The 57,268-nt window shown below is 64.5% G+C and carries 53 protein-coding genes, 3 tRNA genes and 1 pseudogene (2 of these 57 running past the window's edge); 31 read left to right on the top strand and 26 right to left on the bottom strand.

Annotated elements, in window-relative coordinates:
- Positions 1-562 carry the start of a CCA tRNA nucleotidyltransferase gene (locus tag AC5RT8_RS09205; RefSeq protein ID WP_494095404.1) on the bottom strand. Its footprint begins 962 nt before the window's first position, so only the first 562 of its 1,524 coding nucleotides appear in the window; it begins with the start codon at positions 560-562; the stop codon falls past the left edge of the window.
- 194 nt (positions 563-756) lie between these two features.
- Between AC5RT8_RS09205 and AC5RT8_RS09200 the strand changes: the two genes are divergently transcribed.
- The 6 genes from AC5RT8_RS09200 (at position 757) to AC5RT8_RS09175 (ending at position 7,383) form a co-directional block, all read left to right on the top strand.
- The gene (locus tag AC5RT8_RS09200) at positions 757-1,236 is read left to right on the top strand and encodes an NUDIX hydrolase (protein WP_494095844.1); all 480 of its coding nucleotides are present in this window, start codon (positions 757-759) and stop codon (positions 1,234-1,236) included.
- A gap of 60 nt (positions 1,237-1,296) precedes the next feature.
- Complete coding sequence (gene murJ / locus AC5RT8_RS09195; RefSeq protein WP_494095403.1) at positions 1,297-2,958, top strand: murein biosynthesis integral membrane protein MurJ; 1,662 nt, start codon at positions 1,297-1,299, stop codon at positions 2,956-2,958.
- A 165-nt stretch (positions 2,959-3,123) separates the two neighbouring features.
- On the top strand, positions 3,124-4,620 hold the full coding sequence (locus AC5RT8_RS09190; RefSeq protein WP_494095402.1) for a discoidin domain-containing protein: 1,497 nt from the start codon (positions 3,124-3,126) through the stop codon (positions 4,618-4,620).
- 168 nt (positions 4,621-4,788) lie between these two features.
- The gene (gene trxB, locus AC5RT8_RS09185; protein WP_494095401.1) at positions 4,789-5,829 is read left to right on the top strand and encodes a thioredoxin-disulfide reductase; all 1,041 of its coding nucleotides are present in this window, start codon (positions 4,789-4,791) and stop codon (positions 5,827-5,829) included.
- 27 nt (positions 5,830-5,856) lie between these two features.
- Positions 5,857-6,183, top strand: coding sequence for a thioredoxin (trxA, locus tag AC5RT8_RS09180; protein ID WP_494095400.1), 327 nt, complete (start codon positions 5,857-5,859; stop codon positions 6,181-6,183).
- A 6-nt stretch (positions 6,184-6,189) separates the two neighbouring features.
- Complete coding sequence (locus AC5RT8_RS09175; RefSeq protein ID WP_494095399.1) at positions 6,190-7,383, top strand: peptidoglycan-binding protein; 1,194 nt, start codon at positions 6,190-6,192, stop codon at positions 7,381-7,383.
- Between the two features lie 88 nt (positions 7,384-7,471).
- On the opposite strand, the gene AC5RT8_RS09170 is transcribed toward AC5RT8_RS09175, so the two are convergent.
- Positions 7,472-8,158: a class I SAM-dependent methyltransferase gene (locus AC5RT8_RS09170; protein ID WP_494095398.1), complete on the bottom strand. Its 687-nt coding sequence runs from the start codon at positions 8,156-8,158 to the stop codon at positions 7,472-7,474.
- A gap of 29 nt (positions 8,159-8,187) precedes the next feature.
- Between AC5RT8_RS09170 and AC5RT8_RS09165 the strand changes: the two genes are divergently transcribed.
- On the top strand, positions 8,188-9,465 hold the full coding sequence (locus tag AC5RT8_RS09165) for a YlbE family protein (protein WP_494095397.1): 1,278 nt from the start codon (positions 8,188-8,190) through the stop codon (positions 9,463-9,465).
- Between the two features lie 3,196 nt (positions 9,466-12,661).
- Here AC5RT8_RS09165 and AC5RT8_RS09160 read toward each other — a convergent pair.
- The 8 genes from AC5RT8_RS09160 to rpmH all read right to left on the bottom strand — a co-directional run bounded on the left by AC5RT8_RS09160 (position 12,662) and on the right by rpmH (position 18,652).
- Positions 12,662-13,963, bottom strand: coding sequence for a ParB/RepB/Spo0J family partition protein (locus AC5RT8_RS09160; RefSeq protein WP_494095396.1), 1,302 nt, complete (start codon positions 13,961-13,963; stop codon positions 12,662-12,664).
- A 279-nt stretch (positions 13,964-14,242) separates the two neighbouring features.
- Positions 14,243-15,394 (bottom strand): ParA family protein, encoded by a 1,152-nt coding sequence (locus tag AC5RT8_RS09155; RefSeq protein ID WP_494095395.1) that lies wholly within the window; start codon positions 15,392-15,394, stop codon positions 14,243-14,245.
- Between the two features lie 121 nt (positions 15,395-15,515).
- On the bottom strand, positions 15,516-16,148 hold the full coding sequence (gene rsmG / locus AC5RT8_RS09150; protein ID WP_494095394.1) for a 16S rRNA (guanine(527)-N(7))-methyltransferase RsmG: 633 nt from the start codon (positions 16,146-16,148) through the stop codon (positions 15,516-15,518).
- Positions 16,149-16,187: 39 nt separating this feature from the next.
- Positions 16,188-16,733: a Jag family protein gene (locus tag AC5RT8_RS09145; RefSeq protein WP_494095393.1), complete on the bottom strand. Its 546-nt coding sequence runs from the start codon at positions 16,731-16,733 to the stop codon at positions 16,188-16,190.
- A complete protein-coding gene (gene yidC, locus AC5RT8_RS09140) occupies positions 16,730-17,692 on the bottom strand; it encodes a membrane protein insertase YidC (RefSeq protein ID WP_494095392.1) in 963 nt (320 codons plus the stop codon). The genes AC5RT8_RS09145 and yidC overlap by 4 nt, the downstream gene beginning before the upstream one ends.
- A 9-nt stretch (positions 17,693-17,701) precedes the next feature.
- Positions 17,702-18,073, bottom strand: a complete 372-nt coding sequence (gene yidD / locus AC5RT8_RS09135; protein ID WP_494095391.1) for a membrane protein insertion efficiency factor YidD — start codon at positions 18,071-18,073, stop codon at positions 17,702-17,704.
- A 30-nt stretch (positions 18,074-18,103) separates the two neighbouring features.
- On the bottom strand, positions 18,104-18,451 hold the full coding sequence (gene rnpA, locus AC5RT8_RS09130; RefSeq protein ID WP_494095390.1) for a ribonuclease P protein component: 348 nt from the start codon (positions 18,449-18,451) through the stop codon (positions 18,104-18,106).
- A 63-nt stretch (positions 18,452-18,514) separates the two neighbouring features.
- Positions 18,515-18,652: a 50S ribosomal protein L34 gene (rpmH, locus tag AC5RT8_RS09125; protein ID WP_022892375.1), complete on the bottom strand. Its 138-nt coding sequence runs from the start codon at positions 18,650-18,652 to the stop codon at positions 18,515-18,517.
- A 535-nt stretch (positions 18,653-19,187) separates the two neighbouring features.
- On the opposite strand from rpmH, the gene dnaA reads away from it, so the two are divergent.
- The 11 genes from dnaA to AC5RT8_RS09070 all read left to right on the top strand — a co-directional run bounded on the left by dnaA (position 19,188) and on the right by AC5RT8_RS09070 (position 31,300).
- The gene (dnaA, locus tag AC5RT8_RS09120) at positions 19,188-20,609 is read left to right on the top strand and encodes a chromosomal replication initiator protein DnaA (RefSeq protein WP_494095389.1); all 1,422 of its coding nucleotides are present in this window, start codon (positions 19,188-19,190) and stop codon (positions 20,607-20,609) included.
- 593 nt (positions 20,610-21,202) lie between these two features.
- Complete coding sequence (gene dnaN / locus AC5RT8_RS09115) at positions 21,203-22,327, top strand: DNA polymerase III subunit beta (RefSeq protein ID WP_494095388.1); 1,125 nt, start codon at positions 21,203-21,205, stop codon at positions 22,325-22,327.
- 189 nt (positions 22,328-22,516) lie between these two features.
- On the top strand, positions 22,517-23,701 hold the full coding sequence (gene recF / locus AC5RT8_RS09110) for a DNA replication/repair protein RecF (protein ID WP_494095387.1): 1,185 nt from the start codon (positions 22,517-22,519) through the stop codon (positions 23,699-23,701).
- 4 nt (positions 23,702-23,705) lie between these two features.
- Entirely contained in the window at positions 23,706-24,224 is a 519-nt protein-coding gene (locus tag AC5RT8_RS09105) for a DciA family protein (RefSeq protein WP_494095386.1), read from the top strand.
- A gap of 266 nt (positions 24,225-24,490) precedes the next feature.
- A complete protein-coding gene (gyrB, locus tag AC5RT8_RS09100) occupies positions 24,491-26,548 on the top strand; it encodes a DNA topoisomerase (ATP-hydrolyzing) subunit B (RefSeq protein ID WP_494095385.1) in 2,058 nt (685 codons plus the stop codon).
- 69 nt (positions 26,549-26,617) lie between these two features.
- On the top strand, positions 26,618-29,275 hold the full coding sequence (gene gyrA / locus AC5RT8_RS09095; protein WP_494095384.1) for a DNA gyrase subunit A: 2,658 nt from the start codon (positions 26,618-26,620) through the stop codon (positions 29,273-29,275).
- On the top strand, positions 29,272-29,781 hold the full coding sequence (locus AC5RT8_RS09090) for a DUF3566 domain-containing protein (protein ID WP_494095383.1): 510 nt from the start codon (positions 29,272-29,274) through the stop codon (positions 29,779-29,781). The genes gyrA and AC5RT8_RS09090 overlap by 4 nt, the downstream gene beginning before the upstream one ends.
- Positions 29,782-29,890: 109 nt before the next feature.
- A tRNA-Ile gene (locus AC5RT8_RS09085) sits at positions 29,891-29,964 on the top strand.
- A 43-nt stretch (positions 29,965-30,007) separates the two neighbouring features.
- On the top strand, positions 30,008-30,127 hold the full coding sequence (locus AC5RT8_RS09080) for a DLW-39 family protein (protein ID WP_230025345.1): 120 nt from the start codon (positions 30,008-30,010) through the stop codon (positions 30,125-30,127).
- Positions 30,128-30,194: 67 nt separating this feature from the next.
- Positions 30,195-30,267 (top strand) — tRNA-Ala (locus tag AC5RT8_RS09075).
- Positions 30,268-30,376: 109 nt separating this feature from the next.
- Entirely contained in the window at positions 30,377-31,300 is a 924-nt protein-coding gene (locus AC5RT8_RS09070; protein ID WP_494095382.1) for a DMT family transporter, read from the top strand.
- 96 nt (positions 31,301-31,396) lie between these two features.
- On the opposite strand, the gene AC5RT8_RS09065 is transcribed toward AC5RT8_RS09070, so the two are convergent.
- Complete coding sequence (locus tag AC5RT8_RS09065; protein WP_494095381.1) at positions 31,397-32,386, bottom strand: hypothetical protein; 990 nt, start codon at positions 32,384-32,386, stop codon at positions 31,397-31,399.
- A gap of 152 nt (positions 32,387-32,538) precedes the next feature.
- On the opposite strand from AC5RT8_RS09065, the gene AC5RT8_RS09060 reads away from it, so the two are divergent.
- Both AC5RT8_RS09060 and AC5RT8_RS09055 read left to right on the top strand, forming a co-directional pair.
- The gene (locus tag AC5RT8_RS09060) at positions 32,539-33,081 is read left to right on the top strand and encodes a peptidylprolyl isomerase (protein ID WP_494095380.1); all 543 of its coding nucleotides are present in this window, start codon (positions 32,539-32,541) and stop codon (positions 33,079-33,081) included.
- 203 nt (positions 33,082-33,284) lie between these two features.
- Positions 33,285-34,010, top strand: a complete 726-nt coding sequence (locus tag AC5RT8_RS09055; protein WP_494095379.1) for a rhomboid family intramembrane serine protease — start codon at positions 33,285-33,287, stop codon at positions 34,008-34,010.
- Positions 34,011-34,396: 386 nt separating this feature from the next.
- Here the strand turns inward: AC5RT8_RS09055 and AC5RT8_RS09050 are convergent, their stop codons facing one another.
- On the bottom strand, positions 34,397-34,648 hold the full coding sequence (locus AC5RT8_RS09050; RefSeq protein ID WP_494095378.1) for a cell division protein CrgA: 252 nt from the start codon (positions 34,646-34,648) through the stop codon (positions 34,397-34,399).
- A 204-nt stretch (positions 34,649-34,852) separates the two neighbouring features.
- Between AC5RT8_RS09050 and AC5RT8_RS09045 the strand changes: the two genes are divergently transcribed.
- From AC5RT8_RS09045 to AC5RT8_RS09035, 3 genes are read left to right on the top strand one after another with little or no spacing between them, the layout of a single operon-like run.
- Positions 34,853-35,650 (top strand): class E sortase, encoded by a 798-nt coding sequence (locus tag AC5RT8_RS09045; protein WP_494095377.1) that lies wholly within the window; start codon positions 34,853-34,855, stop codon positions 35,648-35,650.
- A gap of 1 nt (position 35,651) precedes the next feature.
- Positions 35,652-35,822 (top strand): hypothetical protein, encoded by a 171-nt coding sequence (locus tag AC5RT8_RS09040; protein WP_494095376.1) that lies wholly within the window; start codon positions 35,652-35,654, stop codon positions 35,820-35,822.
- A 4-nt stretch (positions 35,823-35,826) separates the two neighbouring features.
- Complete coding sequence (locus AC5RT8_RS09035; protein ID WP_494095375.1) at positions 35,827-36,468, top strand: aminodeoxychorismate/anthranilate synthase component II; 642 nt, start codon at positions 35,827-35,829, stop codon at positions 36,466-36,468.
- A gap of 18 nt (positions 36,469-36,486) precedes the next feature.
- On the opposite strand, the gene pknB is transcribed toward AC5RT8_RS09035, so the two are convergent.
- The 7 genes from pknB to AC5RT8_RS09000 are packed head-to-tail and all read right to left on the bottom strand — an operon-like array spanning position 36,487 to position 45,823.
- Positions 36,487-38,382, bottom strand: coding sequence for a Stk1 family PASTA domain-containing Ser/Thr kinase (gene pknB / locus AC5RT8_RS09030; protein ID WP_494095374.1), 1,896 nt, complete (start codon positions 38,380-38,382; stop codon positions 36,487-36,489).
- Between the two features lie 6 nt (positions 38,383-38,388).
- The gene (locus tag AC5RT8_RS09025) at positions 38,389-40,248 is read right to left on the bottom strand and encodes a protein kinase domain-containing protein (RefSeq protein ID WP_494095373.1); all 1,860 of its coding nucleotides are present in this window, start codon (positions 40,246-40,248) and stop codon (positions 38,389-38,391) included.
- Positions 40,245-41,684, bottom strand: a complete 1,440-nt coding sequence (locus AC5RT8_RS09020) for a peptidoglycan D,D-transpeptidase FtsI family protein (RefSeq protein WP_494095372.1) — start codon at positions 41,682-41,684, stop codon at positions 40,245-40,247. Before AC5RT8_RS09020 ends, AC5RT8_RS09025 begins: the two co-directional genes overlap by 4 nt.
- Positions 41,681-43,099 carry an FtsW/RodA/SpoVE family cell cycle protein gene (locus AC5RT8_RS09015; protein ID WP_494095371.1) on the bottom strand — a complete coding sequence of 473 codons (1,419 nt, stop codon included), beginning with the start codon at positions 43,097-43,099 and terminating at the stop codon, positions 41,681-41,683. Before AC5RT8_RS09015 ends, AC5RT8_RS09020 begins: the two co-directional genes overlap by 4 nt.
- Positions 43,099-44,562, bottom strand: a complete 1,464-nt coding sequence (locus AC5RT8_RS09010; protein ID WP_494095370.1) for a PP2C family protein-serine/threonine phosphatase — start codon at positions 44,560-44,562, stop codon at positions 43,099-43,101. The genes AC5RT8_RS09015 and AC5RT8_RS09010 overlap by 1 nt, the downstream gene beginning before the upstream one ends.
- Positions 44,563-44,606: 44 nt before the next feature.
- Complete coding sequence (locus tag AC5RT8_RS09005; RefSeq protein WP_494095369.1) at positions 44,607-45,092, bottom strand: FHA domain-containing protein FhaB/FipA; 486 nt, start codon at positions 45,090-45,092, stop codon at positions 44,607-44,609.
- A complete protein-coding gene (locus AC5RT8_RS09000) occupies positions 45,092-45,823 on the bottom strand; it encodes an FHA domain-containing protein (RefSeq protein WP_494095368.1) in 732 nt (243 codons plus the stop codon). Before AC5RT8_RS09000 ends, AC5RT8_RS09005 begins: the two co-directional genes overlap by 1 nt.
- Positions 45,824-46,217: 394 nt before the next feature.
- Between AC5RT8_RS09000 and AC5RT8_RS08995 the strand changes: the two genes are divergently transcribed.
- A tRNA-Leu gene (locus AC5RT8_RS08995) sits at positions 46,218-46,300 on the top strand.
- 145 nt (positions 46,301-46,445) lie between these two features.
- Here AC5RT8_RS08995 and AC5RT8_RS08990 read toward each other — a convergent pair.
- Complete coding sequence (locus tag AC5RT8_RS08990) at positions 46,446-46,808, bottom strand: DUF5997 family protein (protein WP_494095843.1); 363 nt, start codon at positions 46,806-46,808, stop codon at positions 46,446-46,448.
- Positions 46,809-46,888: 80 nt separating this feature from the next.
- Here AC5RT8_RS08990 and AC5RT8_RS08985 point away from each other — a divergent pair, with 80 nt between their 5' ends.
- Both AC5RT8_RS08985 and AC5RT8_RS08980 read left to right on the top strand, forming a co-directional pair.
- A complete protein-coding gene (locus AC5RT8_RS08985; protein WP_494095367.1) occupies positions 46,889-47,632 on the top strand; it encodes a LysR family transcriptional regulator substrate-binding protein in 744 nt (247 codons plus the stop codon).
- A gap of 58 nt (positions 47,633-47,690) precedes the next feature.
- On the top strand, positions 47,691-48,068 hold the full coding sequence (locus AC5RT8_RS08980; RefSeq protein ID WP_494095366.1) for a VOC family protein: 378 nt from the start codon (positions 47,691-47,693) through the stop codon (positions 48,066-48,068).
- Between the two features lie 15 nt (positions 48,069-48,083).
- Here AC5RT8_RS08980 and AC5RT8_RS08975 read toward each other — a convergent pair whose 3' ends face one another.
- Together AC5RT8_RS08975 and AC5RT8_RS08970 are read right to left on the bottom strand one after the other, a co-directional pair.
- Complete coding sequence (locus AC5RT8_RS08975) at positions 48,084-49,814, bottom strand: cation:proton antiporter (RefSeq protein ID WP_494095365.1); 1,731 nt, start codon at positions 49,812-49,814, stop codon at positions 48,084-48,086.
- 49 nt (positions 49,815-49,863) lie between these two features.
- Positions 49,864-50,700, bottom strand: coding sequence for a metal-dependent hydrolase (locus AC5RT8_RS08970; RefSeq protein WP_494095364.1), 837 nt, complete (start codon positions 50,698-50,700; stop codon positions 49,864-49,866).
- Between the two features lie 154 nt (positions 50,701-50,854).
- On the opposite strand from AC5RT8_RS08970, the gene AC5RT8_RS08965 reads away from it, so the two are divergent.
- Complete coding sequence (locus tag AC5RT8_RS08965; protein ID WP_494095363.1) at positions 50,855-51,559, top strand: FadR/GntR family transcriptional regulator; 705 nt, start codon at positions 50,855-50,857, stop codon at positions 51,557-51,559.
- A 93-nt stretch (positions 51,560-51,652) separates the two neighbouring features.
- Here AC5RT8_RS08965 and AC5RT8_RS08960 read toward each other — a convergent pair whose 3' ends face one another.
- The gene (locus tag AC5RT8_RS08960) at positions 51,653-52,150 is read right to left on the bottom strand and encodes a Dps family protein (RefSeq protein WP_494095362.1); all 498 of its coding nucleotides are present in this window, start codon (positions 52,148-52,150) and stop codon (positions 51,653-51,655) included.
- 283 nt (positions 52,151-52,433) lie between these two features.
- Here AC5RT8_RS08960 and AC5RT8_RS08955 point away from each other — a divergent pair.
- A pseudogene (locus AC5RT8_RS08955) lies at positions 52,434-52,877 on the top strand (SRPBCC family protein); the annotation flags it as partial.
- A 235-nt stretch (positions 52,878-53,112) separates the two neighbouring features.
- Here the strand turns inward: AC5RT8_RS08955 and AC5RT8_RS08950 are convergent.
- Positions 53,113-54,597: an FAD-dependent oxidoreductase gene (locus AC5RT8_RS08950; protein WP_494095361.1), complete on the bottom strand. Its 1,485-nt coding sequence runs from the start codon at positions 54,595-54,597 to the stop codon at positions 53,113-53,115.
- Positions 54,597-55,394: an SDR family oxidoreductase gene (locus AC5RT8_RS08945; protein WP_494095360.1), complete on the bottom strand. Its 798-nt coding sequence runs from the start codon at positions 55,392-55,394 to the stop codon at positions 54,597-54,599. The genes AC5RT8_RS08950 and AC5RT8_RS08945 overlap by 1 nt, the downstream gene beginning before the upstream one ends.
- A gap of 129 nt (positions 55,395-55,523) precedes the next feature.
- Here AC5RT8_RS08945 and AC5RT8_RS08940 point away from each other — a divergent pair, with 129 nt between their 5' ends.
- From AC5RT8_RS08940 to AC5RT8_RS08930, 3 genes are all read left to right on the top strand, one after another.
- Positions 55,524-56,024 (top strand): DUF4383 domain-containing protein, encoded by a 501-nt coding sequence (locus tag AC5RT8_RS08940; protein ID WP_494095359.1) that lies wholly within the window; start codon positions 55,524-55,526, stop codon positions 56,022-56,024.
- 124 nt (positions 56,025-56,148) lie between these two features.
- Positions 56,149-56,718, top strand: coding sequence for a cysteine hydrolase family protein (locus AC5RT8_RS08935; protein ID WP_494095358.1), 570 nt, complete (start codon positions 56,149-56,151; stop codon positions 56,716-56,718).
- A gap of 55 nt (positions 56,719-56,773) precedes the next feature.
- A complete protein-coding gene (locus AC5RT8_RS08930) occupies positions 56,774-57,013 on the top strand; it encodes a DUF2630 family protein (protein ID WP_494095357.1) in 240 nt (79 codons plus the stop codon).
- Between the two features lie 54 nt (positions 57,014-57,067).
- On the opposite strand, the gene AC5RT8_RS08925 is transcribed toward AC5RT8_RS08930, so the two are convergent.
- A protein-coding gene (locus AC5RT8_RS08925; protein WP_494095356.1) for a hypothetical protein crosses the window boundary here: on the bottom strand, positions 57,068-57,268 show its 3' portion. It continues 87 nt past the right edge of the window; 201 of the gene's 288 nt are visible here — the last part of the coding sequence; its start codon lies beyond the right edge, outside the window; its stop codon occupies positions 57,068-57,070.

Below are 57,268 nucleotides of genomic sequence, written 5' to 3'. Positions count from 1 at the left end.
GGGCCACTTCGACGCCGAGCTGGGAGGCGAAACGGGCGGCCCGCATCATGCGCAGCGGGTCATCGGAGAACGACGTCGACGGCGCACCGGGGGTGCGCACCATGCCGGCGTGCAGGTCGCGGGCCCCGCCGAAGGGATCCACCAGTTCCATGGACGGCAGCCTCAGGGCCATCGCGTTCATGGTGAAGTCGCGCCGGAACAAATCGTCTTCGAGTTTGTCGCCGAAGGCCACGGCGGGCTTGCGGGAGGCGGGGTCATAGGCATCGGCCCGGTAGGTGGTGACCTCCACCTGGAAGCCGTCCTTGCGCATTCCGATGGTGCCGAACTCGCGGCCGATCTCCCAATAGGTGTCGGCCCAGCCCTTGATGATGTTGACGATGGCGTCCGGGCGGGCGTTGGTGGTGAAATCCAGGTCGGGAGAAACCCTGCCCAGGAACAGGTCGCGGACGGGACCGCCAACGAGCGAAAGCTCATACCCGGCGTCCTCGAAACGCGCACCGAGTTCCGGGATCACGTCGGGTAACGGGGACTTCAAGGCCGAACTATCAAAAAGGTGCACCATAGTGCTTTAAGCCTGCCAGATAAAACAGCGAAGACCGACAACAGCGCTTCCCTGCTGCGCAGACACGCCGGGGGTTTCCGCGTCCGCTCCGGGAGCCTGGATAACAGTCATCATCGCCGGGCAAAGATCGTTACAGTGGGAGTATGGCCCATCCCGTACCGAGCGCCCCCAAAAGGACCCCGTTGACAGCGTCAATGGGCGGCGCAGGTGCGCATTCGGTACATGCGCCCCTTCCCACCGTCGAGGAAGTTTCGGCCGGCGGGATTGTGGTGGATACCTCAACCGCGCAGCTGCAGGTCGCCATTATTGCCCGCCTGAACCGCGGCGGCCGGTTGGAATGGTGCCTGCCGAAGGGCCATCCCGAAAACGACGAAGACAACCAGGCCGCGGCCATCCGTGAAATCGCGGAGGAAACAGGCATCGACGGCCGTATCCTCACCGCGCTGGGCAGCATCGACTACTGGTTTACGGTGAGCGGGCACCGCGTGCATAAGACGGTCCACCACTTCCTGCTGGAAGCCTGCGGCGGGCACCTCACGATCGAAAACGATCCGGATCACGAAGCCGTGGACGTTGCCTGGGTTCCGCTGGCGGAACTCGGCCGCCGGCTTTCCTTCCCCAATGAGCGGCGGATTGCCGACCTCGCCCGGGAGATCCTCCCCCGCTTCCTCTGAGGCTCCGCACCCGGTGCCGGTTGAGGCAATCCGGACCGAAGGTGAGAACATAGGGTCACGATGGCCGAAAAGACTATAGCCCCCAGTACCGCGCGCTCCAGTGCCGTGATGGCGGCCGGAACCCTGGTTTCCCGCCTCCTTGGACTCATCCGCACTGCCCTGTTGGCTGTGGCCATCGGCAACACCGGACTGGTCAGCGACGTCTTCAGCTCCGCCAACGTGCTGCCGAACTTTATCTACCTGATGGTCGCCGGCGGCGTGTTCAATGCGGTGCTGGTCCCCCAGATCATCAAGGCCAGCAAGCGGCCGGACCGGGGGAAGGAGTATGTGTCCCGGGTCCTGACGCTCAGCCTCGTGGTGCTGGCCGGCATTGCGCTTGTGGCCACCGTCGCGGCCCCCGTCATCCTCTCCACGGTCCTGTCGCTAAGTGCCGACCGGCTGGCGCTGGCCACGACTTTCGCCTATTGGCTGTTCCCGCAGATCTTCTTCTACGGCGCCTACGCGGTGATCGGGCAGATCCTCAATGCCAACGGCAGGTTCGGGGCCTATATGTGGGCTCCCGTGGTGAACAACGTGGTTGCGATCGCCGGACTGATCGTCTTCATCGCGTTCATCGGCCGTGAGGAGACGTCGGCGTTCTCGCCGGACACCTGGACCACGCAGGCCACTGTGATCCTGGCCGGCAGCACCACCCTCGGCATCGCCCTGCAGGCCCTTGTCCTCGTGTTCCCGCTGCGCCGGCTGGGACTGGGGCTGCGGCCCTCCTTCGGGCTGCGGGGCGTGGGGCTGCGCGAGACCGGCAAGGTGGCCAAGTGGACCATCATCACCATGCTCATCGGCAACGGCGCCTACCTGGTGTACACCAATGTGGCCACCATCGCCTCGGACGCGCGGCCCGAGTACCTGGCCATGGGCCGCGAGATTGCCGGACAGCTGAACCTGGAAACAGCGTCGATGCTGTACATCATTCCGCATTCGGTCATCACCCTCTCCCTGGCCACGGTGCTGTTCAACAACATGTCCCACGCCTACGCGGAAAAGAACTACGACGGCGTGCGGGCCACCCTGTCCCAGGGGCTGCGGGCCATCGGCGTGGCCACCGTCTTTTGTTCCGCCGTGCTGATTGTCCTGGCCGGTCCCATCAGCATCTGGTTCAGCGGCGGATCGAATGTCTCGGCCACCCTGCAGGCACAGGTCCTGGTACTCCTGGCCGTCACGGCACCTTTCCTCAGCGCCACCTTCCTGATGAACCGGGCCTTCTACGCCAGCGAAGACGCCAAGACTCCCATGATCATGCAGGTGATCCTTTCGGTCCTCGGCGTGGCCCTGGCCCTGGGAGCAGCCGCGCTGCCGCCGGACCGGATCATCTTCGCCCTGGCCGCGGCCTATTCGGTGGGCAACGTTGCCGCCGTCGTCGTCAGCCACATTTTCCTTCGGCGCAGCCTGGGCGATTACGGCGGAGCGGGGATCTTCGATGTGCATGTCCGCCTGGTGGTCGCGGCCCTGGGATCGGCCGCCGTCGGCTCCGCTGCGCTGGCACTGATGGGAGGCTATTCGACCGATGGGTTCGCCTGGCAATCCATCCCCTCCGCCACCGTGGTGATGGTGGTCTGCGGGTCGCTGATGGCCGTTGCGTACTATCTGCTGCTGCGTGTCCTCAAGGTCTCGGAGCTGGATGCGTTCCTTGCGCCGCTCCTTGCCAAACTCCGCCGTACTCCCTAAAGTGCCGGCTCCGGCTTTCTCGGTGTGACAGGTAGCATGGGAACAAAGCAGGCAGTTTAGGACTGCGGCGCCAGGCCGTGTTCCGTGTCGGTGGACAAACATCCGGATTGGCACCTGTCAGACTAACCTCACGCAGTCTTATTGCCGTTTTCATGGGAGGAACACGTGCCACAGTCGGTAGACGTCGGTTCAGTACTGGGCGGCCGTTACAAGGTGACAGCCCAGGTACTCACCTCGGCGGAGCAGGATCTGGTGCTGGACGGTGTGGACCAGGTCCTCAACCGTTCGGTCAGCATCCTTGTAGCCGCGCCCGTGAATGCCAGCCAGGTCTCTGCAAGTGCCCGTGAGATTGCCACCGGCGAACGCCACGGCTCCGTGCAGGTGCTCGATCTGGGCGTCAGCGACGGCCGCACCTACCTTGTCACGAACAACGCCAATGCCGCGGATCTGCTGGATCTCGTGATCGAGCGGGACGCCCCCTACGTGGAGCCGTTCTTTACCGACACCCTCGGTTCGGAAATCTTCGGTATGCCCCGTTCACACGAACCGGAAACCGATGATGAGGACTATTACGAGGAGCGCGAGCCACGCAGGCCACTGCTCCCCGGCGCCCATAAACCCAAGCTGCCCCGGTTCGGCCGGAACAGCGCCGGTGCCGGCGCGGTAGCCGGTGCCGGATCCGCTGCTGCGGAACGCAACCTCGAGTTCGGGGACGCCGCCGACGCCCCGGCTGAGGCGGCCACCGGCGGTGCCAATGTTCCCCCGGCACCGACAGCCCGGCCCAAGCAGGCCGTTCCCCCCGCGGCGCCCAAGGTCACGAAATGGGAAGAGGACGAGTCCCAGGCGGTCCCGGTTCCGGAACGCGGTTCCCGTTCGGCGTCGACCTTCCCCAAGTCCGCCGTGGCGGCGGGCAGCTACGACGGTGACGGCTACGACTCCGGCGACGACGGCTACGGCGCTTCGGACGACGAGTACGACGACGGCGCCAAGGACGAGCCGAACCGTAAGTCCGGCCGCGTGCTGATCGGCGCGGTCCTGAGCCTCGTGCTCGTGCTGGCCGTGGTCCTCGCCGTCTCGCAGCTGGGCAAAATGGGCGACATGTTCGCCTCCGAGCCGGACGCAGGAGCTTCCTCCGCACCCACGCAGGAGGCCGCACAGGAAGCTCCCGACGCCGGCGAAGCAGCGCCTGCACCGGCACCGGCGCCCGAAATTACAGGTATCAGCCGCTTCGTGCCGGGAAACACGCAGCTGGATTCGACGAACGACGGCGCCCTGCCGCAGATCATCGACGGCAATCCGTCCTCCTACTGGTCCAGTTACGTGTACGCCAGCGACACCTTCGGCGGACTCGCGCCGAGCCTGGCCCTGGTTGTGGACCTGGGCAAGGAATCCGCGGTCAACGAGGTGAACATCACCCAGTTGAACGGCACGGGCGGCAGCTTCTCCGTCATGCTCAATGACACCCCGGATCTGGAGGGGGCAACGTCGGTGGCCCAGAGCGGCTTTACCGGCCCCACCACCAGCATCCCGGTGCCCAAGACCGACGAGCAGGCTGCCTCGGCACGCTACGTCATCGTTAACTTCACCCAGCTGCCGCGTCTCAACGGAGTCCAGGCCGCCTACCCGTGGGGCTTGAGGATCGCTGAAATCGGAGTGTCCTGACTCCTGGGCTGTTCCGGCGGCGCCGCGGGCATGCCCCGGGCACGGCACCCGGAATAAGCTGGACACGATATCGGTTGTGCAGGGTGATCCACCGAGGAACCGGCCCTTCGCATCCGGTCCGATTTTTCAGTTCGACACTGTAGTTCAACAAGGAAGAGGAACACCCCCGTGAGCACCGCAAACCCCGTTGCCACCGACGGCGCCGCAGCCGGCGACGTCCGCGAGGTCATCATCGTCGGCTCCGGCCCCTCCGGATACACTGCTGCCGTCTACGCGGCGCGTGCCAACCTGAAGCCGCTCCTGATCGCCGGCTCCGTCACCGCCGGCGGCGAGTTGATGAACACCACGGACGTCGAGAACTTCCCCGGGTTCCCCGAGGGAATCATGGGTCCGGACCTGATGGCGAACTTCGAAAAGCAGGCTGCGCGCTTCGGGACGGAAATCCTTTTCGAGGACGTCACCGAGGTAAACCTCGAAGGCGACATCAAGACCGTCACCATCGGCACCGGTGAGACCTTCCGCGCCCGGGCCATCATCATCTCCACCGGTTCCGCGTACCGTGAACTCGGGCTGCCCGATGAGAAGCGCCTCTCCGGCCGCGGTGTGAGCTGGTGTGCCACCTGCGACGGGTTCTTCTTCAAGGGCCAGGACATTGCCGTCGTCGGCGGCGGAGACTCCGCCCTCGAAGAGGCCCTGTTCCTGACCAAGTTCGCTTCCTCCGTGACGGTGGTCCACCGCCGGGACAGCCTGCGCGCCTCCAAGATCATGCAGGAGCGGGCCCTTTCACACGAAAAGATCCGCTTCGCCTGGGATTCGGAAGTAGCTGCCATCCGCGGTGAGGACAAGGTCACCGGCCTCGTCCTGCGCAACACCAAGGACGGCTCAGAGTCCGAGCTCAATGTCACGGGCGTGTTCGTGGCCATCGGCAATGACCCCCGGGTGGACCTCGTGCGCGGCCAGCTGGAGCTGACCGAGGAAGGCACCATCGCCGTCCTGGGACGTACTTCCAAGACCTCGCTGCCCGGTGTCTTCGCAGCAGGCGACGTCATCGACCCGACCTACCGGCAGGCGATCACTGCCTCCGGTTCCGGCTGTGTGGCCGCCGTCGACGTCGAGCATTACCTTGCCGACCTCGGCGACTCCGTCTCCACCGCAGCGGAGGTTCCCACTCCGCCGGCCGAGGCTGTTTCCGAACACGCAGCCCTTTAGTTCCCGTTCTTGTTAGGAGAGCAAAAAATGAGCAGTGCAAAAGCAGTAACCGACGCTTCCTTCGGCACCGACGTCCTGACGTCGGACAAGCCGGTCATCGTTGATTTCTGGGCCGAATGGTGCGGCCCGTGCCGCATGCTGTCCCCCATCCTCGACGACATCGCCGCGCAGTACAGCGAAAAGGTCGACGTGGTCAAGGTCAACGTGGACGAAAACCCCGCGATCGCCGCGCAGTACGGCATCACCTCCATCCCGGCCGTCTACGTGTTCCAGGGCGGTGAGGTTGCGGCGACTTCCATCGGCGCCAAGCCGAAGCAGGTCCTGGAGCAGGAATTCGCGGCTTTCCTGAAGTAAATATCAATGACTGTGCATGGTGAAAGCCTGCGGAGGCTGGATGCCAGCCGGCGCGTAGTGACGCTTCGTGAAGCGTTGCTCCGCGCCGGCGTCACCCTCTCCTACCTGGCACCGGACGCTGTAAACGATCCAACCATTTTCGATGACCATGTTGACGCCGCAGTCCGTGCTTTCCAGCAAAGCCGCGGCTTGATCGTTGACGGGGTTGCCGGTCCGGACACCCAGCGTGCGCTTTCCGAAGCACAGTTCCGGTTCGGGGACCGCACCCTGAACTATGTTGAAGGCGCGCAGCTGCGGGGCGACGACGTCGCCGAGCTGCAGCGCCATCTGTCCCACCTGGGCTTCTATTACGGCCACATCGACGGCAGTTTCGGCGTCCGCACCCGGTATGCGGTTGCTGAACTGCAACAGAACCTCGGACTGCCGGGCAGCGGTGTGTGCGACGGTGACACCATGCGGTCCATGTCCCGGGTAAACCGCGCCATTTCTCCCAGCCAGGCGTTCGCGCTGCGTGACTACGAACGGTTGGACCGTTCCACTGCCGCCCTGCGCGGCCGGGTGATTTCCGTCAACACCGGCCGATCCCGCCTCCAGTCCCCGCATGCTGCCGAACGGCTCAGCGGGGACCCGTTGACGGAGCAGCTGGTCACCACGGACATCATGGAGCGCGTGGAACGCATCCTCCGGGAGTTCGGTGCCCGGCTGGTTCCGCAGCAGCGGGAGCCCCTGCGTGAACAGGGGTCGCGGAGGAACACCCCGAGCCTGAACCTGGACATTCACTGCGATTGGCTGGACCAGCAGGCCGCCTCGGGCATGGCCGCATACTACTGGGGCCTGCCGGGCACCGGCGAGGCGCGCTCCCCCATCGGCCACCGCGCCGCTGTGCTCCTCATGAAGGAGCTCGGTGCCCGCACCGACCTGGACAACCTGGGCGTCCACGCCCGGACCTGGGACACCCTGAAGGTACCGGGAGTGCCGTCCGTAGGACTGGATCTGGGCTACCTGAGTAATGCACACGACGCCGAACGGCTGGCCGACCCGGTGTTCCGCCAGACGGTGGCCGATTCGATCGTGATCGGCATCCAGCGTCTGTACCTCCTGGAGGAGGAAGACCAGCCAACGGGGACACTCGCGCTGGACGACGTGCTCAAGTTCAATCCGATGGAAGAACCGGCCGCCAGCCGCGTCTCCGGTTCCTAGCCGACGTCATCGTTTCCCCGGAACGCCCCTTGCTGATGCAGGGGGCGTTCGCTGTATTAGCGGGTGGGCTTCCCCCGGGGCCGGACGCCTAGCCGGGGACCTTTGCCGTGATGAATCCCTGGGCGTGCCGTTCGTGGGCAACGGCAGCGCGCTCCAGCCTGATGCTAACGAGGAAACCGGCGTCTTCCAGGCATGCAGAGAGGTGTGAAACGTCGTGGAGGTTGGCGATGAGGTCCACTTGGTGCCCGTAGGCATTTAGCATCCGGCGGGCACCCGTTCCCGTGTGGAAACCCAGCAGCAGCGTTCCGCCGGGACGCATAATCCGGTTAAACTCCGCGAATATCCGTGGCAGTTCCGCCGGCGGGGTGTGGATGATCGAATACCAGGATAGGACCCCGGAGAAGGTATCCGACGGGTACGGCAGCGAGGACAGCTCCGCGACCGTAAACTCCCGGTGCGGATGGGCGTGCCTTGCCAGCCGGACCATGCCGGGTGAGATGTCGCATCCGGTGATAGCCAGTGGTGCCAGGGCCTCGAGGTAGGCAACCATCCGACCGGGACCGCACCCCGCGTCCAGCACGTTTGCCCCCGGGCGAAACGACCTGGCGAATTCCCGCACCAGCGCCAGTTCGAGTTCGGTCTCCGGATCCCCCTTCCCGCCGGCGGTGGGAACCATCTGCGCATACGCGGGGCCGACGACGTCGTACACCCGGGCAACGTCGCTGGCCGTACCGCCCGTGTGTTCATCCTCCATGGCACCAACGTACCGTGCCATGCTTCTGCCATGAGGACACAGGTCACGCTATGAACAACCAACCGGACGGCACAATCGGCCTTTCACCCAATGAACAGGCGGTGAGGGCCATGCTATCCGCCGAACCGGAGCTGGTGGATGTGCTTCCCGCCGGTGACGCAGTTCCGGACATGGACAGGAACACAATTCTTGTCTCGGGACCGTTGATGCGCTGGCAGGAGTACACCGGCTGCCAGCGCCAGGCCGTCCTTGGCGCGGCGGTCTTCGAAGGGCTGGCTACCTCCGAAGATGAGGCCGATGCGTTGCTGCACGCAGGCACCATCCGGCTTGCCTCCTGCCACGACCATGACGGCGTCGGGTCCCTGACCGGAGTCTGCACCGCTTCAATGCCTGTCCTCGTGGTGCGCGACCGACTGTCAGGCAGGACCGCCACGTGCCGGATGAACGAGGGCCCCGGGACACAGGCCTTGACGTTCGGATCCCGCGGCCCTGCCGTCAATGCCAACCTGGCCGAAATCAGGGACCAGGTGGGCCCCGCCCTCGGCAGGATCCTCCGCGCGGCTCCGATGCCTCTCCTGCCCGTCATGGCATCGGCCCTGGCCATGGGCGATGAACTCCACGGAAGGTCCAGCGCCGCGGGGCTTCTGTTCCGGAATGCCGTCCTCGAGCACATTGTGTCGGGGCCACCACTTGCTCCCGACACAGCCGCGTTGCTGGCCTACCTCAACACCGCGGAGTTCCATTTCCTGCATGTTGCCATGGCGGCGGCAAAAGTAGTGACCGGTGCCGCGGAGGGTATTTCCGGCAGTTCGATCGTGACGGCAATGGCGATGAACGAGAAGGAATTCGCAGTTCAGGTCTCCGGGGTTCCCCGCCGCTGGTTCCGGGCACCGCTGCCGCCCGTGTCCGGGCTTCGGTGCAGCCTCCTGGCCCCCTGGACCCCCGATGACGTGGGCTACAGCGGAGGCGACAGCCTCATCATGGAAACGCTCGGCCTGGGTGGCGCGGCCGCCGCAGCGGCTCCGTTGCTGAGCCGAGAGTCCGTGGGCACTCCCGCAGAGATGATGAACCTGACCACCTCGCTGTACGCTGTAGCCCTGACGGAGCATCCGACGCTGCGGATTCCCGTACTGGGTAATCGCGGGATTGCCTGCGGTTGGGACGCGGCTTCCATTGCCGCACAGGGGATCGTTCCCCCAATACATCTCGGGGCCACTCTTCGCGGCGGCGGGCTGGCCGGCACCATGGTGTTCATGCCTCCGCTGCAACCCTTTATTGATGCCCACGAACACTTGAAGACCATCTCCGGGCGCCCGTGTTTCACGTGAAACACTCCGCGGAAGAGGAAGCAGTGCGGAACATTGAGCCCGGTTTCCTACTCGAAAAGGCGCACCCTGAGGACGCCTGCGTCACCGGCGGTCCAAGCCGGAGCACCCGGCGGCTCATTGCCGGCGGCGGACACCTCCTACGGTCTCTGCTGAAAGATGGGCGGACCGGCCGGGCAGCAGGTGGCAGGCCCGGACCCATGCTGAGTCGCATCGTGCGGACGTGAGCCCCTGCCGCGCCCTCACCCAGGTTCTGCCGCTGGTATTGAGGAAGGTGCCTCGATTCTCAGATGGCTAGAGTTCATCCCTTTTTTCAGCAAGCGACGTACATCGCCTTCCCCCTGGCTCCTTGGGCCTCGCCTCCCGCCTACTGACCTTTTGTCCCTTCCCTTCCTCTCCGCCCTGCGGTCCTGAGGCAGCTCCCGAAGAACACCAGACGTTCTACTGAAGGATTTCCTGAAGAGGCGTTGCGCTCCGTCCCGACACCTCCAGAGGTAGGCATGGGCATCCATACAACACGCACACGGTGTGCAAGCGGGGCGGTCTCTCTAAGGGCCTTGCCCCATAGGCGCCCTAAACAATCGCGGTTGTCATCCAGAGCAACTGCCCGTGGGGCGCAACGAGCGAGCGCGAAGCGCGGTGCAGGACCGTCCCTGTGCTTATTGCCGCTCATAGCGTGGCGTTGCCATACGCTCCTTTCACCCAGCGGAAATGGCCTGCATGCACCAGTTGTCGCAAGCGCCCGGGCAGCTGCGGTGTGACACGAATTGGGCGTTCCCAGACTTTGGGAGGCCTGCCGAGCCGGACGCGGGGCAGGAGAGTGCCGTTCGCCCTTCCCATGGTGGAGAACGCGCGGCCCCTCTCCGCGCAGCGACCTTCAGCTTCCATAGATCCGACGACATGTCCTGCTGTTGTACGGGGAGGAAACTGCTTTCGACCCGGTGCGCCAGCAGCAGGCTCAGCGGTCAGTCTCGGGTTGTGCGGGCGAAGATGCCAGCACGTGTCGGAGGTCGGAACTTTCGTTCAGGACACTGCTGGAAGCCGCGCATGTAGCGGGCCCGGAGTCTTACCGACCGTCCTGACGCTACCCAGCCGGTGCGGATGGTGATCACGTGCTTTTCCTGGTGTCCGAATCCGGGCATCCCGCTTCCGGCCGTCAACAGCGAACTGACGGCCCAGGCCAAACCGGCGGGGGAACCTCCATCGCGAACCGTACTGAGACGGACGGCGCAGGGGCTGCGTTTCGGACCATGGCAGTAGGCGTATTGAGTACGAACGCGTATCGAGCACGAACTCAATCCATCCGCTTCCTGCCCCACAGGCCCAAGTGATCGATGGTGTGTGAGCGGTACCAACCCATCGCTAACAGACATCACCCCTTCCTCGCCGCCCTCTCCCGACCGCGGGTTCCCCACCGTGTATACGTTATCCGCGTGGGGCCACCGACTCGAACAGGTCGTGCGACGGTTTCGCTGTTTGTCCGCCCCGTCGCATCATCCTGCCGGTCGTCCCGTTTCACGTGAAACAGGCCTTACTGCCGCAAACAGCGCTCCCACCGCGCTACACCGGCCAAGATCATATGACTCGCGATTGTCGGAAACGCTATTGAGTTGGCTTACGACCCCAGGCGACCGCCGTGGAACACCCTGGCTGATGCCCTGTCAGGCGCTCAGCTGCTTGTCGAGCCGCCAGCGGGCTGTCCCTACAGGCGGCGTGGGAGGCTTCGATTATCCGGAGTTTGTCTTTCCCTTTGCGCTGCTCACATTGAGCCGCTGGGCGCGGGTGTCTTGATACGACTGCAGACGTTTCACGTGAAACACGTCAGCGATTCATTCTGCTGTCGACAACACCAATATGTGTACGGCCACTTCAAAGCGCACATGGTGAGGAATGTGTGGTGATGTTCGCCTACGGGGTGTGTTAGAGCTGCCCCGGAGGCACATGGCTCATGGCGGATAAGGCTGCGCGCAGCTGATGAAGTCCCGTGCGGGGCCCGTACTTGCCCCGGCAGATACCGTGCCCCGCATATCTACGGTGGGTGCGGGGAGTTCCTCGATCAGTGGAGGACAGGCCAACTGCGCAGCTGGCATCCGTACTCAGCGGGTAGGGATGAGTGGTCAACCAGCTCGGTGCTCGCCCCGTGTTGGTACGCCGGGAGGTTGTAGAAAGTCCGCCTGACCTGTCCCGCCATCCGAGCTGGTCGTGACTAAAGGCATCGACCGGGGGCATTCGATATCAGGCACTACTAGCGAAAAAGAAGGTTTCACGTGAAACAGTGGTCGGAAGACAAGGACGACACTGCACCTGCCGCGTTGGCGTCTTGCATCGCCGACCCGCGATACGACGCCCATCTCACCAGGTCGCCACAACGAGGTTCAGCTCCGGGTCCATCCACCTATCCACCTTTCCACCATCAGTGTCCAAGCGGATGCATGCTGCCGAACATACGACCGAATTCAGCTGCGAGAGGCCTTGGCTTTACCCCCGGGCACAACCCGCCTCGCATCAGGACGGTGTGCCCCGCGCTTTCGGTGGGACGTTTCACATGAAACGGTCGCTGCAGATCCACAAAAAGACATAGGGCTGAGCTGTATTGATCCTTATAGGGGCGCTTTCTAGGCGTCAGAAGCACCCCGCGCCAGTTGCATTCCTCGGCCCGCCATGACTTTCTCGGCGTTGCCGCAGTGTGGTAGCCAAGTCCGTCTCCCTTATAGCCAGACCACGGATCCCTGGGAGAAGGAATCCCGCTGCAAACCCGGTCCCGAGTCTTCGGCGGGTACAGCGGACCCAAGTCTCACGTATAACATTCGGATGGCCGCTGGCGCAGAAGTACGCTCCGCCCTAGCAACATGTCCTACCGGGCGGGAAGTCCCTCGCCTCGCCGCTAGTGACGGTTCACCATACCGGCTGTGTCGCGCTTGGAAACTGCCGGTCACCGATCGCCCTTGTCCGACGGACGCCCCCTACTAATCGAAGCATCAGCACCTCGTCCGCAGGACGAGCCGACGATCGGGACGGTTACGGGTACCCTCAATGTCTGCCATGGGGCTTCAATCCCGGATTTGGCGAAGTGTTCCCACGGCTGCGTAATGCCAATCAACTTCAAAGCGCCAGCTTCAGTAGTCACCGCACAAAAAAGACGGGCCGGCGTTTCACGTGAAACACCGGCCCGCCCTAGCAGTTCAGCGGGAGGCAGTACCTACTCACTCGGAGCAGCAAGGACACCCATGATCCTGTTGAGGTCGTCCACGCTGGCGAACTCAATGCTGACCTTGCCCTTACGGGCGCCCAGGGTGATCTTGACGTTGGTGTCGAGTCGGTCTGCCAAAGAGGTCGCCAGGTAGTCGAGCCGTTCATGGCGCGCTCCCAGTTTGGGCTTAGACGCCTTAGCCGGCTTCCGGAGTCCGTCGGCAAGTGAGACGACTTCCTCGGTGGCTCGAACAGACAGTCCCTCAGCTACGATCTTCTGCGCCAGCTTCTCCATTTCGGAGGGATCGCCAAGTCCGAGCAGGGCTCGCGCATGTCCGGCCGACAGTACACCTGCCGCGAGGCGGCGCTGTACCAGCGGAGGAAGCTTCATCAACCTCAGGGTATTGGATACCTGCGGTCTGGACCTGCCGATACGGTCAGCGAGTTCCTCGTGCGAGCAGCCGAAATCGTCCAGCAGCTGCTGATAAGCGGCCGCCTCTTCCAGCGGGTTCAGCTGGCTCCGATGCAGGTTCTCGAGCAGGGCATCCCGGAGCAAGTCCACATCCTGGGTGGAGCGGATGATCGCAGGTACCGATTCCAGCCCGGCTTCACGCGACGCACGCCAACGTCGTTCACCCATCACAAGCTCGTACGGATGTTCGGCGTCGTCCTCAGCGGACGGGCGGACTACAATCGGCTGCAGGACTCCAATCTCGCGGATGGAGTGCACCAGTTCGGCCATATCGTCTTCGTCGAAGACGGAACGGGGCTGCTTGCGGTTTGGATGGATGGAATCGATGGGCAGTTCGGCAAACGTTGCCCCCGGTACGCGGACAAGTCCCGTATCGCCGACTTCACCTGGCAATGTTTCACGGGAAACATCGGCCGTCTGCTCGACGCCCCGGCCCTCGGGGGCGCTCTGGTGCCCTGTGGCTTCCGTCCCGGCCTCAGGGGCGGATACAGGAGCCTCGACGTCCGTGTCGGCCCTGGAAGCCTTCTCAGGACTGGTACCTACAGGCTTTGCGGAGTCCTTCCCGGCGTTTTTCCCGGAAGACTTCGCTGTTTCCTTCGCCTGCCGGTCATCCGTGCTTCCAGACTTCGGGGTGGACCCGCCGTCGGTCGCCGAGCGCGAGGTGCGCGGCTGAACACCGGCGGAAACAGGAGCGGAAGCACCACCTGCAGATCCGCCCTCTTCCCTCCCGGCGGCAGTGCCGGCCGCAGCCGACGAACGTGACGCTGAGCTGCGTGTGGTTGACTTCTTTGCCGGACCGCGCAGTGCGTCCTTGTTGATGCCGGCACCGCGCCGGGGCACGGCGCCTCCGGACGTACCGGCGGAAACCCGGGTGTCGTCCGCGGCGAAAAACAAATCAACTGGGCGTCCGGAAACAACGTATGCCTGATTCTGGTTCTCAGTTTCCTCAGGCTCCGCGCTGCTGGGGATCAATGCTCCCAGACCACGGCCTAAACCACGACGCTTCTCGGCCATGGGTATGTCCTTCCCTTATGCACGCCTGTCAAACGGCACGGATTGATTGTGAGAGTAGTCTAAGGCGCGAAACCCGGCTGGCAGCCGAACCCCGCCGGGGTGTCTCTAGGCGCGCTGGGCTATCTCCGCAGCCGCTTCCAGATAGGACAAGGCGCCCGTAGATGACGGGTCGTAGGTCATGACCGTTTGCTGGTAGCTGGGGGCTTCCGAGACGCGCACCGAACGGGGAACAACTGCGTTCAGCACCTGATCCGGGAAGTGCTCACGGACTTCCGCAGCAACCTGTGCGGCAAGATTGGTCCTTCCGTCATACATCGTCAACAGAATGGTGGAAACGACCAGATCCGCATTGAGGTGCTTCTGGATCATCTCAATATTCTTCAGCAGCTGGCTGAGACCCTCGAGTGCGTAGTACTCGCACTGGATGGGGATCAGGACTTCCCGTGCTGCAACAAACGCGTTGACGGTCAGCAGGCCCAGGCTGGGAGGGCAGTCGATGAAGATGTAGTCCAGCCGCTCGAGACCCTGCTTTTCCCGTTCGGCAGCATAGACGTTGATGGCGCGGCTCAGGCGCTGCTCACGCGCAACGAGGGAAACCAACTCGATTTCCGCTCCGGCCAGGTGGATGGTCGCGGGAGCGCAGATCAGATTGCTGATATCCGGGCACTGCGCAACTACGTTGCCCAGCGGCAGATCGTCAATGAGCACGTCATAAATGCTTTCCACCTCGGCGCGGTGGTCAATGCCCAGCGCCGTCGAGGCGTTTCCCTGCGGATCGATATCAATCACCAGGACGTTCTGCCCCGCTGTCGCCAGGGCCGCTGCGAGGTTGACCGTGGTGGTGGTCTTCCCAACGCCGCCCTTCTGGTTGCTCACCGTGATGATCCGCGTCTGGGGCGGACGCGGCAGAACGCGGCCCCGCAGCTTTTCGCGGCGGCGGTTTTCGCTGGCCAGTTCCCGGGCCAATGGGGTGCTCTCGTCCATCAAGTCCATAACGTCTACCGATGCGGGCGCGGGCGCGGCTTCATCGGATACACCACCTTCGATAGCTCGGGGGGCCGGCGCAGGCACGGCACTGCTTTCAGTCTGGGCGGGTTGCGGCGGCTCTACCGCCGCTACCGTTTCACGTGAAACAACAGCCGGTGGTTTAGGAGCCGCAGCCGCTTGCGGTTGCTTTCGGCCGAACGAGGCAGACAGGGCAGAACCGAGTGCGGCAAAAGGGGGAATTCGTTTTGCGGCAGAATCACGCGCACTCACCTGGTCATGCTCACTTTCCAACATAAAGCGTTAAGGCATTAGTCCATCTAGACTATCCGCTTCGCCCGCATTCCCCGGGACCGGCGACGGTGTGTGCATGGAAGCCAGGGTGTCAGACGGCTCACCCTACGGAGATACGCACCACCGTGGTCGGTTCCTCCAGCACATCGGAACCCACGGTCACTACCGCAGTGTCCTTTCCGCCGAGCTTGCGGATCGCTTTCGCGGCTTTCTGCACTTCCTCTTCGGCGCTGCGCCCCTTGATCGCCAGGACCTGCCCCTTCCCGTGCAGCAGGGGTACGGTCAGCCCGGCCAATCCGCCCAGTGCCGAAACGGCGCGCGCCGTCGCCACGTCCACGTTCACCTCGTCGACTACCTGCTCGGCACGTCCGCGGATCACCCGGACGTTGTCCAGGCCGAGGTCGGCAACTACCTCGTTGAGCCAGATGACCCGCCGTTCGAGCGGCTCGATAAGGGTCATGGCCAGATCAGGCCGGGCAATCGCCAGGCACAGTCCCGGCAATCCCGCACCGCTGCCGACGTCGGCCACTGTGGCGTTGGCGGGGATCAGTTCCGCGACTACAGCACAGTTCAACACATGACGGCTCCAGAGCCTCGGAACCTCCCGGGGCCCGAGCAGGCCGCGTTCCATGCCCGACGTCGCGAGGTGCTCCACGTACCGCCGGGCAAGGTCCAACCGGTCACCGAAGATTGTCCGGGCGGCGTCCAGCTCTGCGGGCGTTGTTTCAACCACTTACTTGATATTCCTTGTCTGCACTGCCGGATGGGATAACTAAGATGCAGGCAGGGATACGACGATGTGGCGGTCCGCGCCTTCACCTTCGGATTCACTGACCAGACCCAGTTCAGCGACGGCGTCGTGAACAATCTTGCGCTCATAGGCACTCATGGGTGCGAGTGCCACTTCCTTACCGGTGTCCTTCGCACGCTCGGCTGCGTCCTCCGCAATGGACTGCAGCTGCCCGCTGCGCTCCTCGCGGTACCCGGTAATGTCCAGGACCAGCCGAGAGCGGTTCTCCGTAGCCGTCAGCACCGAGAGCCTGGTCAGCTCCTGCAGTGCCTCGAGAACTTCGCCCTCACGTCCCACCAGGGCCTGGAGAGCCGCGGCGTCGCCGTCTTCGGATACTACGGAGATGTACGTCCTGCCGTTGCGCACCTCGATGTCGATATCGCCGTCGATGTCAGCAATGTCCAGGAGTTCCTCGAGGTAGTCAGCGGCTACGTCGCCCTCTTCCTCAAGCCGCCCAGTACGCCCCGAAACAGGCTCCGCAGCGTCCTCGAGGGGAGCTACGGGATCATCAATGTGCTCTGGGCTCATTTCCTTTTCCTGTTCTTCCGCTGAGGCTGAGTGCGCTGGCCTTTCGGTGCCGCAGGTACTTCAACGGGCGTTTCGCCCTTCTTCTCTCCGAGGAGCGGGGCCATCGGCAGGCCCTTGCGGGCACGGCGCTCTGCCAGGGCCTTCGCCGCCGGCGAGCCCGGGGTGGGCATCCGCCGGATGACGAAGAACTGCTGTCCCATGGTCCACAGGTTGGTGGTGGTCCAGTAGATAAGCACACCAATGGGGAAGTTGATGCCGCCGACGCCGAAGACGATGGGCAGTACGTAGAGCATCATCTTCTGCTGACGCATGAACGGGCTGGCGAGTGCCTCTTCGGACATGTTCTTCGACATGATCTGCTTCTGCGTGATGAACTGCGAAGCGGTCATGGCCAGGATCATGATGATCGAAAGCACGACAACCGAGAAGTGGCCTTCGTCGCCGAATCCGTGCAGCAGGGAGGACGACAGCGGGGCACCGAAAATGGTGGCCTCGTCGAACTGCTGGATGGCGCTGTGGGACAGCGCGCCCTGGCCCTTGCCCTGGGCGTTGGAGGTCGAAATTCCGTTCAGCACCTGGAACAGGGCAAAGAAGAACGGCATCTGGATCAGCATGGGCAGGCAGGCCGCGAACGGGTTGGTCCCGTGCTTCTTGTACAGGGCCATCTGCTCCTGCGCCATTGCCTGGCGGGAGAGCTGGTCGGTCTTGCCCTTGTACTTCTGCTGCAGCTTGCGCAGGTCCGGCTGCAGGGACTGCATGCCGCGCTGCGCCTTGATTTGCTTGACGAAGACCGGAATCAACGCGGCGCGGATCACGATCACCAGGCCGATGATGGACAGCGTCCAGGTCCAGCCGGATGCGGCATCCATCCCGATGGCGACAAAGCCCTCGTGGAAGATCCACATGATCCATGACACTACCCACTTAAAGGGGAACAGTATCGTCTCGAAGAAACCCATTTACTCTCCTCAGGCCGCCGAGCGGCTGTCTTCGTCAGCTGGAATCACGGGGTGATTCAGCACAATGATCCTCGGGACCTTCGTTGTGTCCCAAATCCGGTGTCCATCAGGTACGTGGTCCACTCCGCCGTCGTTCCACGGATGGCAGCGGATCAGCCGCCGGAAAGCCAGCCAGGAGCCCTTGACGGCTCCATGAACGGTGACTGCTTCGAGGGCATAGGCGGAACACGAGGGGAAAAATCGGCAAACCGGGCCGTACAGCGGCGAAACGGTTTTGCGGTAGGCCATGAGGAGGCCGATCAGGACCATCCGGGGAAGGTTCCATACAAAACGGGCAACAGCGATCAAGGCCCTCGACGGATTCGATCCGGAGTCCCTCATCTCTGGCTCATCCTTCCTCACCTGGCATGTCTAAAGCTGCGAAAGTTTGGCTATACAGGCGTTCAAAGCACCGTCGTAGTCGGCACGGAGCTCGGGCCACGACGCCGAGGCAGAAGCAGGTAGGGCCCGCACCACTACGTCCAGGCCGGTCGGGTGGAGAGCGAGGCTCTGCGCTGCCGCTTCCCTCAGTCTTCTCTTAACGAGGTTGCGTGTCACGGCGTTCCCGACGGATTTGGCCACGATGAAGCCGATGCGGCTCGGTTTCTCACCCGTAGGCACCGCATATAGCACTACGTTCCGGCGCCCACTTCGGGCACCGGAACGTACAGTACGAGAAAAATCTGCCGACACCCTTACCCGGTTCCGTACGGCCAGCATTAGGACCACCTGGAATCCGGGCTAGAGCTGCGCAGAGGCAGCATCGACAAACTTTGAGGTTATTTAGGCCGACAGTTCGGTACGGCCCTTGCCGCGGCGTGCAGAAAGGATGGCACGGCCGGCACGGGTACGCATGCGAAGGCGGAAGCCGTGCTTCTTGGCACGACGGCGGTTATTCGGCTGAAAAGTCCGCTTGCTCACGGTAGTTACTCCAAGACAATCTTGAGTCGCGCCGGCACTTGTTGCGACAAGGGGGAAGAACAAGCGGCGCTTTTTTCATGTGTCTGTCTGTACTCGCCCGGACCTGGACCCTGATTTCCAGAACCCCTGCAGGGCATGTGTGAGTACAGATAGCAGACACAAAGGACTACTCCACGGTATGGGAGACGGCGACACCAGTCAAACCGGGACGGGGCAGGGGGAGGCGGGTGGCCGTTGTGGAAATGTGGACAGCCTGTGGACTGGTTGTGGATAGCCGGGCACCCTGCTGTGTACGCAGGTTTTTCAACAGCTGTGGACAACCGCTGTGGGTATCCCGACGTCTTCGCCGCTGTGAGACAGCCGACAGGCCTGTGTACAGGCGGATTTCCAGCTACCACCACGGGAAATCATCCTCTAGGCTTGGCGACGGGTACTTTATCCACTATCTGTGTATAACTCTGTGGATGAAGTGCCAGGATCCCCACCGGGGTCCCAGGTGTTCTTAGACAGCCGCACGGCGTCATGAGAGGTTTTTGTGGGTACGGACGAAATCAACGATGTTGGCAGTTCCTGGCGCAAGGTCATTCGCACCTTGGAGACCGATGACCGGGTTACTCCCCGACAGCGTGGATTCGTGGTGCTGGCACAGGCCCAGGGTCTGATCGGGACCACCCTCCTGGTGGCCGTGCCCAACGAACTGACCCGCGAAGTGCTGCAGACACAGCTGAAGAACATCCTGGATGAGGTTCTCCGCGGTGTCTTCCAGGCCGACATCCAGTGCGCGTTCGTCATTGATGCCGATCTCACCCCGGTCACCGAACCGGAACCGGAGCCTGAAGAACAGCCGGCCGCACCCAGCCCCGTCCCGTCCGGGGAAAGCGGCGCGCCTTCCCCTACGCCGCCGAGCACCAGCCAGGAATTCGGCCGGCTGAATCCGAAGTACGTCTTCGAGACCTTTGTTATCGGCTCGTCCAACCGGTTTGCCCACGCGGCCGCCGTCGCCGTCGCTGAAGCTCCCGCCAAGGCCTACAACCCCCTGTTCATCTACGGAGACTCCGGGTTGGGCAAGACCCACCTGCTGCACGCCATCGGGCACTACGCCCGCCACCTCTACACCGGCATCCGCGTCCGCTACGTGAACTCCGAGGAGTTCACGAACGACTTCATCAACTCCATCCGCTATGACGAGGGCGCCAGCTTCAAACAGCTGTACCGCAACGTGGACATCCTGCTGATTGACGACATCCAGTTCCTAGCCAATAAGGACGCCACGCAGGAAGAGTTCTTCCACACCTTCAATGCCCTGCACAATCACAACAAGCAGGTGGTCATTACCTCCGATCTTCCGCCGAAGCAGCTCTCCGGTTTCGAGGAACGGATGCGGTCCCGGTTCGAGTGGGGCCTGCTGACGGACGTCCAGCCGCCGGAGCTTGAAACCCGAATCGCCATCCTGCGCAAGAAGGCCATCGGAGACAGCTTGAGCGCGCCGGACGACGTCCTGGAATACATCGCCTCCAAGATCTCCACGAATATCCGTGAACTGGAGGGCGCACTCATCCGTGTGACCGCGTTCGCGAGCCTGAACCGGCAGCAGGTGGATGTGGGACTGGCCGAAATCGTGCTGAAGGACCTGATCACCGATGACGGCGCCCAGGAGATTACGGCAGCTTCGATCCTTGGCCAGACTGCCGCCTACTTCCAGATCAGCCTGGAGGAACTCTGCAGCAAGTCCCGGACCCGCACCCTGGTGACCGCGCGCCAGATTGCCATGTATCTCTGCCGTGAGCTGACCGACATGTCGCTTCCCAAGATCGGGCAGGAACTCGGCGGACGTGACCACACCACCGTGATCCACGCGGACCGGAAGATCCGTGAACTGATGGCCGAACGCCGGGCGATCTACAACCAAGTCACTGAGCTGACGAACCGGATCAAGCAGCAGCAGCGCGAAGCCTGAGCTGGCGGGAATATCAGCCCCGAAGGGGCTCAAAATTAACATTTGTGGACAAGGGTGTGGATAACCCGGTGGACAACCCCTGTTTACGCACACTTCCCTGTGGATACGCGGAACCCTCGAAAAGTTTCCAACAGCCCCGGACACCGGCGCTGCAGTAGATCCACAGGTTATCAACAGGCTTAAACAGCAAGGACGCGGTCGACCAAGGGGTTATCCACAGTATCCACAGGAGTTATTAACACTACGGATCTTAAGAAATTCGGTTCCACCAAATAACAACTAAGCTTTCGGCACCCTCGAACCCACCGACACATCGGGAAGAACTCATTGGCCAGTCGCACTGCCGGGTGCAGCAGGCTCCTGCGGAACCACAGCAGTGCAGCCAAGCACCGGAGCGGGCTAAGCTGTCACAGAGTATGGTTGTCATTCGCGTATACGCCTACACGGTCCGGCTTGCCGGGTAACTCCCGTATCAGCACGGACCAGACCCGTCCGCGGATGCTTCGAACCGTTCCACCCACACATAGCTCTCCCCGAGTTCAAGACAAGATCAGTTGTACTGAGAAGTACGTTGCGAAAGGCGGCACCCTTCAGTGAAGTTTCGAGTTGAGCGGGATGTCCTGGCCGAGGCCGTCACGTGGACAGCACGTTCTCTGTCCCCGCGCCCGCCGGTTCCGGTCCTTTCGGGGCTGCTTATCAAGGCTGAAAACGGTTCGCTGAGCATTGCCAGCTTCGATTACGAGATCTCCGCGCGCCTGCACATCCCTGCAGATGTCAGCGAAGAAGGCACCATCCTGGTCTCCGGCCGCCTGCTGGCCGAGATCTGCAGAAGCCTTCCCTCGGCTCCGGTGGAAGTCGAGACAGATGGTGCGAAGGTCACGCTGACCTGCCGCAACAGCCGGTTCAATCTCGCCACCATGCCTGAAGCGGAATATCCGGAACTTCCCGCACTGCCCGAGGTGAGCGGCGTCGTGGACGGTGACTCCTTTGCCCAGGCTGTGTCGCAGGTCATCATTGCTGCCAGCCGGGACGACACCCTGCCGATCCTCACCGGCGTACGCATGGAAATCGAAGATGACCTCATCACCTTCCTTGCCACCGACCGGTACCGCCTGGCGCTGAGGGAACTGTCCTGGAAGCCGGCTACACCGGGAATTTCCACCAGCGCACTCGTCAAGGCCAAGACCCTCAACGAGGTGGCCAAGACCCTCGGCGGTGCAGGGGACCTCAACATCGCACTGTCCGATGACAGCGAGCTGATCGGTTTCGAAAGCGGCGGACGGCGTACGACGTCGCTGCTGGTGGACGGTGACTACCCCAAGATCCGCTCGCTTTTCCCCGAGAACACGCCCATCCACGCCACCGTGGAAACGTCCGCACTGGTGGAAGCCGTCCGCCGTGTCTCGCTCGTGGCCGAACGGAACACACCGGTGCGCCTGGCCTTCACCGACGGCCAGCTCTCCCTTGACGCAGGTACAGGGGAAGATGCCCAGGCATCCGAAGCACTGGAAGCAGCGCTGGTCGGCGACGACATCACGGTCGCCTTCAACCCGCATTACCTGAGCGAAGGCCTGAGCGCGTTCCCCAGCAAATACGTCCGTTTCTCCTTCACGACGCCGCCGAAACCGGCTGTCATTTCGGCCCAGGAAGAGCTCACCGGTGACGATCAGGCCGATTACCGATACCTGCTGATGCCGGTGCGTCTCCCGAACCAGTAGTTTCCCGCCGCCCGCCCGCCGGACCCTTCAGCAGTTTTACTGCCGGAGAAGCGGGCGGCAGCAGGAAAAAGCGGCGTAACAATGCCGGCTTAACACAATTTGACATTGCCTGTCGGGGCGGAGTCCGATTTCACCCCCCGCCCGCGGCAGCTCCGGCAGGTTCAACGGACAGGAGAGGACCAGGAACCGATGTACGTTGACCACCTGTCCCTGACCGGTTTCCGCAGCTACCCGCAGCTGGACGTGAAGTTGGAACCGGGCGTCACGGTTTTTGTCGGCCCCAACGGCACCGGGAAAACCAACATTGTGGAGGCCATCGGCTATCTGGCCACGCTCTCTTCCCACCGGGTAAGTACGGATGCTCCGCTGGTGAACTTCGACGCCGGGCAGGCGCTGATCCGGGCGCGCCTGGTGCGCGGATCACAGGCCACCGGCGTGGAGCTGGAGCTGAATCCCGGCCGCAGCAACCGGGCCCGGATCAACCGTGCCAATCCGGTGAGGGCCCGCGACATCCTCGGTCTGTGCAGGACAGTGCTTTTCGCGCCGGAGGACCTGGCACTGGTCAAGGGCGATCCCGGCAGCCGCCGGCGGTTCCTGGATGAACTGATCGTGTCACTGGTGCCGCGCCATGCGGCGACACGGTCGGATTACGAGCGCGTGCTGAAACAGCGGAATGCCCTGCTGAAATCCGCCCGGGCGGCAGGACGATTCACCTCCGCGCATGAGGCAACGCTGGATGTCTGGGACCAGCACATGGCGGTGGCCGGCGCGCAGCTGGTGGCGGCCCGCCTTGAAGCGCTGCAGCGGCTGCAGCCGCACCTTCAGTCCGCCTACCGCGACCTGACCGACGGTTCGAAGGCCGCCAGGGCCGTGTACCGTTCCACGCTGCAGGGAACCGTGAACGACGACGGCGCAGTGGAGGGAACGCAGGACCCGGACGAGCTCTACGCCCTGGACGTTGCAGAACTGACCGAGCGGTTCCTGCAGGCGTTTTCCGCCAACCGGCGCCGGGAACTGGAACGCGGCATTTCCCTGGTGGGCCCGCACCGCGACGAACTCGAACTGATCCTGGGACAGGCCCCGGCCAAGGGGTATGCCTCCCACGGTGAAACCTGGTCCTTCGCCCTGGCCCTTCGGCTCGGGTCCTATTACCTGCTGACCAGCGACGATCAAACGCCCGGGGCAGGGCCGATACTGATCCTGGACGACGTATTTGCGGAACTGGATGCCTCCCGCCGGCAACGGCTGGCAGGTATTGTCGCCGGCGCCGAGCAGGTGCTGGTCACCGCGGCCGTGGGCGACGACATTCCGGAGGCACTGGCGGGACGCGTCATCAACGTGATTCCGGGAGGCGTCAGTGTGCCCGTCTCCTGAGCCTGTGCTTCCCGGCGAAGAACCCGAGGACCGGCCCGACGCCGCTCGGGAGCAGCTCAACCGCATGCGCCAGGCCGCACAGGCCCGGGGGAACCAGCCCCTCCCGCCGACCCGCCGCAAGAGCGGCCGCAGCAGGCAGGCGCCCTTCATCCCGGGAGAGTACGTCGGCCGGGACCCGCAGGGGCTGGGGAATGTCTTCACCCGCTTCGTGAATGAACGGGGCTGGAATTCCCCGGTGGCCGTCGGATCCGTGATTTCCCGGTGGGAGGAACTGGTGGGAAGCGAGGTCAGCGCCCACTGCAAGCCGGAATCGTTTTCCGACACCACGGTGCAGGTACGGTGCGACTCCACCGCCTGGGCTACCCAGCTTCGGCTGCTGCGGGACACCCTCATTGCCCGTTTCGACGCCGAACTGGGGCCCGGCGTCGTCACCAAGATCGAGGTCATCGGACCGGCCGCACCCAACTGGCGCAAGGGACTGCGCAGTGTCAAAGGGCGGGGACCCCGGGATACCTACGGGTAGGAACAGCCGCCGGCACCTGTCTCCGGTACCGCACCCGGACCGGGGACCGCGCCCGTACAGGAGCCGGTTAGGGGCCGGAAAACCCCCGGCCCCGTATCCGTCCCTATCCGGGGCGCTGCGATTCGCTTCAAACCGTCATTAGTGGCCTGTCAGAGGGTGTTTTGGACGGGTTTGCACCCCGCGGCGCGGTAGAATTGAGAGTGGAGATGCCTGTCCGCTGGGGAGGCTTCAATTTCTGACGAACACAAGAGGAGTCGACAGCACCTGTGGCTAACGACAATGAGATGGACAACTCAGAGGTAACACCAGAGGGCCACGCCGCACCGGAAAAGGCCACCCCCGTGGAATACGGCGCGAGCGAGATCACGGTCCTGGAAGGTCTCGAGGCTGTCCGCAAACGCCCGGGCATGTACATCGGTTCCACCGGCCCCCGCGGCCTGCACCACTTGGTGTACGAAGTGGTGGACAACTCCGTCGACGAGGCGCTGGCGGGCTACTGCGACCACATCGAAGTGGTCCTGCAGGCTGACGGCGGCGTCCGGGTGACCGACAACGGCCGCGGCATCCCGGTAGACCTTCACCCCACCGAAGGCATTCCCACCGTCCAGGTTGTCATGACCATCCTCCACGCAGGCGGCAAGTTCGGCGGCGGCGGTTACGCCGTGTCCGGCGGCCTGCACGGCGTCGGCATCTCCGTGGTCAACGCGCTTTCCGAGCGGGTGGAGACTGAGGTACGCCGGCAGGGCTACGTCTGGCGCCAGAGTTTCGCGAACGGCGGGCACCCCGTGGGTGACCTGCGCCAGGGCGAAGAAACCACCGAAACCGGCACCACCCAGGTTTTCTACCCGGACCCGGAAATCTTCGAGACCACCGAGTTCGATTTCGAAACCCTGCGCGCCCGTTTCCAGCAGATGGCCTTCCTGAACAAGGGCCTGCGCATTCGGCTCACGGACGAGCGGACGCTGGAGGAGGAAACCGAGGAAATCGCCGAAACCACCGACGAAGACGCGGCTCCGAAGCACCGTACGGTGGACTACCTCTACGCGGACGGTCTGCTCGACTACGTCAAGTACCTGAACTCCGCGAAGAAGGTCGAAGTTGTCCACGACGACGTGATCGCCTTCGAAACCGAAGACTCGGACAAGAAGATGGCCGTGGAAATGGCCCTTCAGTGGACCACCGCCTACTCCGAGAGCGTCCACACGTACGCCAACACGATCAACACCCATGAGGGCGGAACGCACGAAGAAGGCTTCCGTGCGGCCATGACGTCCCTGATCAACCGGTACGCCCGCGAGAAGAACATCATCAAGGAAAAGGATGACAACCTCACCGGCGATGACATCCGCGAGGGCCTGACCGCGGTTATTTCGGTCAAGCTCGCCGAACCCCAGTTCGAGGGCCAGACCAAGACCAAGCTCGGCAACTCCGAGGTCAAGGGCTTTGTCCAGCGGGTGGTCACCGACCAGCTGGGCGACTGGCTGGAACGGAACCCGGGCCCGGCCCGCGACGTCATCCGCAAGTCCATCCAGGCTTCCCAGGCCCGCCTCGCCGCCCGCAAGGCGCGTGAATCCACCCGCCGCAAGGGGCTGCTGGAATCCGGCGGCATGCCGGGCAAGCTCAAGGACTGCTCCTCCAAGGATCCGTCGAAGTCGGAAATCTACATTGTGGAGGGCGACTCCGCAGGCGGTTCGGCAGTCCGCGGCCGCAACCCCGAAACGCAGGCCATCCTGCCGCTGCGCGGCAAGATCCTCAACGTGGAGCGCGCCCGTCTCGACCGGGCGCTGAGCAACGCCGAAGTCCAGGCCATGATCACCGCGTTCGGCGCCGGGATCGGCGAGGACTTCGACGTCGAAAAGGCCCGGTACCACAAGATCGTGCTGATGGCCGATGCCGACGTCGACGGCCAGCACATCACCACCCTGCTGCTGACGCTGCTCTTCCGCTACATGCGTCCGCTGATCGAGAACGGCTACGTCTACCTGGCCCAGCCGCCGCTGTACCGCATCAAGTGGTCCAACCACGCCCACGACTACGTCTACAGCGACCGTGAGCGGGACGAGGTCATCGCCCGCGGGCTGGCCAACAACCAGCGGCTGCCCAAGGACAACGGCATCCAGCGTTACAAGGGCCTGGGCGAGATGGACTACACCGAGCTCTGGGACACCACCATGGACCCCGAGCACCGGACGCTTCTGCAGGTCACCATGGATGACGCCGCTGCAGTGGATTCCGTCTTCTCGGTATTAATGGGCGAAGACGTCGAGTCCCGCCGCAGCTTCATCCAGCAAAACGCCAAGGACGTGCGCTTCCTGGATATTTAGCGGATTCAGTGCCGGCGACTGGCTGCCGGAGAGCATGGACTTGAGCGACTTAGAAACGGAAGCAGAATTATGAGTGATGAGACTCCCGAGGTAACCGGGGACGAGACTCCCCTGGCCGGGACCGCACTGACTGACCGGGTTGAACAGATCGACCTGCAGACCGAGATGCAGCGTTCCTACCTTGACTACGCCATGGCGGTCATCGTGGGACGCGCGCTGCCCGACGTGCGGGACGGTCTGAAGCCCGTGCACCGCCGCGTGCTCTACGCGATGTTCGATGGCGGCTACCGTCCGGACCGCTCCTTCAACAAGTGCGCCCGCGTGGTCGGCGAGGTCATGGGCCAGTACCACCCGCACGGCGACTCAGCCATCTACGATGCCCTGGTCCGCCTGATCCAGGACTGGACCATGCGTTACCCGCTGGCCCTGGGCCAGGGCAACTTCGGCTCCCCCGGCAACGACGGCGCTGCCGCACCGCGGTACACGGAAACCAAGATGGCTCCGCTGGCCATGGAAATGGTCCGGGACATCGACGAGGAAACCGTCGATTTCCAGGACAACTACGACGGCCGCAACCAGGAACCGACCATCCTGCCTTCCCGGTTCCCGAACCTGCTGGTCAACGGCTCCTCCGGCATCGCCGTGGGCATGGCCACCAACATCCCGCCGCACAACCTGCGGGAAGTCGTCGACGGCGTCCAGTGGTACCTGCAGAACCCTGATGCACCCAACGAAGAGCTGCTCGAGGAACTGATCCGCCGCATCAAGGGCCCGGACTTCCCCACCGGCGCACAGATCCTGGGCCACAAGGGCATCGAGGACGCCTACCGCACCGGCCGCGGCTCCATCACCATGCGCGCCGTGGTCAATGTGGAGGAACTCCAGGGCCGCACCTGCCTGGTCGTCACCGAACTTCCGTACCAGGCCAACCCCGACAACCTGGCCGTGAAGATCGCCGAACTGGTCAAGGACGGCAAGATCACCGGCATCGCCGATATGCGCGATGAAACCTCCGGCCGCACCGGACAGCGCCTGGTGATCGTGCTCAAGCGCGACGCCGTGGCCAAGGTGGTCCTGAACAACCTGTACAAGCACACCCAGCTGCAGGACAACTTCGGCGCCAACATGCTGGCCATTGTTGACGGAGTGCCCCGTACCCTGAGCCTGGACGCCTTCATCCGGCACTGGGTCACCCACCAGCTCGAAGTCATCGTCCGCCGCACCCGGTACCGGCTGCGCAAGGCCGAGGAAGCCGCGCACATCCTGCGCGGCCTGCTCAAGGCCCTGGACGCGCTGGACGAGGTCATCGCCCTGATCCGCCGCTCCTCCACGGTTGAGGACGCCCGGAACGGCCTGATGGGCCTGCTGGAAATCGACGAGATCCAGTCCCAGGCCATCCTGGACATGCAGCTGCGCCGGCTCGCCGCCCTGGAACGCCAGAAGATCCAGGACCAGCACGCCAAGCTCGAAGCCGAAATCGCCGAATACAACGTCATCCTGGCCTCCGAGGAGCGCCAGCGGTCGATCGTCAGCGAGGAATTGCAGGAAATCGCCGACAAGTACGGCGACGACCGCCGCACGCATATCCTCATGGGATACGACGGCGACATGAGCATGGAAGACCTCATTCCCGAAGAGGAAATGGTGGTCACGATTACCCGCGGCGGCTACGTCAAGCGCACCCGCAGCGACAACTACCGCCAGCAGGCCCGCGGCGGCAAGGGCATCAAGGGCGCCCAGCTGCGCGGGGACGACGTCGTCGAGCACTTCTTCGTCACCACCACCCACCACTGGCTGCTGTTCTTCACGAACCTGGGCCGGGTCTACCGGGCCAAGGCCTACGAACTGGCCGAGGCCGGACGGGATGCCAAGGGCCAGCACGTGGCCAACCTGCTGGCGTTCCAGCCGGAGGAGCGCATTGCCCAGGTCCTGGCGCTGCCGGACTACGACGCCGCTCCCTACCTGGTGCTTGCCACCAAGCGCGGGCTGGTCAAGAAGACCCGGCTGGCGGACTACGACACCAACCGGTCCGCAGGCGTCATTGCCATCAACCTGCGCGACGGCGACGAACTCGTCTCCGCGCAGCTGGTCTCCGAGACGGATGACCTGATGCTGGTCTCCCGCATGGGCCAGTCGCTGCGATTCACGGCCACCGATGATGCGCTGCGGCCGATGGGCCGGGCCACCTCGGGCGTGACGGGCATGAAGTTCCGGGAAGACGATGAGCTGCTCGCGGCCGACGTCGTCACCGAGGACTCATTTGTCTTCACCGTGACCGAGGGCGGCTACGCCAAGCGCACGAGTTCGGACGAATACCGTGTCCAAGGCCGCGGTGGCCTCGGCATCAAGGTGGGCAAGCTCGCCGAGGAACGCGGGCACCTGGTCGGCGCCATGGTGGTCCAGGAAGAGGACGAAGTCCTGGTGGTGATGCAGGGCGGCAAGGTTGTCCGTTCCTCCGTCACCGGCGTGCCGGCCAAGGGTCGGGACACCATGGGCGTTATCTTCGCCAAGCCGGACAAGAATGACCGGATCATCGCGGTTGCCCGGAATTCAGAGCGCGATCTGGGCATCGAGGAGGACACTGCGGCCGCGGACGGAACTTCCGTAGCCGCCCTTGCAGCCGCCGGGGCGGCGCCTGTGGAGCCCACAGGCGATGAAGTACCGTTGTCTACAGACGAAACGGCTGCGTCCGACGCGCAGTCAGCACAAGATGGAGGTAGCGAGTGAGCTCGACCAACCCAAGCCCCAGGTCGTCCTCGGGCGGCGGGCCGCGGGTGAAGGCCCCTGCCCGTCCTGCCCAGCGTCCTGCCGGGGGTCAGAGCACCTCGGGTAACCGCCCGTCGCTGGTGAAGCCCGCTCCCAAGGCCAAGGCCCGCAAGGCCCGGCTGCTGGTCAGCAAGGTGGACCCCTGGTCCGTCCTGAAGATGGCATTCCTGCTGTCCGTGGCGCTCGGCGTCGTCACCGTGGTCGCTGCCATCGTGCTGTGGACCGTGCTGGACCTGACGGGGATCTTTGACCGCGTCAACACGCTGCTGGGTGAAATTGCCGGCAGCGAGTCCGGCGGATTCGATCTCCGTGACTTCGCATCGCTGGGACAGGTGGTTTCCTTCGCCACCATCATCGCCGTGGTGAACGTTCTGCTGCTGACGGCGTTGTCGATGCTCGCTGCCGTGCTCTACAACATTGCCTCCACCCTCGTGGGCGGCATCGGTGTGACACTCACCGACGATTAGCAAGGGGGTCCGGAAGCGCCCCGCCAGGCGCTTCCGGAACCCGCACGGGGCCCGATTTGGCACCCGGGCGAAGGTACGGTAAAGTTTTATCTCGGCCCGAAAAGGTTCGGGGCGTATAGCTCAGGCGGTTAGAGCGCTTCGCTGATAACGAAGAGGTCCCAGGTTCAAGTCCTGGTACGCCCACGGAACACCTCTAGAGGTGGACCACGACGGCAAGGAGGATTCCGTGAAGAAGTTGCTCGCTGTTACGGCAGCGGCGGCAGCGGGAATCTTTGCCTTCAAAAAGTGGCAGGAAACTGCTGCTGAGAAAACCGTTTGGAAGGAATCGACCGACAAGGTCGACTGAGGGCCAAAAGGATGTCCTGGTTATAACCGCCGGCAAAGGTGGGTTATACTGGATAAGTTCTCCTTTCGGGGGCATGGCGCAATTGGTAGCGCACCTGCTTTGCAAGCAGGGGGTTCGGGGTTCGAGTCCCCGTGCCTCCACCGAAACAGAAGGTCCCCGCTCTCAGGAGCGGGGACCTTCTGCTTTTTGTGCCTGGTCCGCCGTCGGCCACGGCACCGCCGGACGGGTGCACTGCACTAGTGTGGGCCTGTGAATATCTTCCTTGCGGTGATCGGCGTTCTGGGCGTCTCCGCATCCGGTCCCATCATGGCGGCAACCGCCGCTCCCGCCCTGGCCATCGCGTTCTGGCGCAACGCGCTCGGCGCGGTTGTGATGGGCGGCCCGGCCCTCCTGGGCCGCCGCAGGGAGTTCGGGCAGCTCACCGCGCGCGACTACAAATGGACTGCCATTGCCGCTGTGGCGCTGGCCCTGCATTTCGCCTGCTTCATCACGTCCCTCCAGCTCACATCGGTTGCCGCCGCCACGGCGCTGGTCTGCCTCCAGGCGGGCTGGATTGCGTTGTTCAACGTGCTGCGGGGCATCCGGGTCCCGCCACGGGTGCTGGCGGGGCTCGCGGCCGCCTTCGTCGGCGTCGTTGTCATCTCCGGGTTCGACTTCGGGGTATCGAAGGAAGCACTTATCGGGGACGTGCTGGCAGTGGCCGGCGGTGCCCTCGCCGGCGTCTACACCATCGCCGGAGGGAAGGCCCGGGAGTCCATGTCCACGGGTACCTACACAACACTCTGCTATGGAGCCTGCGCGGTGCTGCTCCTTGTCCTGTGTGCGGCCTTCCGGCAGCCGATCGTGGGGTTCCCGCCCGCCGCATGGCTGGGCATCCTCGGGGTGACGGTCGTGGCGCAGATCCTGGGCCACACGGTGTTCAACCACCTGCTGGCGGTCATCAGCCCGCTGGTGGTGTCCATGATCATCCTGCTGGAGATTCCGGGAGCAGCCATTCTGGCGGCCGTCTTCCTCCACGAGCAGCTTCCTGCCGGCACATATGCGGGACTGGCACTTATTCTGGCGGGCCTGACGGTGGTCGTTGCGGGCCAGGGCAGGATCCGCAGACGGTCCGGAGCACCGGCCCAGCCGGTGCCTCCCGCGCCGCCTGCCCTGGGCGGAGACACCGTATAGGCGGCATTTCCGGATACACAAAGGAGGGCCCCGCCAGCGGCGAAGCCCTCCCTCTGTATCGGAACCGGCTTCCCAGCCGATGTCCGAACGATATTGCTACTTGCCGGTGTTGTTCTCGGAGTGCGCACCGGAGGGCTTTGCAGCTCCCTTTGCATCGCCGGCGGTTTCCTTGCTGTGCTTGCCGGCTTCAGCATCCTTCTCGCCGGAACGGGCCGCGGCACGCTCTGCGGCTTCCTTGATGCTGGCGACAGTCTCCGCAGTGTCGGAAGGGGCGGGAGCAGCGGTCTCCGTGGCCTTCGCAGCAGGCTTGGGGGCCTCCGCCTTGGGTGCTTCAGCCTTGGGGGCGGCTGCCGGCTTAGCCGTGGCGGAAGAGCCCGCGCCGGCCGGAGCCGTTGCCGGAGTGGTGGCTGTCGGCTTGGGTGCCGGAGTGGCGGCTGCCGGCTTGGGAGCCGGAGTCTTCCACGGGTCCTCAACCGGACGGGAAGCGCGCCAGGCGGCTACGCCGGCCGTGAGTGCAGCAGCAATGATGCCGAAGACCAGCCAGCCCTTGCCGCCGCCCTTCTGGCTCTTGCGGGCCTGCTTGGCCGCCTGTGCAGCGGCCTTCTGCGCACGCTTCAGCGACTTCTTGTTGCCGGTGACCTTGGCGACGGCGGTCTGGACGGGCACGTTGGCAGCGGTCAGGCTGCGTGAAACGCTGTCTGCGGCGACCCCGATGCGCGTCGACAGGGCGGGAATGTAATCGTCAACAACCCGGTCCTTGGCAGTGTTCAGAGCCGGAGTGGCACGGTCCAGCGTGCCCTGGATGCGGGGAGCGGCCTCCTCCACGGCGTGGCTGATGCGCGGCCCAACCTTCTCGAGCCCGCCCTGGATGCGGGGCGTAACGGTGGCCACACCCTGGGCGATTTCGTCGGCAGCACGCTTGATGCCGTCCTGGATCTTGGGGGATGCCGTTTCGATCCCTTTTTCGATGCGGGGAACGGCCCAGTCGCGGGCTGCTTCGACCTTGGGTGATGCCCAGTCGCGGGCGGTCACGATGCCTGCAGCGACGTTGGCTTCGAGATCATGGGTGATGCGGTCCTTCTTCAAAACTACCTCCCGGGATAGTTGTCGTTTCAGCCTTAGCCTACGTGTTCCGGCGGGTCTCTGCTATCGAGGACCCTGGCGGGGCGCGGTTTTCACTGTGCGCTGAACCAGGCCGTTTCCGCCCGCACGCAGATGTGCCGTGGAAGAATGTCCTTATGACTGCTATTCCTACAGCAAAAGCAACCATCCACACTTCCATGGGCGACATCCGTGTCGATCTCTTCGGAAACCACGCCCCCAAGACAGTGAAAAACTTCGTGGGTCTGGCTACCGGCGAGATCGAGTGGACCGATCCGGCGACGGGCGAAAAGACCAACCGCCCGCTCTACGACGGAACGATCTTCCACCGCATCATCAAGGACTTCATGATCCAGGGCGGTGACCCCCTGGGCCGCGGCACGGGCGGACCGGGCTACCAGTTCGACGACGAGATCAACCCGGATCTGGACTTCTCCGCTCCTTACAAGCTGGCCATGGCCAACGCAGGCATCCAGATGGGACGCGGCACCAACGGCTCGCAGTTCTTCATCACCTCCGTACCCACCACGTGGCTGCAGGGCAAGCACACCATCTTCGGTGAAGTTGCCGACGAAGAGTCCCGCGCACTGGTTGACCAGCTCAACGCTGTTTCGACCGACGGGCGCGACAAGCCGACCGAAGACGTGGTCATCAACAGCATTACCGTCGAACAGCTCTAATCGAACCGGCGGTGCCCCGGCCGGACCTTCCGGCCGGGGCCTTTCGTCAATATCCGGGAGTTCCAGCAATGTCATATGGTGTGCCGGCCGAGGTGCCGGCTTCGCAGGTGCCCGTGTGTCCCCGCCACCCCGACCGGGTCAGCTACATCCGCTGCCAGCGCTGCGGACGCCCGGCATGCCCGGAGTGCCAGCACAATGCCGCCGTGGGTGTGCAGTGCGTGGACTGTTTCAATGAGCAGCGCAAAGCGCAGCCGACCTACCGCACCTCCTTCGGCGGCCGCGTGTCGCCCAGCGGCAAACCCCTGGTCACCATCACCATCATGGCCATCTGCGCCGTCGCCTACATACTGCAGCTGCTGCTTCCCGACTTCACCCGCAGCTTCTTCTTTGCCCCCGTGCTGACGGACTCCCAGCCCTGGCGGCTGCTCACCTCCGCCTTCCTGCATTCACAGGGCAGCGTCCTTCACATCGCCTTCAACCTGTATGCCCTCTGGTTCCTCGGCAGCAGCCTCGAACCTCTGTTCGGCCGCGTCCGCTTTGCCCTGCTCTACGTGATTTCCGCACTGGGCGGTTCCGTGGGCGTGATGTACCTCGGCGATCCCGTTACGGCGGTGGTGGGAGCCTCCGGAGCCGTCTTCGGCCTCTTCGGCGCCCTGTTCGTCGTCATCCGGCAGCGGCGGGGGGAGCTGCGCTCCCTGCTGATCCTGGTGGCGGTGAACCTTGTCCTTGGGTTCGTGGTGCCCGGCATCGCCTGGCAGGCACATGTCGGCGGCCTCCTTACGGGTGCGGCCACTGCAGCCATCCTGGCCTATACACCGAGGGGCAGGCACCGTTCTGCGATCCAGTTTGCCGGACTGGCCGGGATAGTCCTGCTGCTTGTCGCAGCCGCTGTGTTCTGGCCCGCTCCCGTCCGGATCATCCCGGGTTAGCCACTCCCTTCGCGTACTGTGCCCGCCGTGAGCCACGGCGGGCACAGCCGTTTAACCCGGTCCACAGCGGGCGAAAGTTATCCACAGGGATACCCACAGTGTTAATAACCTACATGGTTGTAGTTTTGGGACGCCAAGCCCGATCCACAGGGTTATCCATAGGCTGAGCAGACTTACACACATGTAATTCCACAGGTGTGGATAACCTGCTTCCCTTTATCTGCAAGGAACTTCCGACGGTAACCCACAGAGTTTCCCACACCTGTGGATAACTCCGTGCACAACCTGTGAACAACAGGAAAACCGGGGATAGCGGCTGCCGCGCCCACAAAAAAGGCTTCCCCGTGCCGGAATCGGCAAGGGGAAGCCCGGGGGAAGGCGGGGCATCAGCGCCAGCGCGTCGTCATCAGGAAGCCCACGATCGCGATACCGAAGCCCACCAGGATGTTGCTGGCACCGAAAGCGGGCACGGGATACTGGCCCTGGGTGATGTAGTAGGTGATGATCCACAGCAGGCCCAGGATCATCAGGCCGAACATGACCGGCTTGTACCAGACGGGGTTCTCTTTGGGGCCGGATACGGCCCGCTCCGGGGCTGCGGGACGGGAAGGCTTCTTGCGGGACCTGGACTCAGGCACGGATCCTCCTAGGTGGAACCGGCTCTGCAGACGCCGGTGGTTGTATTCATGGTCGTGGACAACCGCAGCCGGCAGGGGGAAGTCTCCATCCCCGCGCAGACCTGTTAGGGTCATCCCTATTCTGATTATCCTAGCGAATTCCCCGGCCGCGCTGTCGCCGGTTCCCTGAGTCCGTGAAATACCGGCACCAGCTAGAGGAGAGCATTGGCTGAGCCATCCGTTACCACGCTGCAGCGCACCCGCGGGCGCCGTTCCTCCTCCCGCCGTCCGGGCGGAAAGGGAAGAATGGCCGTGCAGGTTTTCGGCGAGCTGCTGATCACGCTGGGCATCATCCTGGCATTGTTTGTCGCGTGGCAGCTCTGGTGGACCAACCTTGAGTCGGACCAGGCGCAGCAGGAAGCCATTGACGGGTTGTTCGAGGATTTTGACCTGCCGGAAACGCCGGCGCCGGCAGCATCGCCCCAGGAATACGGGGATCCGGTGGTCATGGAGCCGTTGAGTACGGAAGGCGAGACATTCGCCGTCGTCTATGTGCCGCGGTTCGGCGGGGAGTATTCCACACCGGTAACCAACGGCGTCGGAACGGCCGTGCTGGACACCCTGGGGCTTGGACACTATCCCGCCACCGCCATGCCCGGCGGCGTGGGCAACTTCGCGGTGGCCGGCCACCGGCAGACCCACGGCAAGGCCTTGGACCCGATCCATACCCTGGTGCCGGGCGACCATATCTACGTGCAGACCGCGGACGGGTACTACGACTATGTCTACCGGAATACCCAGATAGTGCTTCCGGACCGGGTCGACGTCCTTGCTGCCGTCCCCACGGACCCCGCAGCCGTCCCCAGCGAGAGATTCCTGACGCTCACCAGCTGCAACCCGCGCTTCGGGTCGCAGGAACGCATCATTGCCTATGCCCTGATGGACTCATGGCAGCCTTTGTCCGCGGGACCTCCGCCGGCCATTGCCGACGCCGTTGCCGCCAATGCCGCAGGAGGCCGCTAAAATGTACGGATGGTTGTTCCGGCACCTTCCCGGGCCGCTATGGGTCCGCGTCCTGCTCTCCGCGGCATTGATTGCCGCGGCAGTGCTGGCTCTGATGGAATACGGTTTCCCCTGGCTTGCCGAGATCAACATCCTTCCCTCTTTGACGGATTCAACGATTGGCGGTTCCTAGCACCATGAGCACCCGGATACTGGTGGTCGATAACTATGACAGCTTTGTCTACACGCTGGTGGGCTACCTTCGGGAACTCGGGGCAGAGACCACGGTCATCCGCAACGACGACCTGAGCGTCGAGGAAGCAGTGGAACTGGCTGCCAGCCATGACGGTGTGCTGGTCTCTCCGGGGCCGGGAACACCGGGCGAGGCGGGCGTCTCGGTTGACCTGATCCGCTGGTGCGGAACCACTGCCACTCCCATGCTCGGCATCTGCCTCGGGCATCAGGCCCTGGCGGAGGCCTACGGCGGCACCGTTACGCACGCACCCGAACTGATGCACGGCAAGACCTCGCTGGTGGAACACAACGGGGAGGATGTCTTTGCGGGGCTTCCCAGCCCCCTGACGGCCACCCGCTACCATTCCCTGGCGGCGGTTACCGACAGCATCCCGGCCGAGCTTCGGGTCACGGCGAGGACCGCCAGCGGGATCATCATGGGGCTGCGGCACGCGTCAGCACCCCTGTCCGGAGTGCAGTTCCATCCGGAATCCGTGCTCACCGAGGGCGGCTACCAGATGCTGGGCAACTGGTTGGAATCAGCCGGCCTCACTGCAGCGGCGGCACACGCCGCCACCCTGAGCCCGCTGATCAGCACCCAGTAAAGTACCGGCGCTGACCGGTTACCGCCGTCCCGGCGGGGTGGCCGGCGAACCGGACGGCGACGGCTTCGGCTCCGGGGTCGGTTCCGGAGCCGAAGCCTTGGCAACCGTCAGGACCACCGAACTTCCCGGAACCACGTTCGTGCCGCCGGGGACGCTTTGCAGGATGACCGTCCCCGGCGCTGCATCCTCGGATTCAACTTCCGTCAGTTTGGGCGTCAACAGCAGTGCCGGGTCAAGCAGCGCGGCTTCCGCCTGGGCTGCCGGCATCCCCACGAGCTCCGGAACCGTCACCAGTCCGCTCGAAACGACAATGTCGACTTCTTCCTTCACAGGGACCGTTTCGCCGACGGCGGGCTCGGTGCCCAGGACGCGGCCTTCCTCCATGGTGGAACTGTTAGCCTTCTTGGTGGCTCCACCGGAGAGGCCGAGGCCGCGGAGAGCATCCCGGGCGCCGGATTCCGTCATTCCCACCAGATCCTGGGGAATGGTCACGGTGGAGGGCCCTTGGGAGATGTAGAGCGTGATCGACTCATCCTTGGGCACGTCGGCGCCGCCGGCCGGGCTGGTGCGGATGGCCAGGTCCTCAGGGACGCTGTCGCTGTATTCCTCCGCGATCCGAGGCGGCCCGAAGCCCGCGTCGATGATCTCGTTCATGGCATCGGTCTGGGATTTGCCCTCGACCTCAGGCACGGTGGCAGTAACGGGGGCCGCCGGTTCGGCGTTGAGCATGGTCCACCCGACAAATCCGCCCACGGCAAGAACCAGGACGAGCAGGACGCTGAAAACGGTGATCCAGGCGCGCCGGCGTGCCTTTTGCCGGGGTTCGCGATCACCGGTGGAACCGATGTCCAGGACCGAACGGCCCTCATGCCCGGAAGATTCCTCTTCTGGCTCCGCCATGAGCGAGCCTCCGGCGAGGACTTTGGCCATGGCGCGTGTGCGTGGTTCTTCCTCTGCGGGAGGATCAATGGCAGCCGTGGCGGGTGCGGAAGAACCGGGCACCGGGATCGCCTGGGTCGCCGCGGTGACGGGTCCGCCGTCGCGCGCCGAAAGCAGCGCTTCACGGAATTCGCGGGCAGTCTGGTACCGGTGGTCCCGGTCCTTGGCGAGTCCGCGTTTCAGGACATCGTCCAGCGCCGGCGGAACCTCGGGGTTCAAGCTGCTGGCCGTGACCGGCTGTTCACGCACGTGCTGGTAGGCCACGGAGACCGGGCTGTCACCGATAAACGGAGGCCTGCCGGTGAGGAGTTCAAAAAGCAGGCAGGCCGCAGAGTAAAGGTCACTGCGGGCGTCCACGGCTTCGCCCCTGGCCTGCTCGGGCGAAAGGTACTGCGCGGTGCCGATGACGGCCTGAGTCTGGGTCATGGTGGCAGCGGAGTCCGCCATGGCACGGGCAATGCCGAAATCCATGACTTTCACTCCGCCGTCCGCCGTCACCATGACATTGGCGGGCTTGATATCCCGGTGGACGATCCCGGAGCGGTGGCTGTAATCCAGGGCCGCGAGGACACCGAGGGAATAGTCGATGGCCTTGTCGGTACTGAGCTCGTCCGCCTTGATGAGGTCACGAAGGGTACGGCCCGGAACATACTCCATCACGATGTACGGCAGCCGCACATCGTCCCGCCCGGAAGCGGACTCCTGGTCCCCCGTGTCGTACACGGACACCACGGAGGGGTGGTTCAGCCCGGCCACAGCCCGTGCTTCGCGACGGAACCGGGACTGGAACAGGGGATCCCGGGCCAGGTCGGGGCGCAGTACCTTGATGGCCACGGTCCGGCCCAACCGGATGTCACGCCCCAGGTAGACGTCGGCCATTCCGCCGCGTCCAATGAGTTCACCAACCTCGTACCGCCCGTTCAGGACGTTGTCGGTGTTGAGGGTGGGCTGCCCTCGAAGGAATTCTGCGCTCATGGTCTCTTAGTTACTGCCTGTGGGGCCGGTCATGCTGGCGCCGCCCGACTGGCCCAGTTCGGTCCCGCTGTTTCCGGCGTTACCGGCATTACCGTTTTCGGGGTTCCCCGAGTTGCCGGCGTTGTCTGCGTCATCCGCCGGCGCCGTCGACGGGGAGGGCGCCGGGGCGGTCTGGGTCGGGACAGGCGCCGGCGCAGACGGGGCGGCTTCTGCAATGTAGTAGGTGACGGAGGATCCCCGCGGCACGGCGGAGCCCTCTGCGGGATCGGCCCCCACCACGGTGCCCGGCGCGGCATTGGACTGCTGGGTGCCGCCGTTGACCGGCACCAGTCCCGCATCAACGATACGCTGGCGCGCTGCCGCCTCCTGCTGTCCGGTCAGGGCCGGCACCGAAACGAGTTCCGGGCCCGAGGAATAGACGATGGTTACGGCGTCCCCGCGCCGGAGCGTCCCCGAAGGATCAACCTCGATGACGGTGCCCTCGGGGACATCTGCATCTGAAACCGGAAGGCGTTCCACCTGGAGGCCCAAGGCGACCAGTTCCGAGTACACGTCATTGACGGGCCGGCCCTCGTATGCGGAGGAGTCAACGCGGATCTCGTCCTCGGGGCTCTCGCTCGGGGTAGGGGTCTTGGACGGCGAAGAGCTGCGGGAGGGGCTGGCGGAGCTGGCCGCGGGAGCCGGATCCTCGTCACCTTCGGAACCGGTGATGACGAAGAAGGCCACAACGCCGGCCAGGATCAGCACGAGCAGGGCAATCAGCGGAATCGTCCAGGGGCTGCGGCGCTTTTCCTCCGCAACGTCTGCCTGGCCGCCGTCGTCATACTCGTCTTCGTCGGACCACTCACGGGACGCAGCCAGTTCACCCGTACGGGCGTCCCCGGCAGCTACCGTGGCGCCGGCAACGGTGGGCAGGGCCGACGTCGACGGCGCCGTGTCCACCACACGGGTCGCGGAAGTGCCGGTGGTGGGCACCGGAGCCGTGACCGCACCTGCGGAGGACCCGAAGAGCAGCATGCCCGGCACGGCCTCCTGCGCGGCGCTGATGTCTCCGCGGCGGATGGCAGCGACGGCCAGGGCAAGCGACTCGGCATCGGCGGGGCGATCCGCCGGGTCCTTGGCCAGCATGGACATAATCAGCGCACGGACCGGTTCCGGAATGGTTTCCGGCAGCGGCGGCGGCGTGTCGTTGACCTGTGCCAGGGCGATGGCGATCTGGGATTCACCGGAGAACGGACGGCGGCCGGCAAGGAGTTCGTAACCGATGACACCAAGCGCGTAGATGTCGCTGGAACCCGTGGCCTGCTGGCCCGTCGCCTGTTCCGGCGCCAGGTACTGGGCGGTGCCCATAACCTGTCCGGTGGCGGTCAGCGGCACCTGGTCGGCAAGGCGGGCAATGCCGAAGTCGGTGATCTTGACCTTGCCGTCGGGCATGATGAGCAGGTTGCCCGGCTTCACGTCCCGGTGCACCAGACCCTGGTTGTGGGCCACCGCCAGCGCAGTGGCAACCTGGCCGATGATCGACAGGGTGCGGTCCGGGGAGAGCACCTTGTCGCGTTCGATGATCGTGGACAGCGGCTGTCCGGGAACCAGTTCCATGACCAGATACGCGGAACCGTCCTCTTCGCCGTAGTCAAAGACATTGGCGATGCCGGGGTGGTTCAGCAGCGCGGTGTGGCGTGCCTCGGCCCGGAAACGGTTGAGGAACCCCGGGTCTCCGGTGTACTCCTCCTTGAGGATCTTGATGGCAACAATGCGGCCCAGGACAAGGTCCCGTGCCTTCCAGACCTCGCCCATACCGCCGATGGCAATACGGTCGGTCAGCTGGAATCTGCCGCCTAAGGTGATACCCGATGTAGGCCTCACTTATTCAACACCGCCTCTAGGAGTTTCTGCGCGCTTGGAGTGGTCAATTGGGCACCGGTCGTCAGATCCACGTCTTCCATGACGACGGAAATGGCTACCTGCGGATCGTCGGCCGGCGCGAAGCCGGTGAACCAGGCGTTGTCTCCCCGGCCGTCAACCTGGGCGGTGCCGGTCTTTCCGGCCACCTTGAAGCCGGGCACCTGGGCGGATTGAGCCGAGCCGTTGTCGACGACGCCTACCATCCACTCGGTGATCTGGCGGGCCGTGTCGGGGCTTACGGAAGTGTTCAGTTCCGTGGGATTCGGTTCATCAATCACGGACAGATCGGGAGCGCGGACGCTGCGGATCAGGTTCGGGGTCATCTGCACGCCGTTGTTAGCGATCGCCGCGGAAATCATGGCGACCTCCAACGGAGTGGCGGTCACGCTGCCCTGGCCGATGGAGGCAAGGGCCAGCTGTGCCTCATCCTCGTTATCGGGGAAGTGGCTTGCCACCACCTCGTTCGGGATGGACAACGGGGTGTCGAAGCCGAACTTCTTCGCCTGCGCTGCAATGTTGTCCTGGCCCAGTTCCATCGCCACCTGCGCGAAGACGGTATTGCAGGACCAGGCAAGGGCGAAGGCGAAGTCCGCCTCGGACCGGGCACCGCAGGCGCCGGTGGTGAAGTTCGGGAGCGAGATGTTGGTGCCGGGCAGCGGCAGCTCGGCCGGGTTGGGAATGATGGAATCGGCGTCGTACTTGCCCGATTCCAACGCTGCCGCGGTGTCCACGATCTTGAAGACGGACCCTGGGGCCAGCAGGGACTGGGTGGCCGGGTTCAGGTAGGGAGACAGGCCCGGCGTAGACGTCAATGCCTCCATGTTGGCGCCGAGCACTGCAGTGTCGTGCCCGGCCAGGAGGTTGGTGTCATAGCTCGGCTTGGACACCATCGCCAGGATGTCTCCGGTCTTCGGATCCATCATGACAATCGAACCGCGCTGGCCGTCCGGAATGAGGTCGTAGGCCAGTTGCTGCAGTTCGGGGTCGATGGTCAGCTCCACCGAAGCGCCTTGGCTTTGGGCACCGGAGAAGAGCGCGACCAGCTTGTCGTAGAACTGCTGGGAGCTGTTGCCGGACAGCTCGGCATTCATCTTCATTTCCAGCTGCGTGGTGCCGTTCAGGTTGAAGAAACCCGTCAGGTGCGAGTACAGCTCCGGATTGTTGTAGATCCGCTGGTAATTGAACTGGTCGTCCGAGGGGACGGACTCCGCGATGGCTTTGCCGTCCACAAGGATGGAGCCCCGGGGCTCCCCGAAATCCCTGTAGATACCGCGGTTGTTGTTGGGATTGCTGTTGAGCTCGCCAGCGGCAAAGAACTGCACATACGTCAGCGAACCGAGAATGAGCACGAACATCGCCAGGGCCACTACCCAGCTGTTACGGATAGCCTGGTTCATTCGTCTCCTTCCTTAGGGGAACGCCGGGTGCGCGCGGAGGCGCCGGACGGGGATTCGGCCATGGCCGGGACCATGTCCGTGGCCAGCGGGCCGGTAGGTGCAGGCCTGCGGGCGGCATTGGAAATCAGCAGCAGGAGCGCCACGATGATCCAGTTGGCCAGCAGCGACGATCCGCCGGCAGACATAAACGGTGTGGTCAGACCGGTCAACGGGATCAGGCGCGTGACGCCGCCGATAACCACAAAACACTGCAGGGCGATGGTGAACGACAATCCGCAGGCCAGGAGCTTGCCAAAGCCGTCCTTGGTTCCGAGCGCGGCCCGGAAGCCGCGGGAGACCAGCAGGACGTAGAGCAGCACGATTGCGAAGATACCGATGAGGCCAAGTTCCTCGCCGAGGGCAGCAATAATCATATCGCTGTTCGCAAACGTCACGAGATCCGGACGCCCCTGTCCCAGCCCGGTCCCGACCAGCCCGCCGCTGGCCAGTCCGAACAGTCCCTGCACCACCTGGTGGCTGCCGCCGATGCTGTTGTACACCTCGGGGTCGAAGGCATTCAGCCAGCCGTGGATGCGCAGCTGCAGGTGGCTGAACAACTGGAGGGCTACGAATCCGCCCGCGGACAGCAGGCCCAGGCCGATCAGCACCCAACTCACCCGGCTGGTGGCGACGTAGATCATGGCCATGAACAGGCCGAAGAAAAGGATCGACGATCCAAGATCGCGTTGGAACACCAGGACGCCGATGCTGACGAGCCAGGCCGCGAGCATCGGGCCAAGGTCCTGCATCCGCGGCAGCTGCAGCGGTCCCACTTTCCGTCCCGCGAGCAGGATGAGGTCGCGGTTTGTGGACAAATACCCTGCGAAGAATATAGCCAGGGTGATCTTGGCGATCTCACCGGGCTGGAAGGTGGCGGAGGAGCCGACCCTGATCCAGATCCGCGCACCGTTGATTTCCTGGCCCAGACCCGGAATCAGCGGCAGCAGCAGCAGGGCCGCGCTGACGATCAGGGAGATATAGGTGTACCGGCGGAGGATCCGGTGGTCTTTGATCACGAACAGCACGGCGATACCGGCGGCCACGGCCACGGTGCTCCACAACAGCTGTCGGTCCGCGGCGTTGGTGCCGTCAGAGATGTCCAGCCGGTGGATCATGGCCAGCCCAATGCCGTTCAAGGCGGTGACCACCGGAAGTATTACCGGATCGGCATATTTGGCCCGGAAGCGGAGCACGAGGTGGAAGACAACGACCAGGGCCATCAGGGTGCCGCCCTGGACCCAGAAATCCGAATCGAAGGCGCGGTCTTCATCCAGGCCGACAATCATGTTGGCGCCCACCGCTACGAGCAGGGCAACCAGGAGCAGGAGAGCCTCAATGTTGCGGCGCGGCTTAGGCACCGTGAGGATGTCCGACATTAGCGCTCACCTCCGCAGGCGTTGTTTTGTTCCGTGTCCGGCGCGGCACTCGGGGTGGCCGAAGCACTCGGGGTGGGCGTTGCGGTCGGAGCCGCCGTATCCGAAGGAGGACACAGCACGGCCTTGGCGGTGTCGCGTAGTTCGCTGACGATTTCACCGGCGTGCTCAAGGTCCCGGGCGGGAAGGGTATCCTCCACCCGGTTGCGGTGATATTCCGAGAGGCTGTCCACCGGAATGTCGGAAATGTCAGTCACATGCGAGAGATGGATGGGTCCGACGGTTTGGGAAACACCGTTGTAGATGGCGACCCGGTTGTCATAGGACCCGACGTAGTAGCGGGTCTGTGTCCAGGTGTAGCCAAGCCAAACCACCGCGGCCAGCAGGAGGGCCGCGATGGTCAGGAACGCGGGCAGCAGCCAGCGCTTCCGGCCGGACCGGGGTGAATCCCCGGTCTCCTGCGGCTGTTCGGTTTCGGCCTTGTGCGTGAGCATGCGGGCGGCCCGGCGTTCGGCGGAACGCTTGGTGACAATCGGAATTTCCCCGGTCTCGGTGGCCAGGGAGGCCGCACCAACCAGGACATGCGGGCGGGAGGAGAGATCCTGGCGGATGAGTGCCGCGCGTTCCCGTTCGCTCTCCGGGTCCTCCGGGTCTGTTTCCGGTGCGTCTTCCACCGCGGGCGGCGCAGCAGCGGCCACGGCGGCGGGGCTGGCGGGGCGGGAGCCGTGGTCAGGGGAGGGCACTTCGGAGAGACGGGCGGTGACGGGGCCGGAGCCGGCGTCGGGGTCATCGGCGATTTCGATGACCGCAACGGTGACGTTGTCGGGAGAACCGCCGGCCAAAGTCAGTTCAACCAGGGTGTCCACGCATTCCTGCAGGTCCGCGGTGCCGCGGAGGACCCCCTCAATGTCAGCATCCCGCAGAACGGCGGTCAGCCCGTCCGAGCACAGCAGCCAGCGCTCACCCGGCTCCACCTCGAACGTGGCCAGATCCAGTTCCGGGCTGGCGTCGACGTCCCCGAGCACGCGCATCAGGACATTCTTGTGCGGGTGGACTTCGGCCTCTTCGGGGCGCAGGCGGCCCTCGTCGATGAGCCGCTGCACGAAGGTGTGGTCGATGCTGATCTGCTCGAACCGGCCGTCTTTGAGCCGGTAGGCGCGGGAATCACCGATGTGCGCCAAAGCCAGGCGCTCCTCGTGGAGCAGCAGTGCGGTGACGGTGGTTCCCATCCCGGACAGCTGGGGGCTGGTGGTCACCAGTTCGGACAGGAGGGAATTTGCCGCCTGGATTTCATCGGCAAGGACCGTCAGCGGTTCCTCTTCGTGGACGGCACTGTCCAGATGGACCAGATCGAGCACGGTGGAGGCGGAGGCAACATTGCCTCCAGCGTGTCCGCCCATGCCGTCGGCAACCACGGCGAGGTAGCGGCCCACGTAGGCGGAATCGTCATTTTTGAAACGAACCATGCCGACGTCGGACCGTGCTGCATATCGAAGAACCAAGCCCACCGTCAGGGCCTCAATTCAATGACCGTCTTGCCGATGCGGATGGGTACACCGGGGTCGACGGGCAGTGCCCGGGTGAGTTGGCTTCCGCCAAGGTAGGTTCCGTTGGTGGAGCCGAGGTCCTCGATGAACCAGCGGCTGCCCTGGGGGAAGAGGCGGGCATGGCGGCCGGAGGCGTAATCGTCTTCCAGTACGAGCGTTGCTTCCTGCGCCCGTCCGAGCAGGATGGGGCTTGCCGACAGGTCGAGGGTGGTGCCGCGCAAGGGGCCTTCCGTTACGACCAGTTCGCGTGGCGTGACTTTGCTCGGGGCCGGAACCCGCTTCTCCAGGCTGGGGTCTTTCCGGATCTGGCGGGCCGTGGGGGTCCCGGTCCGGTTACGGCTGCCGACGGCGAGGTCGCGCCGGATAGCCCCCACCACGCTGATAACCATGATCCACAGCAGGATCAGGAAGCCGTACCGCAGGAGTGTTTCGGTTAATTCGCTAAGCACTAACGTCCCCCGGTCCGGACGGGGAGCAACCGGAACACGATCCGGGTGCGCCCCATGGCGATGGTGGATCCGTCGGTAAGCACTGCTTCACCTTGAACTTTCTGGCCGTTGACGAAGCTGCCGTTGGTAGAGCCCAGATCGATGGCCCTGCTGGCCCCGTTCTCGGTGCGGATCTCCAAATGACGGCGGGAAACTCCTGTGTCGTCTACGAGTATGTCGGCTTCTGATGAGCGCCCCAGAACCACGGAGGGCGCGTTGAGGGTGTAACGCTGGCCCTCGACATCCAGGACGGGCTGCATCCGTGCGGACGGGCCCTGCCGCGGCGCCGGCGGAGAGGGGACCCGGGGCTGGGCGGACGAGGCCTTTTCCGTGGAGGAATCCACCTCGAGCACGCCGGCTTTAAGCGAAGAATCCCGGGTAAATGAAACCCGGACCGGACCCTGGAGCGTGTAGGACTGGCTGCGGGCATGCTTGATGACTACGTCGCAGAGTTCCTCGGCCAGCGGTGCGCCCCACTTCTGCGCCTGGGTGAAATCGGGACTGGAAAGCCGCACCGTAAAGACGTTGGGGGCCAAGGTCCGGCCCTGGCCCAGGACCATGGAGTGCTGGTCGAGTTCCCTGCGGAGTGCGATGGCAAGCTCCAGGGGCTCCACACGGCCGGACGAACCGGATGAGAAAGCTCCTCGGACGATCTTTTCAATGCCGCGTTCGACATTGTCGAGTAAGCCCATGTCCGTCTCCTTCCGTGTCCTGTCCGATGAATTGCGGCGTCTGCAGCATCTGCCTCCGGCACCGGGATGCGGGCCGAACAGTCCGCCGGACTGGTTCCGGCAGGGCACAGGTACATGCGTCCACTCCGATACTACTGGTGAGCGCAGATAAATGTCTTACCGCGGCTCCCGGGCGTCCCGCGTGCCCCCGGGGGCCGATCCTCGGATGCAGATGGAACAGGGGCACCTCCGGGCGAGGTCAGGGAGTGCCCGTTTTCCCCGTAAAACCGCGGTTTTTGAGCCTTCTGATGAGCCGTTTAGGTATTTCGGAAAAATGCCGGTATGCTTGATTCTGCTGTTCCCGAGGAATCACAACGGATCACCGAATCCGCAGGTTACCGAGGGAAACCATTTTGCGCGAGTGGCGGAACGGCAGACGCGCTGGCTTCAGGTGCCAGTGTCCGAAAGGGCGTGGGGGTTCAAATCCCCCCTCGCGCACATATCAGGAAGAACCCCGGCCATGCGGCCGGGGTTCTTTTTTGTCTTCCCGCCGGCCGGCGCAGGGACTATGGGATCTAAAGAGAAGGACCGCGCAGCCACTGCGCGGTCCTTCTCTACTTGTGGCTCCTGCCTGCGGCAGCTCCTAGGCGCCGTCGGCCTTTTGCGCTTCGGCTTCCTTGACGCGCCGGGCTTCGGCACGCACGGCAGCGAAGCTGGCGCGTTCTTCCACCAGCCAGGCCGGCGGCTCGGCCAGCAGCGCCTTGATGTCCTCGGTGGTCAGCGCCTCAGTCACTCCGGCGCGGGTCAGGCCGCCGATCGAGACGTTCAGCTTCTGGGCCACCACCGGACGCGGGTGCGGGCCGTTGCGGCGCAGCTCGGTCAGCCACTCGGGGGGATTGGACTGAAGTTCGTCGAACCGGGCCCGCGAAATAGGCCCGTCCTGGAAGTCCTGCGGCGCTGCAGGCAGATAAATGCCCAGTTTCTTGGCTGCCGTGGCAGGCTTCATGGATTGGGGGGATTTCTCGGTGGTCATAGTCCAAGGGTATCCGCCTGCCGAGCCTGGGCCCGGTGGGCTAAGGTGTTCTGATGCCCACAGACACATCAGCATCCCTGCAGGGGGCGACGCCGCGGCCGCTGACCGTGGCCTACGTACCGGGCGTGACGCCGGGCAAATGGATCACCCGCTGGCGGGAACGGCAGGAGCAGGAGCTGCGCACGTTCCAGTGCGAAGAGTCCGCAGCGCTGGCGGAGCTCGGCTCAGGCCGGGCGGACCTGGCCTTTCTCCGTATCCCCGCCGAAGGTTTTGTCCGGCCGGACGGCGTGGACATGATTCCGCTCTATGAAGAACAGCCGGTCGCAGCTGCCTCGAAAGACCATCCGCTGGCGGCCTTCGACGCCGTTGACCTCACGGATCTCGACGGTGAAACGGTCCTGGACATCGAGGCCATGGGAGGACCAGCCACCGCGCTCGAGGTTGCCGCTGCCGGCAGCGGAGTTGTGATCCTGCCCATGTCCGTGGCCAGGCTGCACTCCCGGAAGGACATTGAAGCCCGGCCGGTCAACGGGGTAGCGCCGACCCGGATCGGCATTGCCTGGCTGCAGGAGCGGAACGGTGCGGACATCGAGGAGTTCATCGGTGTGGTGCGCGGGCGGACCGCGAACTCCTCCCGCCAGCCCTCCATTCAGGCTGAACAGCAGTCTTCGGCAAAGAAGCGGACCAAGGAACGGCAGACGCGGAGCGGGGCCAAACCGGCGCCCAAGTCCGGCGGCCGTCCCGGGGGCAAAGCCAAAGGCGGCGGAAAGAGCGGAAAACCGCGCCGCAGCCGGTGAACTCCCGGCCGCTCCGGCACCGCTGACACGCGGCGGTGCCGGGAGTAGCCTGTGGCGGATGCGGATCAAAATGAGCGGTATCCATGTGATTGACCCGGAACGCGCCTACGGTTTCTACACCGGCACCCTCGGCCTGGCACCTTTGATGGCCATGCCCGAATACAACCTGTTCATCGTTTGTTCGCCCGAGGATCCCGGGGGCCCGGGACTGCTGTTGGAGCCCAGTGACAATCCGATTGCCGAAGCCTACCGGTCCGGGCTTTACCGGGAACGGCTGCCGGTGCTGGTGCTAGGCGTTCCCGACGTGCAGGCCGAGTACGAACGGCTATCCGGGCTCGGCGTCAAATTCCTCGGGGAGCCGACCCTTGATGCGACGGGTGCCCAGGCAATCTTCGATGACGGATGCGGCAATTACCTCCAGCTTCACCAGGACTAAGGTCCCGGTGTATTCCTAACGCTCACCCAGCCGCGGACGCAGGCGGGATTCCTCCATATCCAGCAGCCGCTGCGCCTCCGACAGGGTGCGGGAAGCGAACCGTCCTTCCCGCCGGGCCAGCAGCAGCTGTACCCGTTCGGCCTCGACGACGGCGCGGCGCAGCGCCCGGTATTCGAGCTGCGGTGTCGGATCCTCGCTTTCCCCCAGCGCACGCACCCGCTCCCACGCCAGTTCGCTGCGGAGGAAGGTGTCCTGCCGGACCTTTTCGACCACGTCCGGGTCCACGTCCTGCCGTACGCCCGGGCACTGCTCCGGCCGGTCCAGGACTGTGAGTCCTACCCCGGTGAGCTCGTCCAGCAACTTTGCGAGCTCCTTCTGGTCCGCCGCCGCGTCCCGGCCCTGCACGCCCAGGAGGCGGATCAGCCACGGCAGGGTGCCGCCCTGCAGCAGCAGGGTTGCCACAGCCACGGTAAAGGCGATCAGAACCAGCTGCTCGTGGTACGGAGTCTGTTCCGGCAGCGACTGGGCGGCGGCCAGGGTGACAACCCCCCGCATGCCGGACCAGGAAATCACCACGCCTCCGCGCCACCCCAAACCCTCGCGGCTGAGTTGTTCGACGTCGGCCCGGCGCCGCAGGTAAAGCAGCTCGGCGCGCCGGTGCCGCCTGCGCTGGCGCTCATCGCGGAGCCCGCCCGCCTTGGCCTGGTCCAGGCCGCGCCGGAACCGCCTGGTCCGGCGGTCCTGGTGCCGGACCTTCAGCCGGAGCAGGTAGATCAGCGGCGTCACCCAGGCGAACCGGAGCAGGATCAACAGCGCCGTCACCGCCAGTCCAATCAGGACGGCATCACGGACCGGCAGGAGGCCGGTGTCGATGTTCTCCACCAGATGCCGAAGCTCCAGTCCCATCAGCAGGAACACGCCGTTCTCCAACAGGAACTGGATGGTCCGCCAATTGATGCTGTCATTAATCCGGGCCTGCGCCGATAACGCGGAGGCGCTGTGGTGCCCGGTGTACAGCCCGGCAACAACAACGGCGAGGACGCCGGACGCCCCGGCTTCTTCGGCCGGAAGGAAGGCAATGAAGGGGACTACGAAGGAAATGGCCGTATCCAGGACCGGGTCCTGGAGCTTTGACCGGACATAGACCGTGGCTGCGCCGACCGCCAGGCCGACAAGGACGGCGACGACGACGGCGAAGCCGAAGTCGCCGATTCCCGCCCAGATACTGGACAGGCCGCCGGCGGACGCTGCGACGGCCGAGCGCAGCAGCACCAGGGCGGTGGCATCGTTGACCAGCCCCTCGCCTTCGAGCACCGTGACGAGGCGAGGAGACAGGCCCAGCCGCTTGCCGATCGACGTGGCGGCGACGGCGTCCGGCGGGCTGACCACGGCGCCCAGCGCCACTGCGGCGGCGAAGTTCAAACCCGGCAGCAGCAGATACAGGAGCAGCCCCGTGGCGAACGCCGAAAACAGGACGAGGAAGACGGACAACGAGGAAATGGCGCCGATGTTGCGCCGGAAGTCCACCACGGGGACGTTAACCGCCGCGGCGTAGAGCAGCGGGGGCAGCACGCCCATCAATATCCATTCGTGCGGAATGGAGAACTCGGGCACGCCCGGGGTATAGGACAGGGCCAGCCCCACCACCACCAGGATCAACGGCGCTGCTATGCCCAGGCGCCTCGAAAAGGCCGCGACGGCCACAATGACGGCAACGCCCACTACGGAGATTAGACCCAGATCCACATTGCAACACTAGCCCCGGCGCGGCCTGCTTTCCGCGGGAGGACCGGGGCTAGGTATACGGAGACCATCCGGTCAATGCGGTCATGCCGTCCACCGTGACGCCGAAGATCGCGTAAATGGTCACGGGCACCATCAAGGCCCATTCCCGCCAGGATCCGGCCGCGCCGATCAGCGGCAGCGAGAAGGCGCCGCTGCTCCGCCACAGCCGGCTGACCACCGGAAAGCGGACCAGCGAACGCGGACGCTTGATCCGCAGCGGCCACAGGATCATGACGCCTTGATGGGTGAGGAGGTCACCGACAATATGTACCGCCACGCCCAGCCCCACGGCGACGGGCAGCCAGTCATTGTTTTCCGGCGCGTACACGGCAATGAACACGGAGAAAGCCAGGGCAAGGAACCAGCTGCGGGCCGGCCCGCCGGCTATCTTCAATGCCTTGAGCGCGAATCCCATCAACAGGACGGACAGGATGCCCGCGCCCACCGCGACGGAGCCGAAAACAGGAACGTCGGCAGTGACCCGGCCAAGCGCCGTCGCCAATGCCACGAACACGGCCAGCCCCAGCAGCGAATGGGTGCCTCGGCGGTGCCCTCCGCTGAGGGCCTCCGTGAGCCGGGCGAGGATTTTGGTGAGCGGGGGAAGGGAATGGGCAATGGTGCCGCTGTGATGATCGAGGTCCGGCAGCAGTGCCGCGCCCGCGGTCAGCAGCGCTCCCGTGACGACGCCGAGGGGCGTCACCGGATACCAGCCGAAGGCGTGCGGAGCGGTGGAGGCAACGGCAACCCAGGCCGCAGCGCCGCTAGCGGCATGGTGGCCACCCATCATGGTTGAAAAGTCCTTCCAGAGGGCGGTGCAGGCGCCAAAGAATGTATCGAAGCTATCCATTTTTCCACGGATTCGACGGTCCTGCGTTTGCTGCGCACGGACGCTAGGCTGGAACAGGTTCCTTCGCCGATATAGGAGGACCGCCGACCCTACAGCAGTTCTTCTATATGCATTTTCAGGCATATAGCGCTTGGATACCGGAAAGACGCGGATTATGAGTGAACAGCCCGGAGCGCCGGCTGCCGTCCTGAACGCCCGGATCATCGAGACGCTGGGGCGGGACATCACCTCGGGCGTACTCGCACCCGGTGACAGGTTGACACTCGAAGGGCTCCAGCAGGAGTTCGGTGTGTCCCGCACCGTTGTCCGCGACTGCATGCGGATCCTGGAGGCGATGAACCTGGTGTACTCCAAGCGGCGGATCGGGATAGTGGTCCAGGAACCCGAATTGTGGAACGTCTTCGATCGCCGCATCATCAAGTGGCGCCTCGCCGGGCCCGGCAGGGCGGAGCAGTTCCGGACACTGACCGAGCTGAGGGCGGGCGTGGAACCGGTGGCGGCGGCTGCCGCAGCCCGGCACGCCGGACCGGAGGCACGAACGCGGCTGGTGGCCCTGGCCGGGGAACTCAGGGGGCTCGGGGAGGCAGGGGAACTGGACCGGTTCCTGCAGGCCGACATCGAATTCCATACGCTTCTGCTGCGTGCCAGCGGGAATGAGATGTTCGCGTCGCTCCAGGACGTGGTCGCCGAGGTGCTGGCCGGCCGGACCCGCCAGGGGCTGATGCCGCAGCATCCCACCGAAGCCGGCCTGCGGGGACACCTGCTGGTGGCCGAGGCAGTCTCCGCGGGCGACGCCGCCGCTGCGCTGGCGCACATGTCGGCGCTCCTGGAAGAGGTACGGCAGGCGGTAGCCGGCTAGCGGCGGGTGCCGCAGTCTTCAGGGCCGGATAGCCCAAGAACGACAAAGCCGGCGCACCTCGGGGATCGGGCTGCGCCGGCGGGAAACGCGTTCCTAGCGGGTCGGTTCCAGGTTGCTGTCCTCCGGGGTGACCACGGAGGCCGTGGCGGAAATGTTTTCCGCATCCACCATCCAGGCGTACTGCTCCAGCTTGGCAATGAAACCGTGCAGGATGTCCGCGGTGGTCGGGTCTTCCTCGTCGACCTGGTCATGGACGGTGCGCATGGTCTTCACGACGGCGTCCAGCATGGCAACCACGTGCGTGACAGTGTCGCGGGTGTCGACCAAGCCGGCCGGGAACGGAGGCAGGCTGGTGCCGTTAGCCACCGCGACGCTGCGGCCGTCGGGGACGGCGCGAAGGGCGCGCATGCGCTCGGCGAGCTCATCGGCGAAGATACGCGCGTCGTCAATGATCTCGTCAAGCTGCAGGTGCAGGTCCCGGAAGTTCTTGCCCACCACATTCCAGTGGGCCTGCTTGCCCTGCAGGTGCAGTTCGATCATGTCCACCAGGACAGCCTGCAGGTTGGTGGTCAGCTCTTCAGATGCCTTCATGTTTTCCTCCAATGGTGACGAAAAAAGAGTACTGAATGCACCCTCCGAAGAATCCGGTACTGCGTTGCGGACATCGTCCGGACCGCTGCTTCGGCGGATGGATTGTTCCCCAGCCTAACCCCGGGGTACGGCCCGTGCCAGAACCGGCCGGCTCCCGGGGAAGCCAATGTAAGTAACCTTACTTCTAGTTGAAGTGCCTTGTCCTCCTGTGTACGGTGAGGAAATCGGGGCCAGCGGCAGAAGGCCCGGCCAGACGCAGGATTCGCACTATCGGAGGGACAGCATGACCACCGTAGAAGAGTCAATCAACGTATCAGTACCGGTGACGACCGCCTATAACCAGTGGACGCAGTTCGAGTCCTTTCCGCACTTCATGGGCGGCGTCGTCTCGATCACGCAGCTGTCCGACACCACCACCCACTGGGTAACCAAGGTCGCCGGTGTGGAACGCGAGTTCGACACCGAGATCACCGAACAGCACCCGGACGAGCGGGTCGCCTGGAAGAGCACTGACGGAAAGTCCCATGCCGGCGTCGTCACCTTCCACCGCCTCGGCGACGCCGAGACCCGGGTAACCGTCCAGCTGGACTGGGATCCGGAAAACTTCATTGAGAAGGTGGGCTCCGCGGTCGGCGCCGATGACCGGCAGGTCAAGTCCGACCTCGCACGCTTCAAGGAGTTCATTGAAAGCCGCGGTTCGGAAACCGGTTCGTGGCGCGGAAACGTTGATGCCCCGGGCAATGCCGCCACCGGACCCTCGGGCAATGCCGCCACCGGACCATCCGGCACTGCGGCACCCACCTCCACCGATACGGCGCACCTTGCGGCGGCTCCGGACGCGGATCCGGCCATGGATGATCCGGAATCCGGCGGACCCCGGGCCGGCCTTTAGCCACTAACGCAAAGAACTGCGGATGCCCTGCACGGCATCCGCAGTTCTTTGGTTTAACCGGACCCGGCTATCAGGCGGGGTCGAGGTCTTTCACCGAGGGGCCCTCGAGCAGCGTTCCGCCGGCCGCGAAACGGGAGCCGTGCAGCGGGCAGTCCCAGGACTGCTCGGCGTCGTTCCAGTTCAGGACGCCCTTCTGGTGCGGGCAGATAGCGGAGACCCGGTTGGTCACCCCTGCCACGGTGCAGACCCCTACGGGCTTGCCGTTTTCCCGGGAGACCACGCCCTGGCCCTCCGGCGGAGCGGCATCCGCGGTCTTGGCCAGTCCGGCGGCCCAGCCGGTGAGCATGGAAAGCCCCACCTCGGCGTTGTCCTTGAGCGTTGATGCCGCGTCCAGGGGAGCCACCCGGGGTTTGTAGAGCTCACGGGCCCACGGGTTCTCTCCACCGAGTATCTCCGCGCTCAACGCCAGCGAAGCAGCAACGGCGTTGGTCATGCCCCACTTGTTGTACCCGGTGGCCACGTAGATGTTCGAGCCCATGAGCGGCAACTGCCCCACATAGGGCAGGCTGCGCGCCGGGGCATAATCCTGCGCGGACCAGGCGTAACTGGCGGCGCTGCCCACCGCGAAGTTCTCCACGGTCCAGTCCACCAGGTCATCCACCAGTTCCTGGGTGTGCTTTTTCCGTCCGACCGTGTGGCCGTTACCGCCGGTCAGCAGGTAGGAAATGCCGTCTGACTCCGCGGTCCGCAGCGAACGGGTGGGGGTATCGACGGAGAGATACATTCCCTGCGGGACCTGGCCCGTCACAGGCAACGCGACGGCGTAGGAGCGCTCCGGTTTCAGCACCGCGAAGTAGCCGCCCCGGTCCAGGATCGGGATGCCGGTGGCCAGCACCAGATGCCGGGCGGTCACCTCGCCCTTACCCGTTCCGACCTTGATGCCGGTGCCTTCCTCATGCCGGGCACCGGTCACCCGGACACCTTCGATGAGGATGCCGCCGTGCTTCCGGTAGTCCTCTGCCAGCCCCGCGAGAACCGCCAGCGGGTGGATCTGCGCCTGGTCGCGGAGTCTGAGCGCACCGGTGGTTGCGAAGGGAAGTTCGGTCTCCGTGGTGAACTCGACGTCGAGCCCTGCCGCCTCGGCGGCCTCCTGTTCCTTCCGCAGGCTCTTGAGCCCCTGCTCGGTGGTGGCGTAGGTGTAGGCATCCCGTACCTCGTAGCCGATCCCGTTCTCATCGCAGAAACGCAGCAGCCAACTTTGCCCCTGGCGGTTGGCTTCCACATACTGGCGGGCGATTTCCGCGTTGTGGTGCGAGGTGATGCCGGACAGCTGGGTTCCCTGCAGCAGGGAGACCTTCGCCGTGGTGTTGCCGGTGGTGACGGCGCCGACCGTGCGTGCTTCCAGGACGGCCACCCGCTGTCCGCTGCGGGCCAGCAGGGCCGCCGTGGTCAGGCCGGTGAGTCCGGCGCCGACCACCACGGTGTCGTAGGCTGCTCCGGGTTCAAAAGGATCGGTGGGTATGGCGGGTGCGGTGTCGAGCCAAAGAGATTTCACTATCCCTCCCGCCATTCGTTGGAGGTGATGTGCGAGCCGCCCTGCGGGCCCATCTGGAGCATGCCGCCGTCGACGGCCCACGTGGCGCCGGTGACATACGACGACGCCGGGGAGGCCAGGAACGCGACGACGTCGGCGATTTCGGAGGCATGGCCGGGTCGGCCGAGGGGAATGCCCGGACGGTCCTCGGATTCCGGATCAACGTCTGCTGCGTCGTTCATCGGGGTGGAGATTTCACCCGGCTGTATGGAATTGGCAGTGATGCCGTAACTGCCCAGCTCCAGGGCAATGGTCTTCATCAGCCCGCCCAGCCCGTGCTTGGACGTGGTGTAGGCGGCTGCACCCACTCGGGGCTGGACTTCGTGCACGCTGGTGACGGCGATAAGCCGGCCGCCGTTGCCGGCAGCAACCATGCGCTGAGCTGCCCGCTGGAGACAGACAAACGCCCCGCTCAGATTGGTGTCCAGGGTGGTCCGCCAGGAGTCGTAGCTGAGCTCGAGGAACTTCTCGCCGTCGCCGGTCCCCGAATTGTTGACGAACACGTCCAGGCCGCCCAGCTGCTCGGTCAGCGAATCCACTACGTCGCCGCAGCCCGGGAGGTCGGTGGTGTCCAGGCGCGCAACGACGGCGTTGCGCCCGTGGGAGCGGACTTCCTCCGCAGTCTCATTCGCCCCCTGTTCGTCTGAATGCCAGGTGATGCCCACATCCAGCCCGGCTTTCGCCAGCGCCACCGCGGTGGCACGTCCTATCCCGGAATCAGAGCCGGTGACTATGGCGGTTTTCGGAGCAAAACTCATTGGTTCCCCTTCGTGGTCACTGAAAGTCAGTATGCTTCCCACCTTGCCCCAATTGTGCAACAGTTTAAAGTCCTGATCACCGAATCCTCCCGGTCCGGTCCTCCGGTGCTGCGGAGCAGAGGAGTTCTCATGGCATACTCCAGCTACAGTTCCGGCGGCCTCTCAGCGCGTAGGACCAGTGCGCAGAAAGCCGCCCTTGCCTTCGGTATTGTCTTCCTGCTGATCGGCGCCCTGGGGTTCATTCCCGGGGCCACCATCAATTACGGCCAGCTGTATTTTGCCGGTTACGCTTCGGAAGCCGCGCTTCTGGGTATTTTCCAGGTCTCGGTGCTCCACAACGTGGTCCACATGCTGCTGGGATTTGCAGGGCTTGCGATGGCCCGGCGGCATTCCTCCGCCCGGCTCTATTTGCTGGGCGGAGGCATTCTCTACGCTGTGCTCTTCATTTACGGCCTGCTCGTTCCGCTGGACTCTGATGCCAACTTCGTTCCGTTTAACACGGCGGACAATTGGCTGCACGCGGTCCTGGCCGTGGCGATGATCCTGCTGGGTATTTTCCTCGGCCGGCAGAGCGAGGGCGGGTCCTACCGGGGCAACCCCAATCCCGGCGAAGGGTCGATTCCCAACTAGGCCTTCCGCGCCGTGCGGTATCTGCAGGGCCGTTGCCGGGTTTGACCTGCGGCGGTGAGGTGCTGGCAGACTGGTTCCACGAGACCCGCCCGCCCCTGGGGGGTCTAGTCGAAAGGAACCTGAGTTGTCCGCCGCACTGATGGTCATTGACATGCAGAACGCCTACTTCGAAAGCCCTGAGCTGGCGAAACATCAGGAACGGCTGGTGGAAAAGACCAACGAGCTCATCGGCTGGGCGAAAGCCGCCGGTGTTCCGGTGCTGATGGTGTGCACGGAGCATGAGCGGGATAAGTCCACGTGGACGCTGAGCATGCTCGATGACGACCAGGGGTTCATCTTCAGCGGAAGCGCCCAGGCCGACTTCGTTCCCGGCCTTGATTACGCGGATCTCCCGCGTCTGGTGAAGACCCGTGACAGCGCCTTCGTAGGCACCGACGTCCTCCTGCGGCTGCGGAACTGGGATGTGGAAACCCTGGTCCTCGCCGGCGTCGCCACCCACAACTGCGTTGCGCAGACGGCTGCTGACGCCTTTGCGAATAATTTCCGGGTCCGGTTTGCCCGGGAGGCGCTGGCCTCCACGAATGACGAGTATGAAGAAGCCGTCCTGCGGGTGCTCTCGGATGAGTACCGCCAGCCCGTGGAGAGCAACGCGGACCTGAAGGACTTCTTCGCCGGCTGCGCCCCGCAGAGCTGACCGGACCCTGGAACCGCAGGTGGAAACCGGTGTCCGCCCCGGTTAGCGTAGGTGCATGGACACACAGGAAATTCAGCAACGGATTCAGGAACTTGTCGAGCAGGAACAGGCCCTCCGCGAGGAGGATCCCGGAGCGGAGCCCCAAAAGCACGCGGCGGAGCTGCGCCGGATAGAGGAACAGATCGACCAGTACTGGGATCTGCTCCGTCAGCGGCGGGCCAAGATCGACGCCGGCCAGGACCCGGACGAGGCGCAGGAGCGCCCCGTTGGTGAAGTCGAGGGGTACCGCCAGTAGGTTCCGGGGCCGGGCCCGGCGGCCCCTCCCGCAACCCGGCGCCCGCTGCCGCGCCTACTTTTTTGCTGCCGCGGGGGCCGGGTTCTCCCTGCCGGTGACCTGGCGCAGCAACGTAGCCGCGCCGACGCTTCGGCGGAACCCGCTGTCGCCGCCGAAGGTTTCCCCGAGCGCCCAGAGAATCAGGCAGCCTTTGCTGAGGCTCTTCAACAGTCCGGCATTGCGGGGGGTCAGTGCCATCATGGACGCCGCGCCGAA

Source organism: Arthrobacter sp. Ms25, assembly GCF_059090365.1.
Note: the sequence above shows the minus strand (reverse complement) of the source record. Positions and strands in the feature narration are given on the sequence as shown.

What these genes read in the sequence shown, in the direction of transcription:
- AC5RT8_RS09200 (WP_494095844.1), top strand. Translation starts at nt 757, where the DNA reads ATGGGCGGCGCAGGTGCGCATTCGGTACATGCGCCCCTTCCCACCGTC.
- murJ (WP_494095403.1), top strand. Translation starts at nt 1,297, where the DNA reads ATGGCCGAAAAGACTATAGCCCCCAGTACCGCGCGCTCCAGTGCCGTG.
- trxA (WP_494095400.1), top strand. Translation starts at nt 5,857, where the DNA reads ATGAGCAGTGCAAAAGCAGTAACCGACGCTTCCTTCGGCACCGACGTC.
- AC5RT8_RS09175 (WP_494095399.1), top strand. Translation starts at nt 6,190, where the DNA reads ATGACTGTGCATGGTGAAAGCCTGCGGAGGCTGGATGCCAGCCGGCGC.
- AC5RT8_RS09170 (WP_494095398.1), bottom strand. Translation starts at nt 8,158, where the DNA reads ATGGCACGGTACGTTGGTGCCATGGAGGATGAACACACGGGCGGTACG.
- AC5RT8_RS09165 (WP_494095397.1), top strand. Translation starts at nt 8,188, where the DNA reads ATGAACAACCAACCGGACGGCACAATCGGCCTTTCACCCAATGAACAG.
- AC5RT8_RS09145 (WP_494095393.1), bottom strand. Translation starts at nt 16,733, where the DNA reads ATGAGCCCAGAGCACATTGATGATCCCGTAGCTCCCCTCGAGGACGCT.
- yidC (WP_494095392.1), bottom strand. Translation starts at nt 17,692, where the DNA reads ATGGGTTTCTTCGAGACGATACTGTTCCCCTTTAAGTGGGTAGTGTCA.
- yidD (WP_494095391.1), bottom strand. Translation starts at nt 18,073, where the DNA reads ATGAGGGACTCCGGATCGAATCCGTCGAGGGCCTTGATCGCTGTTGCC.
- rnpA (WP_494095390.1), bottom strand. Translation starts at nt 18,451, where the DNA reads ATGCTGGCCGTACGGAACCGGGTAAGGGTGTCGGCAGATTTTTCTCGT.
- recF (WP_494095387.1), top strand. Translation starts at nt 22,517, where the DNA reads ATGTACGTTGACCACCTGTCCCTGACCGGTTTCCGCAGCTACCCGCAG.
- gyrA (WP_494095384.1), top strand. Translation starts at nt 26,618, where the DNA reads ATGAGTGATGAGACTCCCGAGGTAACCGGGGACGAGACTCCCCTGGCC.
- AC5RT8_RS09060 (WP_494095380.1), top strand. Translation starts at nt 32,539, where the DNA reads ATGACTGCTATTCCTACAGCAAAAGCAACCATCCACACTTCCATGGGC.
- AC5RT8_RS09040 (WP_494095376.1), top strand. Translation starts at nt 35,652, where the DNA reads ATGTACGGATGGTTGTTCCGGCACCTTCCCGGGCCGCTATGGGTCCGC.
- AC5RT8_RS09035 (WP_494095375.1), top strand. Translation starts at nt 35,827, where the DNA reads ATGAGCACCCGGATACTGGTGGTCGATAACTATGACAGCTTTGTCTAC.
- pknB (WP_494095374.1), bottom strand. Translation starts at nt 38,382, where the DNA reads ATGAGCGCAGAATTCCTTCGAGGGCAGCCCACCCTCAACACCGACAAC.
- AC5RT8_RS09020 (WP_494095372.1), bottom strand. Translation starts at nt 41,684, where the DNA reads ATGAACCAGGCTATCCGTAACAGCTGGGTAGTGGCCCTGGCGATGTTC.
- AC5RT8_RS09015 (WP_494095371.1), bottom strand. Translation starts at nt 43,099, where the DNA reads ATGTCGGACATCCTCACGGTGCCTAAGCCGCGCCGCAACATTGAGGCT.
- AC5RT8_RS09010 (WP_494095370.1), bottom strand. Translation starts at nt 44,562, where the DNA reads ATGGTTCGTTTCAAAAATGACGATTCCGCCTACGTGGGCCGCTACCTC.
- AC5RT8_RS09000 (WP_494095368.1), bottom strand. Translation starts at nt 45,823, where the DNA reads ATGGGCTTACTCGACAATGTCGAACGCGGCATTGAAAAGATCGTCCGA.
- AC5RT8_RS08990 (WP_494095843.1), bottom strand. Translation starts at nt 46,808, where the DNA reads ATGAAGCCTGCCACGGCAGCCAAGAAACTGGGCATTTATCTGCCTGCA.
- AC5RT8_RS08985 (WP_494095367.1), top strand. Translation starts at nt 46,889, where the DNA reads ATGCCCACAGACACATCAGCATCCCTGCAGGGGGCGACGCCGCGGCCG.
- AC5RT8_RS08980 (WP_494095366.1), top strand. Translation starts at nt 47,691, where the DNA reads ATGCGGATCAAAATGAGCGGTATCCATGTGATTGACCCGGAACGCGCC.
- AC5RT8_RS08970 (WP_494095364.1), bottom strand. Translation starts at nt 50,700, where the DNA reads ATGGATAGCTTCGATACATTCTTTGGCGCCTGCACCGCCCTCTGGAAG.
- AC5RT8_RS08965 (WP_494095363.1), top strand. Translation starts at nt 50,855, where the DNA reads ATGAGTGAACAGCCCGGAGCGCCGGCTGCCGTCCTGAACGCCCGGATC.
- AC5RT8_RS08960 (WP_494095362.1), bottom strand. Translation starts at nt 52,150, where the DNA reads ATGAAGGCATCTGAAGAGCTGACCACCAACCTGCAGGCTGTCCTGGTG.
- AC5RT8_RS08945 (WP_494095360.1), bottom strand. Translation starts at nt 55,394, where the DNA reads ATGAGTTTTGCTCCGAAAACCGCCATAGTCACCGGCTCTGATTCCGGG.
- AC5RT8_RS08940 (WP_494095359.1), top strand. Translation starts at nt 55,524, where the DNA reads ATGGCATACTCCAGCTACAGTTCCGGCGGCCTCTCAGCGCGTAGGACC.
- AC5RT8_RS08930 (WP_494095357.1), top strand. Translation starts at nt 56,774, where the DNA reads ATGGACACACAGGAAATTCAGCAACGGATTCAGGAACTTGTCGAGCAG.